This is a genomic window from Lysinibacillus sp. NPDC058147 (genome assembly GCF_042884205.1).
GTDB lineage: Bacteria > Bacillota > Bacilli > Bacillales_A > Planococcaceae > Lysinibacillus.
In genome coordinates this window covers 1-48,769 of sequence record NZ_JBHVUJ010000016.1, presented here as the reverse complement: position 1 = coordinate 48,769, position 48,769 = coordinate 1, and the positions used below count along the sequence as shown (strand labels likewise).

General features: G+C 36.1%; 44 protein-coding genes and 1 other RNA gene. 19 read left to right on the top strand and 26 right to left on the bottom strand.

Annotated elements, in window-relative coordinates:
* The first annotated feature begins 433 nt into the window (after positions 1-433).
* Positions 434-844, top strand: a complete 411-nt coding sequence (locus tag ACFVT8_RS24020) for a hypothetical protein (protein WP_387086220.1) — start codon at positions 434-436, stop codon at positions 842-844.
* Positions 845-906: 62 nt separating this feature from the next.
* Here the strand turns inward: ACFVT8_RS24020 and ACFVT8_RS24015 are convergent, their stop codons facing one another.
* Positions 907-2,586, bottom strand: coding sequence for a hypothetical protein (locus tag ACFVT8_RS24015; RefSeq protein WP_387086217.1), 1,680 nt, complete (start codon positions 2,584-2,586; stop codon positions 907-909).
* 163 nt (positions 2,587-2,749) lie between these two features.
* On the opposite strand from ACFVT8_RS24015, the gene ACFVT8_RS24010 reads away from it, so the two are divergent.
* The 3 genes from ACFVT8_RS24010 (at position 2,750) to ACFVT8_RS24000 (ending at position 5,848) form a co-directional block, all read left to right on the top strand.
* A complete protein-coding gene (locus ACFVT8_RS24010) occupies positions 2,750-3,400 on the top strand; it encodes a lysoplasmalogenase (protein WP_387086214.1) in 651 nt (216 codons plus the stop codon).
* A 165-nt stretch (positions 3,401-3,565) separates the two neighbouring features.
* Entirely contained in the window at positions 3,566-4,795 is a 1,230-nt protein-coding gene (pepT, locus tag ACFVT8_RS24005; RefSeq protein WP_387086211.1) for a peptidase T, read from the top strand.
* A 90-nt stretch (positions 4,796-4,885) separates the two neighbouring features.
* The gene (locus ACFVT8_RS24000) at positions 4,886-5,848 is read left to right on the top strand and encodes a DMT family transporter (RefSeq protein ID WP_387086208.1); all 963 of its coding nucleotides are present in this window, start codon (positions 4,886-4,888) and stop codon (positions 5,846-5,848) included.
* A gap of 68 nt (positions 5,849-5,916) precedes the next feature.
* On the opposite strand, the gene ACFVT8_RS23995 is transcribed toward ACFVT8_RS24000, so the two are convergent.
* Both ACFVT8_RS23995 and ACFVT8_RS23990 read right to left on the bottom strand, forming a co-directional pair.
* Positions 5,917-6,405, bottom strand: coding sequence for a GNAT family N-acetyltransferase (locus ACFVT8_RS23995; protein WP_387086205.1), 489 nt, complete (start codon positions 6,403-6,405; stop codon positions 5,917-5,919).
* A 440-nt stretch (positions 6,406-6,845) separates the two neighbouring features.
* On the bottom strand, positions 6,846-7,277 hold the full coding sequence (locus ACFVT8_RS23990; protein WP_387086202.1) for a DUF4395 domain-containing protein: 432 nt from the start codon (positions 7,275-7,277) through the stop codon (positions 6,846-6,848).
* Positions 7,278-7,396: 119 nt separating this feature from the next.
* Here ACFVT8_RS23990 and ACFVT8_RS23985 point away from each other — a divergent pair, with 119 nt between their 5' ends.
* The 4 genes from ACFVT8_RS23985 (at position 7,397) to ACFVT8_RS23970 (ending at position 9,933) form a co-directional block, all read left to right on the top strand.
* Positions 7,397-8,104, top strand: a complete 708-nt coding sequence (locus ACFVT8_RS23985) for a Fe-S oxidoreductase (protein ID WP_308221943.1) — start codon at positions 7,397-7,399, stop codon at positions 8,102-8,104.
* Positions 8,105-8,279: 175 nt separating this feature from the next.
* A complete protein-coding gene (locus tag ACFVT8_RS23980) occupies positions 8,280-8,771 on the top strand; it encodes an RNA polymerase sigma factor (protein WP_387086198.1) in 492 nt (163 codons plus the stop codon).
* 5 nt (positions 8,772-8,776) lie between these two features.
* Positions 8,777-9,262, top strand: coding sequence for a hypothetical protein (locus ACFVT8_RS23975; RefSeq protein WP_349661803.1), 486 nt, complete (start codon positions 8,777-8,779; stop codon positions 9,260-9,262).
* Between the two features lie 23 nt (positions 9,263-9,285).
* Positions 9,286-9,933, top strand: coding sequence for a hypothetical protein (locus ACFVT8_RS23970; protein ID WP_387086229.1), 648 nt, complete (start codon positions 9,286-9,288; stop codon positions 9,931-9,933).
* Positions 9,934-10,471: 538 nt separating this feature from the next.
* On the opposite strand, the gene ACFVT8_RS23965 is transcribed toward ACFVT8_RS23970, so the two are convergent.
* Together ACFVT8_RS23965 and ACFVT8_RS23960 are read right to left on the bottom strand one after the other, a co-directional pair.
* Positions 10,472-11,152 carry a GNAT family N-acetyltransferase gene (locus tag ACFVT8_RS23965; protein ID WP_387086195.1) on the bottom strand — a complete coding sequence of 227 codons (681 nt, stop codon included), beginning with the start codon at positions 11,150-11,152 and terminating at the stop codon, positions 10,472-10,474.
* 12 nt (positions 11,153-11,164) lie between these two features.
* Positions 11,165-12,277, bottom strand: a complete 1,113-nt coding sequence (locus ACFVT8_RS23960; RefSeq protein ID WP_387086192.1) for a mandelate racemase/muconate lactonizing enzyme family protein — start codon at positions 12,275-12,277, stop codon at positions 11,165-11,167.
* A 277-nt stretch (positions 12,278-12,554) separates the two neighbouring features.
* Here ACFVT8_RS23960 and ACFVT8_RS23955 point away from each other — a divergent pair, with 277 nt between their 5' ends.
* Positions 12,555-13,796, top strand: coding sequence for a hypothetical protein (locus tag ACFVT8_RS23955; protein WP_387086189.1), 1,242 nt, complete (start codon positions 12,555-12,557; stop codon positions 13,794-13,796).
* 36 nt (positions 13,797-13,832) lie between these two features.
* Here the strand turns inward: ACFVT8_RS23955 and nhaC are convergent, their stop codons facing one another.
* From nhaC to ACFVT8_RS23905, 10 genes are all read right to left on the bottom strand, one after another.
* Positions 13,833-15,278 carry a Na+/H+ antiporter NhaC gene (gene nhaC, locus ACFVT8_RS23950; protein ID WP_387086186.1) on the bottom strand — a complete coding sequence of 482 codons (1,446 nt, stop codon included), beginning with the start codon at positions 15,276-15,278 and terminating at the stop codon, positions 13,833-13,835.
* Between the two features lie 275 nt (positions 15,279-15,553).
* Positions 15,554-16,669 (bottom strand): amidohydrolase, encoded by a 1,116-nt coding sequence (locus ACFVT8_RS23945; RefSeq protein ID WP_387086183.1) that lies wholly within the window; start codon positions 16,667-16,669, stop codon positions 15,554-15,556.
* A gap of 303 nt (positions 16,670-16,972) precedes the next feature.
* Positions 16,973-17,116 (bottom strand): hypothetical protein, encoded by a 144-nt coding sequence (locus tag ACFVT8_RS23940; RefSeq protein ID WP_387086180.1) that lies wholly within the window; start codon positions 17,114-17,116, stop codon positions 16,973-16,975.
* Positions 17,117-17,293: 177 nt separating this feature from the next.
* A complete protein-coding gene (locus tag ACFVT8_RS23935; RefSeq protein WP_387086177.1) occupies positions 17,294-19,918 on the bottom strand; it encodes an InlB B-repeat-containing protein in 2,625 nt (874 codons plus the stop codon).
* Between the two features lie 303 nt (positions 19,919-20,221).
* Positions 20,222-22,759, bottom strand: coding sequence for an InlB B-repeat-containing protein (locus ACFVT8_RS23930; protein ID WP_387086174.1), 2,538 nt, complete (start codon positions 22,757-22,759; stop codon positions 20,222-20,224).
* A gap of 349 nt (positions 22,760-23,108) precedes the next feature.
* On the bottom strand, positions 23,109-25,148 hold the full coding sequence (locus ACFVT8_RS23925; RefSeq protein WP_387086171.1) for a TRAP transporter permease: 2,040 nt from the start codon (positions 25,146-25,148) through the stop codon (positions 23,109-23,111).
* Positions 25,145-25,660 carry a DUF1850 domain-containing protein gene (locus ACFVT8_RS23920; protein ID WP_387086169.1) on the bottom strand — a complete coding sequence of 172 codons (516 nt, stop codon included), beginning with the start codon at positions 25,658-25,660 and terminating at the stop codon, positions 25,145-25,147. Before ACFVT8_RS23920 ends, ACFVT8_RS23925 begins: the two co-directional genes overlap by 4 nt.
* A 93-nt stretch (positions 25,661-25,753) precedes the next feature.
* A complete protein-coding gene (locus ACFVT8_RS23915; protein WP_387086166.1) occupies positions 25,754-26,746 on the bottom strand; it encodes a TAXI family TRAP transporter solute-binding subunit in 993 nt (330 codons plus the stop codon).
* 489 nt (positions 26,747-27,235) lie between these two features.
* Complete coding sequence (locus ACFVT8_RS23910) at positions 27,236-27,787, bottom strand: superoxide dismutase family protein (RefSeq protein WP_387086163.1); 552 nt, start codon at positions 27,785-27,787, stop codon at positions 27,236-27,238.
* A gap of 188 nt (positions 27,788-27,975) precedes the next feature.
* Entirely contained in the window at positions 27,976-28,758 is a 783-nt protein-coding gene (locus ACFVT8_RS23905; RefSeq protein WP_387086160.1) for a 3D domain-containing protein, read from the bottom strand.
* A gap of 278 nt (positions 28,759-29,036) precedes the next feature.
* On the opposite strand from ACFVT8_RS23905, the gene ACFVT8_RS23900 reads away from it, so the two are divergent.
* Positions 29,037-29,222, top strand: coding sequence for a putative motility protein (locus ACFVT8_RS23900; RefSeq protein WP_387086157.1), 186 nt, complete (start codon positions 29,037-29,039; stop codon positions 29,220-29,222).
* Between the two features lie 332 nt (positions 29,223-29,554).
* Entirely contained in the window at positions 29,555-30,673 is a 1,119-nt protein-coding gene (locus tag ACFVT8_RS23895) for a response regulator (protein ID WP_387086226.1), read from the top strand.
* Between the two features lie 56 nt (positions 30,674-30,729).
* On the opposite strand, the gene ACFVT8_RS23890 is transcribed toward ACFVT8_RS23895, so the two are convergent.
* Positions 30,730-31,752 carry a GGDEF domain-containing protein gene (locus tag ACFVT8_RS23890; protein ID WP_387086154.1) on the bottom strand — a complete coding sequence of 341 codons (1,023 nt, stop codon included), beginning with the start codon at positions 31,750-31,752 and terminating at the stop codon, positions 30,730-30,732.
* A 432-nt stretch (positions 31,753-32,184) separates the two neighbouring features.
* Between ACFVT8_RS23890 and ACFVT8_RS23885 the strand changes: the two genes are divergently transcribed.
* The 5 genes from ACFVT8_RS23885 (at position 32,185) to ACFVT8_RS23865 (ending at position 40,205) form a co-directional block, all read left to right on the top strand.
* Positions 32,185-35,220: a sensor histidine kinase gene (locus ACFVT8_RS23885; protein ID WP_387086151.1), complete on the top strand. Its 3,036-nt coding sequence runs from the start codon at positions 32,185-32,187 to the stop codon at positions 35,218-35,220.
* A gap of 606 nt (positions 35,221-35,826) precedes the next feature.
* Complete coding sequence (locus ACFVT8_RS23880) at positions 35,827-36,516, top strand: response regulator transcription factor (RefSeq protein ID WP_387086148.1); 690 nt, start codon at positions 35,827-35,829, stop codon at positions 36,514-36,516.
* On the top strand, positions 36,513-37,493 hold the full coding sequence (locus tag ACFVT8_RS23875) for a sensor histidine kinase (protein ID WP_387086145.1): 981 nt from the start codon (positions 36,513-36,515) through the stop codon (positions 37,491-37,493). Before ACFVT8_RS23880 ends, ACFVT8_RS23875 begins: the two co-directional genes overlap by 4 nt.
* Positions 37,494-37,609: 116 nt before the next feature.
* Positions 37,610-38,371 carry an ABC transporter ATP-binding protein gene (locus ACFVT8_RS23870; protein WP_387086142.1) on the top strand — a complete coding sequence of 254 codons (762 nt, stop codon included), beginning with the start codon at positions 37,610-37,612 and terminating at the stop codon, positions 38,369-38,371.
* Positions 38,361-40,205: an FtsX-like permease family protein gene (locus ACFVT8_RS23865; protein WP_387086139.1), complete on the top strand. Its 1,845-nt coding sequence runs from the start codon at positions 38,361-38,363 to the stop codon at positions 40,203-40,205. The genes ACFVT8_RS23870 and ACFVT8_RS23865 overlap by 11 nt, the downstream gene beginning before the upstream one ends.
* A gap of 244 nt (positions 40,206-40,449) precedes the next feature.
* Here the strand turns inward: ACFVT8_RS23865 and ACFVT8_RS23860 are convergent, their stop codons facing one another.
* A complete protein-coding gene (locus ACFVT8_RS23860) occupies positions 40,450-40,890 on the bottom strand; it encodes a hypothetical protein (protein WP_387086136.1) in 441 nt (146 codons plus the stop codon).
* A 172-nt stretch (positions 40,891-41,062) separates the two neighbouring features.
* Here ACFVT8_RS23860 and ACFVT8_RS23855 point away from each other — a divergent pair, with 172 nt between their 5' ends.
* Positions 41,063-41,701, top strand: coding sequence for a YfbR-like 5'-deoxynucleotidase (locus ACFVT8_RS23855; RefSeq protein ID WP_387086133.1), 639 nt, complete (start codon positions 41,063-41,065; stop codon positions 41,699-41,701).
* A 189-nt stretch (positions 41,702-41,890) separates the two neighbouring features.
* Positions 41,891-42,403, top strand: a complete 513-nt coding sequence (locus ACFVT8_RS23850; RefSeq protein WP_387086130.1) for a zf-HC2 domain-containing protein — start codon at positions 41,891-41,893, stop codon at positions 42,401-42,403.
* 55 nt (positions 42,404-42,458) lie between these two features.
* Here ACFVT8_RS23850 and ACFVT8_RS23845 read toward each other — a convergent pair whose 3' ends face one another.
* From ACFVT8_RS23845 to ACFVT8_RS23835, 3 genes are all read right to left on the bottom strand, one after another.
* Positions 42,459-43,460: an anti-sigma factor gene (locus ACFVT8_RS23845; RefSeq protein WP_387086127.1), complete on the bottom strand. Its 1,002-nt coding sequence runs from the start codon at positions 43,458-43,460 to the stop codon at positions 42,459-42,461.
* Positions 43,453-43,983, bottom strand: a complete 531-nt coding sequence (locus ACFVT8_RS23840) for a sigma-70 family RNA polymerase sigma factor (protein ID WP_370048456.1) — start codon at positions 43,981-43,983, stop codon at positions 43,453-43,455. Before ACFVT8_RS23840 ends, ACFVT8_RS23845 begins: the two co-directional genes overlap by 8 nt.
* A gap of 276 nt (positions 43,984-44,259) precedes the next feature.
* Positions 44,260-44,598, bottom strand: coding sequence for a zinc ribbon domain-containing protein YjdM (locus tag ACFVT8_RS23835; protein WP_387086124.1), 339 nt, complete (start codon positions 44,596-44,598; stop codon positions 44,260-44,262).
* 245 nt (positions 44,599-44,843) lie between these two features.
* Between ACFVT8_RS23835 and ssrS the strand changes: the two genes are divergently transcribed.
* A non-coding RNA gene (gene ssrS / locus ACFVT8_RS23830) (6S RNA) lies at positions 44,844-45,036 on the top strand.
* Positions 45,037-45,790: 754 nt separating this feature from the next.
* Here the strand turns inward: ssrS and ACFVT8_RS23825 are convergent.
* The 6 genes from ACFVT8_RS23825 to ACFVT8_RS23800 form a co-directional block, all read right to left on the bottom strand.
* The gene (locus ACFVT8_RS23825; RefSeq protein WP_387086121.1) at positions 45,791-46,240 is read right to left on the bottom strand and encodes an ABC-three component system middle component 2; all 450 of its coding nucleotides are present in this window, start codon (positions 46,238-46,240) and stop codon (positions 45,791-45,793) included.
* On the bottom strand, positions 46,227-46,481 hold the full coding sequence (locus ACFVT8_RS23820; protein WP_387086223.1) for an ABC-three component system protein: 255 nt from the start codon (positions 46,479-46,481) through the stop codon (positions 46,227-46,229). Before ACFVT8_RS23820 ends, ACFVT8_RS23825 begins: the two co-directional genes overlap by 14 nt.
* Positions 46,459-46,641: an ABC-three component system protein gene (locus tag ACFVT8_RS23815; RefSeq protein WP_387086118.1), complete on the bottom strand. Its 183-nt coding sequence runs from the start codon at positions 46,639-46,641 to the stop codon at positions 46,459-46,461. The genes ACFVT8_RS23820 and ACFVT8_RS23815 overlap by 23 nt, the downstream gene beginning before the upstream one ends.
* A gap of 111 nt (positions 46,642-46,752) precedes the next feature.
* Positions 46,753-47,364, bottom strand: coding sequence for a hypothetical protein (locus ACFVT8_RS23810; RefSeq protein WP_387086115.1), 612 nt, complete (start codon positions 47,362-47,364; stop codon positions 46,753-46,755).
* A gap of 318 nt (positions 47,365-47,682) precedes the next feature.
* Positions 47,683-48,345, bottom strand: a complete 663-nt coding sequence (locus ACFVT8_RS23805; protein ID WP_387086112.1) for a zf-HC2 domain-containing protein — start codon at positions 48,343-48,345, stop codon at positions 47,683-47,685.
* A gap of 4 nt (positions 48,346-48,349) precedes the next feature.
* Positions 48,350-48,682, bottom strand: a complete 333-nt coding sequence (locus ACFVT8_RS23800; RefSeq protein ID WP_387086109.1) for an RNA polymerase sigma factor — start codon at positions 48,680-48,682, stop codon at positions 48,350-48,352.
* Positions 48,683-48,769 lie beyond the last annotated feature (87 nt).

Below are 48,769 nucleotides of genomic sequence, written 5' to 3'. Positions count from 1 at the left end.
CTAAAAACTTTATTGATTACGTTTTGCTTGTTCAGTTTTCAAGGTTCATTTCGTTGCCGTTTCTTCAACAGCAACTTTTATATAATATCATGTCGAAAACTCTATGTCAACAACTAATTTAGTTATTTTTCAGTAGTTATCTTAACGACTTGTATAATATTACACCTGTATTTCAAAAAGGTCAATACTTTTTTAATAAAAATTTATACTTTTTCATTTCATTGAAAAGCTTCCTATTTAATTATTGAGCTACCGTTTTGATCAAACTTTATTCAATAGCTGATTAAATGAGAAAATACATTGTTTTTCACGTTTATAAGTAAGAGACTTTTTTGGCGGGAGAAGCTTAAATTAAACAAAAAGACTCTTTTCTTTTTAAAAAATTCCATTAATACTAATAGATGACCACTATGTGGGAAGGAGTTATGTATAAATGTCCTATGTCAATAAAGATCTTGCTCGTACTTTAGAACATCAACACAAGCGAAGTGTAAGAGGTTTATTTTTAAAAATTCAAGACTTAAATAATACTTGTACATTATTAAGAAAAAGAATCGAACCACAGATCGACTTAGCTGTTTATAAGAATGCTATTGATTATGTGAATCAATTCGTTTCCCATACTACCATCCTCAACTTAAAATTCATTACAAATACTCAAAATTTAGAGGTCGTTGTGTTACACGCACTTTTATTAGCGCATATATTAGAAAACGAAGACCATTCTGCTTTTGAATATGAACAACATTTACTTCAAGGGTACATTCATGAAATATTTGCGTTAAACGATCATGCAAAAGCACTTTATACTAATCACCAGGAAAAGATGCTTCACTATATATAATCTCAACCAACATAAAAAAGACGATCAAGTAGTACTATGCTACAAAGATCGTCTTTTTTCTTTTATTGTAATCCTTTAATAATCATTGATCGAACTGGTAAGAACTGCTCTCCCGTATCACCATAAGTGAGAATGACATCATCACCTTCTTGCAAATAAATTGCAAGTGGTTCTGTTTCAGAGCTTACCAAATAGTTTGCCCCGTTATTTAGTAAAAACGATACAACTGTATAGTCACCGAGACGTTCTTTGTATACGCGAAGCACTTTTCCACTTACATTTTTCTCTTCTGCATGTGAGCTTCCCTCAACTGTAGTTCCACCGCGACTTAAGGCTGTTTTATATAATTTCAGCGCTTCTTTAGGGGTTGCCGCATAAACTGATATTTCAGGGTTTGCCGCAGAAACGATGAAATAATTTTGTAAGAAACCATTTGAGTCAAGCACCGCTGTTAGCCAGCTAGCTTCACCGTAAAAGTTATACAATACCGGCATTTCTCCAGACCATTTTTTCTCTATAAACTTCTTCTCAATAATTTGCAAGTTACCTTGGGAATCCATATAAGAAGAGTCTAAGTTTCCAGTATAATAGGTTGCTTGGCCTGTTCGGGCATTTGTTAAGGAATAGCCTAGCATTGAATCGACACCTTCTTTAGGACTCGTAAAGTCAGTGAAATAATACATATCGCCCTTCGCGTCAAAAATCGGGCTAACATTTGCCTCTGTTCCTTCATCTGACGGAAGTTTTACGTCTTTCTTGCCAAACTTACTGTTCCAAAATCCGTGTACATAATTACCGAAATAACTATTTTGTAAGCTTACTGTCTCTGGAGAAACCGCTCCATCAATAAACTCTGGGACATCTTTCAACTTAATAACTTCTGATTTTCCTGTCAGCGCATCTACAAGCACGATCCCTTTTACATCGAAGCCATTACGTGCTGAAATAAATTCACCATATGAACGGATGTAGTATGGTTTACCATCATCATCTATTTCAAGTTGTACATCTCCGTAAAAAACAAGGAATGGATGTTGTAAACGTATATGACGCTCTAAATTTGAATTTAAATAAGCAGAAGGAACATACTTCATTTCCTGCTTAACAAATTTAGGATTGTCCGCCGAATCCGTTGCACTCATTATAAAGTAACCAGGAGTCGTCCCGCCGTTCATCCATTTAAAGAAACCTGAAAACTCTACTGGCGCTATATAAACATATTCACCATTTACTTTTTGAATTTGTAAACGCCCTAGCTCATAGTAACTCGTATTCGGTACTTGTCCGAACGCTTTTTTCATCTTATTACGAGCAAATTTAGGAGGAACACTAGCTGGCGTTTGTGTTTCATCGAATGGTTTAATTTCAACCTCTTCCTTCATCTCAGCTGATTTGAATTTTTCGTTAGAATTCCATAAAGGAGCTGATAATACATACACTGCAACACCTAAGCTAGCTAAAAATAAAACACCCTTTATTTTTCTTTCAATACCACTTGCAAGAAGTGCTCCGCCTAATGTTAGTAGAATAATAGCAGGCCAAAAAGCAAGCCAGTTCACATCCATTTTTGTCACATATACTGTTATACCAGTAGCTAAAAATCCTAGTATAAATACACCTATAAAGAAGAAGCCAATTACCTTTTTAGATCCACCATCTTCTCGTTTTTTCGTGATAATCGGTGTTAATAAAACACTCGCGATTAGTCCAATGACTGCCGAAGCTATTAATAGCTTAGTCATTTTATTCACCCTTTCTAAGCTTACTGTCCACTTATTTACGGCTACATACTAAAAAAGTTTCATACATAAGATGAGTGAGTACACTCTTGTTTATTTCCTTCACAAAAGAATAAAGGAAATTCTGACATAGATAAAGAATTTCAAAGAAAAGGAGATGAGAAATTTGTCTAAAAAAATTTTAATAGCATTTATTATTTTGTTTGGTCTTTATTATGTTTTTTTCCTGCCCCATATTGCAGAAAGCTTGATACTTATCTTTAAAGTTATTCCAATGCTTTTAATAATTATTTTAGCCGCTACACAAAGAAATTTAGGCATTAAAAAGTATCAACTACTGATCGTCATCGGACTTGTGTTTTGTATGGTCGGTGATTATACACTACAGTGGTTTCTAGTTGGGCTAACAAGCTTCTTAATCGGTCATATTTTTTATATCCTCGCCTTTTTTTCTACTAATGAACGACAAGTACCGACTTGGGCGAAGATTGTCTTACTCGTTTACGGGGCAAGTATGGCTGTGTGGATAGCAGGTACAGTGTTTTCATCAGGGGAAGTCGTGCTGGGTATCGCGGTAATTGCCTATATTTTGGTCATATTAACGATGGGTTGGACTGCGATTCGAACAGGTTCTACATTTGCAACGATTGGAGCTCTGCTATTTATTTCATCAGATTCCTATTTATCTATTAATAAATTTGTTACGCCCTTACCATTTTCACACGAGATTATTATGTTGACATATTACGGTGCTCAAATACTAATTGCCTTAAGTATTTCTCAATATTCCGAAATCCGAAGTAAAGTGTTACAATAATATCAATTATGCCTCGGGCATAATTGCGTCCGGAATCGGCTTTGTGCTTGCACAAAGAACTTCTTTTCCGATTCTGTGACATCCGCCGGAGGCTTTAACTTCTTTCAGTGAGTGTTTGCGCACCCGCTAAAAGAAGTTAGAAATATACATTAGGAGGCCATACTTATGAAAGAACAAGTAATCGAGCGTTTAATTCGTTATGCAAAAATTGATACACAATCTGATTTCACAAGCGAAACAACTCCTTCAACACAAAAACAATTTGACTTATTGCATGTCCTAAAAGATGAACTTGCTGCAGTAGGCTTAACTGACATTACATTAGATGAAAATGGTTATTTATTTGCAACACTCGAAGCAAATACAGATAAAGAAGTGCCTACTATTGGTTTTTTAGCACATGTGGACACTACAACAGACTTCACTGGCACAAACGTTAATCCACAGCGCATTGACAACTATGATGGCGGAGTTATCCAACTCAATGAAAATCTAGCGATGTCGCCAACAGATTTTCCTGAGCTTAAAAATTATGTAGGTCAAACGTTAATTACAACGGACGGTACGACATTATTAGGCGCTGACGATAAAGCTGGTATCGCAGAAATTATGACGGCTATGGAATACCTAATAAAAAACCCTTCTATTAAACACGGTAAATTGCGTGTAGCGTTTACACCTGATGAAGAAATTGGCCGCGGTCCTCATAAATTCGATGTGGCTGCCTTTGGAGCAGACTATGCTTATACGATGGATGGAGGACCACTTGGCGAGTTACAGTACGAAAGCTTTAATGCTGCAGGCGTAAAGGTTGTGACAAAAGGTACGAGTGTACACCCTGGTTCTGCGAAAAATAAAATGGTCAATGCCATCACAATGGCGATCGCCTTCCAAAATGAAATGCCTACCGATGAAGTACCAGAAAAAACGGATGGTTATGAGGGCTTTATTCACTTAATGGGCTTTAACGGAGCAATCGAGCATACTGAGCTTTCTTATATCGTCCGAGACCATGACCGTCAAAAATTCGAGGCAAAAAAACATTTAATGCTTGCTGCTGCAGCAAAAATTAAAGCCCACTATGGCGAGGATGCTTTAAACATTACAATTGAAGATCAATACTATAATATGGGCGAAAAAATTGAGCCTGTTAAAGAAATCGTCGACATTGCACGCATAGCAATGGAAAAATTAGATATTACTCCAATTACATTACCAATCCGTGGCGGTACTGATGGATCACAGCTTTCTTACATGGGCTTACCAACACCAAATATTTTTGCAGGTGGCGAAAATATGCACGGTAAATTCGAATATGTATCTGGCGAAACGATGGAGAAAGCTACACAAGTGATTATTGAAATCGTACAGCTTTTTGAACAACAAGGAAAATAGTTACGAAGAAGGGTTTATCCCTTCTTCGTAACTTTTCCAAAAACAATGACTGAATTTTCGAATTACATAAAGGGCTTTGAGGTGACTTTAATGAAAGAAATTGCATTAGGCATTTTAGCCTCACTTTTTTTTGCTGTTACATTTATATTAAATCATGCAATGGAAATGCAAGGTGGTAGCTGGCTATGGAGTGCATCGCTGCGCTATTTCTTTATGCTACCGTTTTTACTTGTGATCGTCTTCTATCGAAAAGGCTTTTCCCAACTATCAGGTGAAATGAAAGCACAACCTATCGCTTGGCTACTTTGGAGCTTTATCGGATTCGTATTGTTCTATGCACCACTGACATTTGCAGCAGCATTCGGTCCAGGTTGGCTTGTTTCCGGAACATGGCAATTGACAATTGTCGCTGGCGTATTACTAGCTCCTCTATTTGTTTCAGTAGTAGCTGGGAAAACTGTACGTCAAAAAATACCCCTTGTTTCATTACTCATTTCATGTGTCATTTTAGTCGGCATTTTACTTATTCAAATACCACAGGCACAATCTGTTCCACTTAAAAGTTTAATGCTAGGCATTTTACCTGTTGTCATCGCTGCATTTGCCTACCCTCTTGGTAACCGCAAAATGATGGAAATCTGTGGTGGACGAATCGATACATATCAACGAGTTCTCGGAATGACCATCGCCTCGATGCCTGCATGGATTATTCTAGCCATTTATGCATTGGCAACTGTCGGGCCTCCTTCCATGAACCAAGTGATACAATCGTTGCTTGTAGGCATAAGCTCTGGTGTCATCGCCACAACTTTATTTTTCATTGCAACTGACCGTGTTCACGATCATCAAGGCAAGCTCGCAGCTGTTGAAGCAACACAATCGACTGAAATACTCTTTGTCATTATTGGTGAAGTATTATTACTCGGTATTGCATTCCCAAATCCAATTGCGCTTGCAGGCCTAGGTGTCATTATTGTTGGCATGTTGCTACACAGCTACTATACGATGCTACTAGGGAAAAAAAGTGCTGTTCATAGCAACCCTACGCAGTAATTTTAAAGAAAAAAATGTACATTACTAAATTCACTTTTAGTAGTGTACATTTTTTATTCTAGAGAGCACTATAATTTGTAAATCATTGTTTTAGAAGTGCCTACTACTTCATAATCTTGAAAGCCAAGTTTGTTATAAATATTAATGGCCGAACTATTTTCAAGGTCTACACTAAGTGAAATGGTATTGTATCCTTCATCCTGCGCTTGTTGAATTATTTTACGCATCAGTAAGGTTCCCAACCCTTTTCCTCTTACATCTTTTGAAACAGCAATTCCTATTTCAGGAGTATTGCAATCAATATAACCATAGCTTTTATTATTTTCATCAAACAATCTGTACCAGACTGCACCAACAGTTTGATTTTCTGCATCAAAGGCAATCAAAACCGTATCTCCATTCCTCCCCCAACCTTCATGATATTTTCTTATGTGAGGGGAGTTTAGCAAAACCTCTTTCGATGGTTTATGCTCAGGAATAATTACAGATTCATATAACATTTCTTGAAAGAACTCAAACTCTTTTATATTACCTTCGAAATTTCTAATATAAAACATAAGATAATCACTCCTCCAATATTGTAGGTATATTATATATTAAATTGTAATTATTGGTATAATATAGAAAGCTACATTTTTTTTCAAACGCGCGTTATAATGATGAGTTTATTTTATAGGAATACTTTGCGGATATATCGGAACAATATTAACTTTTATCGGAACATTATCACGTTTTATCGGAACAATTTCAGTTTCAACCAAAAAAAGAGCGACTTAGCCATATAGGCATAAGTCGCTCTGAGATTTTCACGTTCCCAAAAAATGAGGGGGGTTTTAGGAGCGTTATCATGAACTAGCAAACTTCTGGAGAAAAGTAGCTAAAGTTCATCCTCTCTACACTGTATTGTAGAGGAGGAATAATCTTTATACGATAATGATAATCATTATCAATTAAAAAGTCAACATTAATCTGAAAATTTTTTTAAATATTTTAATGCTTACAATGCCTTCTTCAGCGAGCGACGGTATTGCCATTGCTTTAGCTGAAAATGTAGGAAACAGCCTATACAAAATCCTGCAATTGCTAACGAGGAAGCTACAGCAACCATTCCTGTAAAGACATAGCCAACCGCCTGCCATTTAAGCAAGTAACCTAAAATTCCACCTGCTAAACAAAAGCTAGCTATTCTAGAATTAAATTTTTGCTGTTGTGCATCCTCTGGTATATATGTAGATGGCGCCTTTTTTAGAAACAGCTTCCCTACTCGAATAATTGGATTAAAATTGCATAAAACACCTAATAAATTTGCTACTAAAGGAATTGCTAAAATCCAAAAAACGCCTGTTACCCACGTTAGCATGACACTTAAAAGAATTGTCCATTGATTGAGTCGAACGAGCGGCCTTGGAATTGAATGAGGCTGTGACATCACAAAACCTACCTTTCAGATATGTTTAATGTATTTTACTATATTGCATTCCATTTGTGAAGCAAAAATGATTAATTTATAATTGAAGTAACAGAAGACTGAAAGAAAAGGTGATCACAATGCCAGCATTAACGATGGATCAAGTTCGACAATTGAATTCCTATAGCATTTATACGACAGAACCAAAGCGGACATTATTTACATTAGCGGATATACATAAGGACTTTTATCATCCTGACTTTTTAAACCTAATGATGGGAATTACAGACGCAGCTACGGAAACAGCCGCTATTTCTCATTTTGCACGCCGTTACGGTATGTTTTTCGCTATGCAACTTTACATGCTTGCCGCCTATGACGAGGTATGGGACGGTAAACCAATCGAGCTTCGTTTTGATGCAGCAAAAGAGTTCGACAGTTTTACAGTCGCAATGTTTGTGAACCCAAACGATTGGCGTTATGTCGATGAGGATGAACGTCAAGCAGTTATTGAGAAGATCCTCTACGATGGGCATGTTATCGTTCAACAACTTCGTAAAGTAACATCTATTTCCCCTCTCACTATTTGGGAGAATTTCTTTGGATATCTACTTTGGCACTATCATATATTGCTTTCTAACCCCGGCCTAGCCGATCAGGCAATGGAGGATATTGAAGCTTTAGAGGACCCTAAAACATGGGCACGTTTCTCCAACAAATCTTGGTGGGCACAATATACAGGCGGTCAAAGCCCTACTAATTTAGTGAACGTTCCTGTACGAAAATCATGTTGTTTTTCTAAAGACATCCCTGGTTTAATGGCTTGTGGCTTTTGTCCGATGAAATAAAAAAGTCTTACCTCTCACATTAAAAGGATCCAGTTTGATCAATCTTTTATTCAAACTGGATTCTTTTTATTTTTCCGCTAGCTAATATTAACTTTTTTACTATTACTAAAAAAAATTAAAACTTTTTCCAATCTGAGTCGTCTCTTTAGTGCGCGATATATTACGGAGGATAAAAATGATTAATCAAAATCCATTTGAGGTGATTGAAGAGATTTACGAGGAACATTACACATATTTGCGGAATTTTTTAATTGGATTAACTAAAAGTTATGACGTAGCGGATGACATCATCCAAGAGTTATTTGCAAAAATCTTAACAGATCCATTAAAAATTCAAGAAGTTACTTATATGAAAAGTTGGTTAGTAAAGGTAGCTAAAAATACACTTCTCGATCATTACAAAAAAAGAAAACCCGAGCTGTTTCATGATGAAAGTGTAATTGAAAACTTATTAATTGATAATCAAACACCCGAATCAAAGGCAATCATAAATTCTCAAATTATAACTACATTAGGTTATTTATCGACGAGTGATAAGGCCATTTTTTTAGCAAAGTTTCATTATGGTTATGATTACCAAGAAATAAGTGCACTTTTGAATATACCTATCCCTACATTAAAGTCCAAAATATTTAGGATGAGAAAGCAGATGGCTAGAAAGAGGTGAAAAAGATGGAGGATTCCCAAAAGATTCATATTCTTTCGCGGGAGTTAATCTCTGTATTTGATGAGTTAGAACAAGAAACTAAAGAAGTAGTTTTGGAACATATCCAAGACTGCAATGAGTGTAGGCAATTATTTAATGAATTAGCTGAGGGAAATTATCCGATGTTAGAATTAAGTGAAGAAGTAGAAATAAAGCCATTGAAGAAATTAGTTCAGTTTAATCACGGCCTTAAATGGTTATTCATTTCCATTAGAGCTCTCATTTTATTTTATATCCTATATTCTTCTTTTCATTTTTACAACTGGGAACTGTCTGCTGATGCGGCCATTGAATATATCAAAAGTGCCACTTTCATGTTCTATTTCCCAGCAGCTATTTTTTTATCAGTATTCACGATGACCTTTTTTACCAAAAGATGGGTTATACTCTCGATTCTTTTTGATTTAGGGGTCATATTTTTTTTAGACACACTGATATCGATTTTCTATTAATACATGGGGTGAACGAATTGGGAATGATAGTTTTAGTTGGTTTCATTTTAGGGGCAAGTATTTTCCTTTTTACTTTAATAGCTTTGAAAAAAACAGGAAAGTTCTACTTGGCTCCAATTGTGACATTTTTAATTGCTGTGCTTACTGTCCTATACGGATTGTTCAAAGTGGGAGGCTTTGAAGGGATGGGCTTTGGAATTATTGGAGTAGGCATTTTGACAGCTGCCATGGGCGGGACGTTGTTACTCCCTTTCATAAAAGGTATAAAACAGTCTGAATTTAACAAAGTGGATAAATCAATCTTATTGATAGTCCCAGTCTTTATTTTTGCTATTATTGGTTGGACGATTACTTCAAATAAAGGTTATTGGGTCAATGAAGAAGGCCTTATAGAGGCGGGTAACGATACTTCCTCCTACTACGAAGTATCTACGATTTCTGAAGGAATGAAACAAATCCATATTCAATTAGGCGAGAAATATGAAGGAAAGCATCTGGAAGTAAAAGATGTAAAGACCTTAGGGAACACTGAAATTACAGTTAAAGTTGTCGATAAGGGAAATGCAAAAGAGGGGCTCCCATTTATAGAGATAGGTCTAGAAAAAATTGTTGAGCCGCTAGTGGTCCAAACAACTGATGGAGAAATAATCAATTTTAAATCTAATAACTAAAAAACTACTTTAATGTAGTATAGTTAAATACCCTATCTCGAAAACTAATCAACTATATTTTTAACCCCGGCCTAATTCAGAACGGGGTTGTGTTTGTTTGAGCCTTTAAAATTAAATAACTATATTGTTATTTTACATGGCTTTGTTTGTTTATCATGGCTATAAGACTATTTTGGATCAGCTTGTCACTCATACTAGTGATGAGGAGCTGTTGATTTTTCACGGAGAGTGGCGACTCCTGCGGGGTTAACTTGCGCTGAAAGCCATGCAGGAACGTAGTGACGAGGATAATCAATTATGCTTCGGCATAATTGCGTCCGGAATCGGCTTTGTGCTGGCACAAAGAGCTCCTTTCCGATTATGTGACATCCGCCGGAGGCTGTAACTTCTTTCAGCAGGTGTTTGGACACGTGTTGAAAGAAGTTACAGCCAAGCCCGCGGATAGCGCCAACTCGGAGTAAAAATCAACCACTGTTTATTGATACACCTTAATTTATATATTTTTCTTTAGCCTACAAGGTAAGGCTTTTTCTGTTATTTATTTTTCATAAACGACGAACCAATCATTTTGATCCTCATACATAGAAGTACCTGTATAGCCCTGCTTTAAAAGCTGTTGCTGCCCAATTGTATCCCCCATCGAGATCGACTTCTTTTCTGTAAAGATTGGTAGCTCTTGTCGCAAGTCCTTATAGAAAATATATCGTAGCTTATCTACATACTTAATCTTTAATCCCTTTACGACTAATCCTTGAGAAAATTTGTCTTTTAAACTAGGAATATTATATGGCTTGACCGTTGAGCATACATAATCATATTTTGCTAAATCGATATGACTCATGACAATTTGGGCTAATGTTTTTTGTAATCCATAGCCACGATATGCTGGTGAGACATTCGATATTTCTTGATATAAAACTTTATGAAATTCATCTTCAGCAAGCCCACAATCATAGCCAAGATGCTCCTCGTCAACAGGTGGGTTCAATAGTGCGCGAAAGGCAATTAACTCATTCTCTACGTAAGCACCTATCATCATGCCATTGCCTCTTAAAATATAGTCAAATTCTTCAGTGCTTAATGGCTGTAATATACTTTGGTCTGCTAATGATTTGTAGACCTCAAGCTGTAATTTTTCAATTTCTTGCAAATGCTGAAGATTTAATGTTGTAACAAAAAACGGCGTTTCCCCAAGCATGCCTTCAAAAATTTTTCCCATTTCGCCGCCTCCTTAGGCTGTTACAATTGTTGAGAACTTACATAATTCTTTAAGGATCTCTTCATCTACGTCTACACCTAATCCTGGTTTTTCATTTAAACAGATAAATGGCACATCATAGTGTAAGTTTCCGACATCTTTAGAGAATTTTAATGGACCTGTTAATTCTACACTTGTCATTATTTTTTTAGAGAATGCTACATGGAAGCCAGCTGCTGAACCAACTGAAGATTCTACCATTGAACCGATTTGACATTCAATGCCTGCCATTTCAGCCATAACTGCTAGTTTCATAGCAGGATAAATTCCACCGCATTTCATTAATTTAATATTAACTTTATCTGCTGCACGCTTTGCAATAATTTCACGCATTTCACGTACCCCTCGAAGTCCTTCATCAATCATTAATGGTACATCTGATTTTGACTTCACTTCTACCATTCCATCAATATCTTCACTATCTACTGGTTGCTCTAACCAATCGATATTTAGATCCTTTAGTGCACGTAAACCTTGTAATGTAGTTGACGCATTGCCCCATCCTTGATTTACATCTACACGAATTGCAATATCTTCACCAACACGTTCACGTACCGCTTTGATACGAGCAACATCACGAGCTACCTCTGTCCCTACCTTCATTTTAAATGATCGATAGCCCATCTCCACACGGTTAGCCGCCTCTTCGGCCATTGCCTCAGGTGCTCCAATGCTCAGTACATGTGTAATAGGAAATTTCTCATGATAACGTCCACCTAGTAGCTGGTACACCGGAACCTGTAACGCTTTACCTACAATATCGAAACAAGCGATGTCAATCGCCGCTTTCGCTGCCGGCACATCCTTCACAGCTTTGTTCAATTTATCGTGAAGTTTTTCAAAGGCCATCGGATTTTCCCCAATGATCGCAGGAGCAAGCTGATTCTTTAATACAGCATATGTGCTCTCCCATGTCTCCCCTGTTACGTGCTCATCTGGTACTGCTTCACCGTAGCCTACAATACCTGTGTCCGTCGTAACCTTCAAAATGATAGAAGGCATCGTATCATATGTAGCATAACTGATGATAAATGGATCAATAAGTGGTAAATGAATTGCAAAAATCTCTACTTGTTGGATTTTCATTTTTATCACTCTCCTGTATAATATAATTGTCGCTAATACGTCGCTAATTATTAATCAATTATGCCTCGGCATAATTGCGTCTGGAATCGGCTTTGTGCTTGGGCCTGCAGGATGCAGGTCAGTTAGCCGTTATCGCATGTATGCGATGATTTTAGGCTAACATCCTATGTGAACTCTTTTCCGATTCCATGACATCCGCCGGAGGCTTTAATTTATTTCAGCAGATGTTTGAACATCTGCTGAAATAAATTAAAAAATATAGAAAGGAACATTGCCTATGTCTACTAAAATAGCGGTTATCTGCTCTAAAGCATTTATGAAGCGTATAAACAGTATCGCACAAAACATAGAGAATATTCAAATAGATTTTTATCTTTACAATCAACCTACAGAGGCACCCGTTTTGTTAAAGGAAATGAAGCCATGTGATGCACTCTTATTTGGAGGAACGCTACCCTATTTGCATGCCCAATCTGCACTGTCAGAACTACCAATACCTTGGAATTATATAAAACAAGATGAGACGGCCATTTCTACAACTTTGTTATCGCTTATAGCTAATCATGCAGTACCTTTAAATAGAATTTCCATTGATGTTATGAATCCTGCTATTGTAGAAAACGTCCTAACAGAAATAGAGTATTCTGGTCCAAAACCATATATTCAGCCTATTTCTATCACAAAACCTACTCAAGCTATATTGCAGCATCATATAGCTTTATGGGAAGCCAACAGCATTGACTTTATCATAACAAGTATTCATAGTGTGTTTGATGAGTTACAAACTCTTCAAATACCGGCTATGCGCATGTTAGATGCAACTAATTCTATTATTCAATACTTAGAGGAAACGAAATCCCAATCACTTCTTACAAAATCCGAGTCGGTAAAAGCCGTTGTCGGACTATTAGAAGCTCCTAAAGATAAACTTATAGACTATAACATGTTAAGGCAAATCACGGCAGCTACACATTCAACTTATAAAGAAATTTCACCGTACTCTTTTGAGCTATATACGACAGCTGGGCATTTGCAAAGGGCACTCGAAAAAGAGACCTTACAGAGCTTATTACAACAAACCGATAAGTCATTTAAGCTAGCATTTGGTTATGGTCATTCAATATTTGAGGCAAATCAAAATGCTAAGAATGCATTAACATTTGCTAAACCTTGTGAAATTTATATACTAGATGAACATAAAAATTTGCTAGGTCCATTCCCTAAATCGACAGTAAGACTAGCTTTAAAAACAGATGATCCCTACGTTTTACAAATGGCAAAGCAAACAAGCTTAAGTCCATTAAATATTTCCAAAATCATTCATTTTAGCCGAGAGCGACAATCAGCTCAATTTACATCCCATAATCTTGCGGAATACTTACAGGTTACACGCCGCACAACAGAGCGCATTATTAAAAAATTAGTGGATAACGGCTATGCTAAAGTAGTTGGTGAAGAAATGACTCACCAACAAGGCCGCCCTCGTACAATATATGAATTGAACTTTGCAACCTATTAAGAGCAATTATGCCTCAGCATAATTGCTCTTCCAGATTTAGTCAGCCATGACCATTTCAGCATCATTTATTTCTTGCTCTTTTTTACGCTTCTCTGCTTCTTCCATTTCTTCAGGTGTCAGCTTAACAATCGCAAATCCGATATATGCATAAAAAATTGAAATAATAGGTACTAGGAAATTAATAATGGCATATGGCGCATAGTCCATGGCACCTACACCTAATGTTGCTAAAATAAAGACTCCACAAGTATTCCATGGGAAGAATACAGAAGTTAGTGTTCCCCCATCTTCTAACGCACGAGATAAATTTTTCGAATGCAAGCCACGCTCTCTATACACATTCGCAAACATACGTGATGGAACAACAATTGAAATATACTGCTCAGAACATGTAGCATTTGTTGTAATACATGCAGCAATCGTTGAAGCAACTAAGCTTCCTGTTGATTTAGCAAATTTTATAATGACATTCATAAGTGCTTTTAACATGCCGGAATATTCTAACACCCCGCCGAATGTCATAGCCACAATTGTCATTGAAACCGTATTCATCATCGAATCTAACCCACCACGGTTAAATAGATTGTCCACCATGTCATTGCCAGTTGAAATCACAAATCCTTCTTGTAAAGCATGAACAGCCATTGTAGGTGTGCCGCCTTGTACGAAGATTTGTAGTAAGAATCCTGAGATTATTCCGATAATTAAAGCTGGAATTGCAGGTACTTTTTTCGCTACCAATACAATTACACCAACTGGTACAAGTAATAACCAAGGAGAAATAACGAAACTTTCCTCCATTACTTTTAATGTTGTTAAAATGCTTTCTGATTTCATTGAGATATCCGCAAAGCTTCTGCCCATAATTCCAAATACAACAATTGCAATGACTAAAGCCGGAATTGTCGTATAAAGCATATGCTTAATATGATCAAATAAGTCTGTGCCTGTTAAACCTGCAGCAAGATTAGTAGTATCCGATAATGGCGACATCTTATCACCAAAGTATGAACCTGAAATAACTGCTCCAGCAATCATTGCTGCAGGAATCCCCATACTTAAACCAATACCCATACCAGCAACACCGATTGTTGCCATCGTCGACCACGAGCTACCAATCGCCAGTGAAACGATTGCACATAACAGCATTATTGTTACTAAAAACCAAGCTGGAGAAATTAATTTCAAACCAAAATATATCATTGTTGCGACAACACCGCCGCCAATCCATGCGCCAATTGTCAAACCTACTAAAATAATAATAACAATAGCTGGTAAAGCTAGACGTATCCCCTTATACATCATTTCCTCAATTTCTATCCACTTAAATCCATGCATTTTAGCAACTATGGCTGCTACAGTTGTTCCTACAATAAGTGGTACGTGAGGACTTTGTTTTAACACAACTACTGTAATTAGCATAGCTATTATCATTATTACAAAAGTCAGAAGTGCCCAACCAGCATTAATATCCTTTTTCATATAATCCCATCCCCTTTTTTGCACCAGTTGCCATTCTCGGTTGTCAAAGACGCAAATATTTTTATATGTTTTTTAGCATAATATTCGAAAAATTAAAAGTCAACGCAAAAAATTTATGCTTCTCGAGCGATTTCGATTATTTTTGCGCATAAAAACGTTTTCAAATAGCTATTAAAGACAATGCAAAATATTCATACATTTCGACAAAAAAGAAAAGAAAAAGGAACTATATCAAAAGAATTTTGCACTTTTGATATAGCTCCCACTCGCTATCGTTATTCGTATTCAGGTTTTTTTTCTAACACACAAGAAAGTACTTTTGCAGCATCTATTAATGCACTTCGTTCAAAAGTCATTTTTGGATGATGTAATCCTGGAGTTAAGTTAGCTCCAATTCCAACCATTGTTGCTTTTAATTCAGGTTTTTTAACTGTGTAAAAATGGAAATCATCACTTCCAGGCGTTGTAATTTCTCCTGCTAAATGCTCTTCCCCAAGTGTTTCAATAATTGCGTCTTTAGCCATCCGTGCAGCAACTGAAGAAACCTCCGCACCAGGTGTGAAATCTAACCATTTCCAATCCATATCAATCTCAAACTGTTGCTGGATTGATGTTAAGCCAAACTCAATACGACTACGAAGTAATTCAAGTTGGCTATTACGTTGCGCCCTAATATCCATTGAGAAGCTCGCAGTTCCTGGAATAATATTCGTACTACCACCATCTGCAACAATCTTCGTTAACTTTGCCGAATGAGGTTCGAAAGGTGATAAATGTATGCTGTGGAGCATTTGTTGTACGGCCATAATAACATCGATTGCATTTTTCCCTTGATGAGGTCTAGCACCATGGGCATCAGTTCCTCGTATTGTTCCTTCTAAAAAATAAGCCGCTCCGTGATGGATAGCAGGTGATACCTTGCCAAGTGGAAGCTCTTCAATTGGTCTTAAATGAACGCCAAATAAATGCGATACGCCATCAACAGCTCCACGCTCAAAGGCTGCACAAGCTCCATTCCCAAGTTCTTCAGCAGGCTGAAAAATAAAACGAACACGATGTCGCAATGGTCGATCTTTCAGTAGTAATAAAGCGCCAAGTACCATCGTAATATTTGCATCATGCCCACATGAGTGGTTTGCTTGCCATTCCCCATCCACTTCCTGCCATAAAGCATCTATATCTGCACGTACAGCAACAATTTCATCACCTGTACCAATTTCAGCAATTAACCCTGGAACATCTCCTAACAAACGATAGGATACGTTTAACTCATCTAAAATAGACGCAATTTTTTTAGTAGTTTCGAATTCCTTCCAGCTTACCTCTGGGTATTTATGAAAATGTTCAAACCATTGGTAAATTGTTTCTTCTAATATTACAGGATTTGACATACCTACACCTCTATACGCATTTTTGTTTCCCATTATACAGGAAACTAATTCATAAAAAAAAGAGGACAATGACCATAACGTGTGGGTTGATTTACGTTCCGACCGGGCGCTTTCCTGGGGGCGTCCGATGAGCTGCTTCGCTGCAGGGTCTCATCTATGACGCTATTTCCCAAAGAGTCGCCCAGTCGGAACGGAAATGAATCACACGCTATGGTGACAATCCAAAAATGATTAATATATGTAAAAAAACAAAGGACTGTGTTAAAAGTTATTTCCACCTTTAGCACAGCCCTCAAATATTTATTATAAACTTGTAAAAAAACCTTCAGGATATTCTTCATAATGTACCATCGTTAGTTGCTCCTCATTTTTTTCCTCTTCCATGTTAAGCTCAATTTCCTGATCCATTAGATATGTTTCAAATTTCGAGTTCAACAACTTTTTCATTTAATCACCTCCTTTTTATTTGATTGAATTTTCTGATAAAAGAATTATACAATGACCTTTGTTAAAAAAGCAATAAACGATGCTCATTATGCATAAAAAGTATAAAAACAATCTACTTTTTAGATTAAATTTTGGAGAGATGTATCAAATTACGATACATCTCTCATTTAGTAAAACTTATAAACCAAGCGCTCGGTACATGAACGCCGTAAATTGTGCACGTGTTAAGTTTTCATTCGGTCTAAAATTACCATTTTCATCGCCTAGCGCAATATTATGGTCTGCAAGAGCCGCAATATAGCCACTCGCCCAGTGCGATGGATCGACATCTTTGAACGTACTATTGCCTTCTGGCGTTAAGCCAAATGCAAGCACCATTATTTTCGCCATTTGAGCACGCGTAATATAAGCATTCGGACGGAAAGTTCCATTTGAACCGTCTATAATACCCGCTTGTTGGAGTAGTGTAATTTGTTGATAATAAGGATGGCTATGTGGGACATCCAAAAATGATACAGCTTCTTGGAGTGGTGTTAGAGGTAAGGCACGTTCAATCATAAGTACCACATGCTGACGTTGAATCATGTCATTTGGTCTGAAAGTGCCATCTGGGTAGCCTTTAATAATGCATCTACTAGCGATTTCTTCAACCATATCTTTTGCCCAGTTATTATCAATATCCTTGAACGTTGTTTGACATTCTTTACTCTCTTTATTCCATTTCGCATACAATGTTAGATTTTCTGTTACTGCATCTTTCGTAAAATCCCATGTTGTTGTTAGCTCTGCATCTTTAAACCAACCAGCAAATATGTGACCTTCCTTCGCTGGATTAGAAGGTGCTTTCAACAATTCTCTATATGACACTGTTTGGAATGAAACTTTACTTCCTCCATTGGAATCAAAAGTAACAGTATAACTTGGTGTACTTCCACCAGACCCTCCTTCTGAAGTATTATCCTTCGTCCATTTCGCATACAATGTGATATTCTCCACTACTCTATCTTTCGTGAAATCCCATGCCGTTGTATGCTCTACATCCTTATACCAATTAGCAAACGTATGCCCATCCTTTACAGGTGTAGCTGGGGATGGCAGTAATTCTCTTTCTACAACTTCTACAGCTGATACTTCACTTCCTCCGTTTGAATCAAAAGTGACGGTATAGCTTAGCTTTGAAGTTTCGTCCTTAGTCCATTTCGCATACAAAGTAATGTTTTTTGTCACTACCTCTTTTGCAAAATCCCATGCTTCTGACAGTTCTTCATCCTTATACCAACCAACAAACGTGTTCCCACCCTTTACGGGTGTAGCTGGGGATGGTAGTAATTCTCCTTCTACAACTTCTTTTGCTGATACTTCACTTCCTCCGTTTGAATTAAAAGTGACAGTATAGCTTAACTCTGAAGTTTCTTCCTTCGTCCATTTTGCATACAACGTAACATTTTTTGTCACTACGTCTTTTGCAAAATCCCACGCTTCTGACAGTTCTTTATCCTTATACCAGCCAGCAAATGCATACCCTGCCTTCGTTGGGACAGTTGGGGTTTTTACCTGTTCTCCTTCTTTCACTTCTTCTGATGCGACTTCACTTCCACCGTTTGAATCAAAAGTGATAGTATAGCTTGTCTCTGGAATTTCATCCTTCGTCCATTTCGCATACAAGGTAATGTTTTTTGTCACCACGTCTTTGGCAAAATCCCATGCTTCTGACAGTTCTTTATCCTTATACCAACCAGCAAACGTATGCCCGTCCTTTAAGGGTGTAGCTGGGGATGGTAGTAATTCCTTTTCTAAAACCACTTTCGCTGATACTTCACTTCCTCCATTTGAATCAAAATTAACATTGTAGTATAATTTTTTCCATTCTGAATAAATTGTCATCGGCTGCGATACAGATTCAGTCCACTTTATAGTCAAATTCGGATCTTCAAACCATCCTTTGAAGAAATCATTATCTTTAAATTGATAACTGAATGGACCTCCGGAATAGTCAGAATCTAATTGAGGTGTACCATGAAATATTACGAAATTCAATTTGTTTCTACTAAATGCACCAGTGCCAATTATCTTGACACTTGATGGGATTTCAACATCTGTTAATTGGTTAAACCCAAACGCACTCTCTTCAATTGTTGTAACGCTTGATGGAATATCTAAGCTTGTTAATTGATTAAGTTGAAATGCACGCATACCAATCGTTGTTACACTTGATGGGATCTCCACATTTTCTAATTTATTTCTACTAAATGCTTCCTCTCCTATAGTTGTAACGCTTGACGGGATATTTACATTTGTCAATTGATTACCGTAAAATGCAGCTTTGCTAATCGTTTTAATACTTGACGGGATTTCCACACTTGTTAATCTATTAGCACTAAATGCAGCATCTCCAATCGTTGTTACACTTGATGGGATCTCTACACTTGTTAAGTTATTAACAGAAAATGCATGATCTCCAATATTTTTAATACCTAATGGAATTTCTACATTTTCTAATAAATTATTATTAAACGCCTTAAAACCAATCGTTGTTACACTTGAAGGGATCTTTACACTTTTCAGAGACATATCAGAAAACGCAAATCCTCCTATTTCTACAACTGGTTTGCCTTTAATCTCACTGGGTATAACAATATCTTTCGATAAACCCTTATACCTCCAAATAGAAACACCTTTGTCCACGTCCATTGTGACATAATCCTCTTCACTATCGCTGTTCGCATAAACAGGCAGATTACTTAATGACAATTGGGGGAATATCAAAATTATACTAATTACTAGTAAACTTGTTTTTTTCATTTTGTAGTATCCTTTCAACAATTTGAAATAAATGGGTACCCATTAAATGGATACCCCGTATTAAGCAGGTATAAACTTTACTAAGATATTTTTTTGATAAATGAATACATTGAAGTTTTCAAACTAATCAAAATGAAAATTAGTGTAAAACCTATTATTTTTTTCACTTATTTAAAATAACAAAAGAGATGTATCAAATTTCGATACATCTCTCTTAGTGGTAATACTTAATAATCCAAGTAACCGGTATTGAGATTCCCCCAATAAAAATATTCATGGGTAAAAAACTTTCAATTCTTCTATTTATAAATCAAGCGCTCTATACATGAACGCCGTAAATTGTGCTCGTGTTAAGTTTTCATTCGGTCTAAAATTACCGTTTTCATCGCCTAGTGCAATGTTATGGTCTGCTAAAGCAGCAATATAGCCACTCGCCCAGTGTGATGGATCGACATCTTTGAACGTACTATTGCCTTCTGGCGTTAAGCCAAATGCAAGCACCAGTATTTTCGCCATTTGGGCACGTGTTATATAAGCGTTTGGTTGAAAAGCTCCGTTTGAACCATCCACGATACCCGCCTGTTGTAGTCGTGTAATTTGTTCATAATACACATGACTTTTAGGTACATCCGAAAATGATACAGCCTCTCGAATAGATGTTGGTTGTAATGCACGGTCAATCATAAGCACCACATGCTGACGCTGAGCCAAATCATTTGGTCGGAAAGTGCCATCTGGGTAACCATTAATAATGCATCGACTAGCAACTTCTTGAATCATATCTTTCGCCCAGTTATTGTCAATATCCTTAAAAGTAATGTCACAGCCAGTACTCTCCTGCATCCAACGAGCATATAACGTTAAGTCTTCTGTAACTACATCTTTTGCAAAATCCCATGCTTTTGTGAAGTCTTTATTTTTATACCAGCCGATAAATATATAGCCTTCCTTCGTTGGTTTAGAAGGGACTTTCACTAAAGCTTTATATGCTACTGTTTGCGAAGGAACTTTACTGCCTCCATCGGAATCAAACGTAACAATATAGCTACCTTCTGACACATTATCCTTTGTCCATTTCGCATATAATGTTATGTCTGCAGTTACTCTATCTTTCGCAAAGTCCCATACATTTTTAAGCTCTGCATCCTTAAACCAGCCAATAAATTGATGACCTTCTCTCACTGGAGTAGTCGAGGCTTTCACTAAATCGTTATAGCCCACCGTTTGTGACGGCACTTCACTTCCTCCATTAGAGTCAAAAGTGACTTTATAGCTTGGTGAACCTCCACCAGATCCTCCACCTGATGCGTTATCCTTTGTCCATTTCGCATATAACGTAACATTTTTTGTTACTACATCTTTTACAAAATCCCATTGTACTATCAATTCTTTGTCTTTATGCCAGCCGTCGAATGTATAGCCTTCCTTCTTTGGAGCAATTGGCGCTTTTACTAATTCACCTGGTCCTACAGATTGGGATGGAACTTCACTTCCGCCATTGGTATCAAAAGTAACGATATAGCTTATTTTCGACCATTTAGCATATAGCGTAATATCTTTCGTTACTACATCTCGATTGAAATTCCATGCTTCCGTAAGCCCTTTATCTTTATACCAACCTGCAAATGTGTACCCTTCTTTTACTGGAGTGGATGGGGCTTTTACTAACTCTCCAGCCCCTACTGATTGGGATGGAACTTTGCTTCCGCCATTGGTATCAAACGTGACTGTATAGCTTATTTTCTTCCATTTAGCATATAGTGTGATATCTTTTTTCACTACATCCTGATCGAAATCCCATAACTCTTTCAGTTCTTTATCCTTATACCAACCTTCAAATGCGTAGCCTTCTTTCACTGGATTCGAAGGAGCTTCCATTGTTTCGTTATATGGTACCAGTATCGATGAAACTTCACTTCCACCATTGGAATCAAAAGTGACAGCATAATGGCTCCACTTTGCATAAATTGTCATTGGTTGTACTACTGAGTAACTCCAATCTATTGTAAAATCCTCATCTTCAAACCAACCTAAAAACGTTCTTCCTTCCTTTTTTTGCCCTTCGAATGGAGAGTTTTTCTCAGACCACTTGAAATTATGTGTACCAGTAAACGTTACAAAATCAAGACTGTTATTATAAAAAGCATTACTTTTAATCTCTGTAACACTTTCTGGAATTTCTACACTTGTTATTGGATTTCCATTGAAAGCTGAATATCCTATTGATGTAACACCTGACGGAATCTCTACACTTGTTAACTTATTATTAGTAAATGCAAAATCCTTTATCGTTGTTACACTAGAGGGAATCTCTACGTTTGTTAATCGATTATTGTAAAATGCGCTCGGCTCTATCGTCGTAACGCCATCAGGAATTTTTACACTTGTTAATTGATTGTTATAAAACGCACTTTGCCCTATCGTTCGAACATTCGGTGGAATATCCACATTTGTTAATTTATTACTAGAAAATGCAAGTTCCCCAATCGTTATCACATTTGACGGAATCTTTACACTTACTAGGCTCTTACCAGAAAATGCACTATATCCTATTTCTATAACCGGCTTGCCCCCGAGTTCATCAGGAATATTAATATAATCCTTTGATATACCAAAATAATGCTTTGTTATAGCAACACCATCGCCAAGATCCTTTATTATAAAAGCATCTTCTGGTGGTGGTTTGTTATCATCATCCTTTAGAACATTTTCATCTTTTAAATTTCTCAATTGTACAAGATCAGTTTCATTGTTACTTGTCGCATAAACAGATAGATTACCCAATGATAATTGAGAAAATACTAAAAGTATGATCATTAAAAGTAAACTCGCTTTTTTCATTTCGAAATCTCCTTTCAACTCATCTAATATAATAAAAGTTAGGTACCTTTAAATGGTTGACCTTTATTACAGTTATCAACACTAACAATCCTCGCAAACACATGCAAATCAACTTTTTCTGGTTTTTGAACATATTTTGATAATCGATTTTATTGACAATTAAGCGCTAAGTTATTTATGAGCTTTTTATTCTACTTTCGTGTTTCAACTGCAAAATAAAAAGAACCTGCTCGTTCCTGTAGCTTGTAAGCGAAGCAAATTCCTTGTAGACATTCAAGGCATGCACTTACTAACTCAGAAAATGAGCAGATTCTTTTTATTTAATATTATATCAGTCCTAAGCCTTTACTTAAGCTATAGCACTCGTTTTACTTTTTTGATCGTCATCACCGTTACCTTTATGCTGCGTTACATATTGAATAACAAACATAACAATAAAAATTGCTAAACCAGCCCAATCCGAGAATTTTTCTGGATAGATAAGAAGTAAACCAGCTGCAATCGCAATAATACGTTCAAACCATAGCATTTTGCGATACCAGTAACCAATTACTCCCGCACCTATAGCTACCATTCCTGTAATGGCCGTGACTACTACCCATATAATTTCAGGTATAGTTGTATCAATCATTAGCAATGCAGGTGAAAATACAATCATGTACGGAATAATAAACGCCGCAATAGCAAGCTTCGCTGAGTTTACACCTGTTTTAATCGGATCCCCACCAGAGATTCCCGAAGCCGCAAAGGCAGCAAGTGCAACCGGCGGGGTTATATCAGCAATGATACCAAAGTAGAATACAAAGAAGTGTGCCGATAATAAAACAACTACTGGTACTAATTCCTGTGGTGTATTTGGTGATAATAATGCCACGATTGCTGGAGCTGCAATTGTTGACGTAATTACATAGTTTGCTGTTGTCGGAGCCCCCATCCCGAGAATTAGGGAAGCAATCATAACAAATATCAGCGTTAAAATAATACTACCACCAGCTAATTCTACTAAACTATTAGCTAGACTTAGGCCTAAACCTGTTTTCACAACAACACCTACGATAATCCCCGCACAAGCTGTTGCCGCTACTACACCAAGTGCTGTACGCGCCCCTTCAACTAATGCAGCAATAATATCCTTCGGTTTTAAACGTGTTTCCTTATTAAACATAGCAACACCAATAGAAATAAGAATACCATATAGTGCAGCATGCATTACTGCTGTACCTGTTAACATTAAAACGATGATTGCAACTATCGGTAATAGAAGGTAAATTTTCTTAAATACTTCTCGACGATTTGGCATTTGATCATCACGTAAACCTTTTAAACCTACACGTTTCGCTTCGAAATGAGTCATAATCCAAATACCTGTAAAATAAAGTAATGCGGGTATCGCCGCCGCTTTCGCAATATCCCAATACGTAATTCCGCGACCGATAAACTCAACCATCAAAAACGCTGCCGCACCCATAATCGGAGGCATCAACTGCCCACCTGTAGATGCTGCTGCCTCAACCGCACCTGCGAACTCTTTTCGATACCCAAGCTTTTTCATCATCGGAATCGTATATGATCCAGATGTTACAACATTCGCTACAGAGCTTCCCGAAATCGTACCTTGAAGCGCACTAGAAAATACCGCCACTTTTGCAGGACCACCAATTAATTTACCTGCAAGAGATACCGCTAAATCATTAAAGTATTGGCCAACACCTGTTTTGACAAGGAATGCTCCAAAAAGTAAAAATACAAATATAAATGTGGCAGAAACACTAATCGGTGTTCCGAAAATCCCATCTGTCGTATAATACATGAGATTAACAATACTCTCAAAATCTTGCCCTCTATGCGCCATAAAATCCGGGAAATATGGTCCGAAATACGCATAAATTAAGAAACATATAGCAATGATAGTAATTGGTAAACCTACTGCACGGCGAGCTGCTTCAAGCACCAACACGACAGCTACGAGACCTACAATAAAGTCAGTTTGCGTAATGGTACCATTACTATTGACAAGCTCTGTATAATTCAGCGTCCAATACGAACCAACCACAATGGATAATACCGCTAAAATATAATCGAACCAAGCTATTTTATTCTTCGCTGCTTTTTTTCGAGCAGGGAATAACAAGAAAATTAGGGTCAAACCAAAGCCTAAATGTACCGTACGCTGAATTTGCGCTGGGAATTGGCCTTTAATTGCTGTGTAAAGCTGAAACAATGAAAATGCTAGTAGTCCAAAGAAAATGACATGCTTCATAATGCCCGATACAGTTCGGACATTAGATTCAATATCATATTTCTCAAGTATTGCTTGTTGCTCTTCAGCTGATATTTGTTCGAATTCTTCTTTTTTTACGTCGTCGTTTGATTTATGCTGTGTCGTCATTTCATCCTTACTCCTCTCCATTGTTCATAAAGCGATAAACGCTTCACCTCAAATAAATAGGATTTTCCCCTTTGTAAATCTTTTTTTAAATCGTATTCATAATTCTCGTAATCTAATACAAGATCTAAATCCAAATCGCCTATATAAATCGTAAAATTTTCAATGACTTCGTTGTCAAACTGCAAAAAATATTTACCATTTCGTTCTGTTAATGTTTGATTTTTCTCTGCATAGCTTGGCATACCGATTGCTAAACTTTCATACTCCATCCCTAACATTTGAATACTTGTTTCATCTACACATTTATAATGTTCGAGTACATCCGTTTTATGGATGGAGTGAGTGTATCTAATATCAAATGTATCCTCAGTTGTCAGTGGTATATAATGCACTTTCGGATTATTTATACGCGTTTCCGTAAATGCGAATACCTTTTGAAGAGGAAGAAAAATGACTACACTAATACAAATACATAAAAAAGCTAAAACAACTATTAATGTTCTCTTTCGCACTACATCTGTTCCCCCACTTAAAAAGCTATTCGTACGGAAGAAAAGAGACTCGAAGCTTTACGCAATCCGAGCCTCTTCGTATTTAATGTTCAGTTATTTATTTTCATCAAAGTATTTTTGAGCACCTGGGTGAACGTCAATACTGATACCCTGTAAACCTGTCTTAGCATCGATATAAGCCCCTTTAGGGTGGGAAATTTTATCTTTATTACTATAAATAGCTTTTGTCATTGAATAAACAACATCATCCGGAAGATCTTTTTTCACCGCTAACATCGCAAGTACCGAAACTGTTTCAGTATCCTTCGCAAGACCATACGTACCAGCTTTTACAGTATCTTTTGCGTAGTAAGGATATTTAGCAATTAGCTCATCTGCTTTACCAGGATCTACACCGATAATATTTACTTTAGTTGTCGCATTTAACGCCTCAACAGCACCTGTTGGCGTACCCGCAGTAATAAACGCTGCATCGATTTGACCAGATTGAAGACCGTCAGCAGACTCACCAAAATCAAGGTTTTGTGCTTTGATATCATCCATTGTTAAACCATGAATTTCAAGTAATTGTTCAGCATTTGCGTAAGTTCCAGAACCTGGAGCACCTACAGAAACCTTTTTCCCTTTTAAATCAGCGTATGTTTTAATGCCTGATGCTTCAGTTGTTACTAATTGTACTGTTTCTGGATAAAGTGCACCTAGAGCAGCAATTGCATCGATTTTTTTACCATCAAACATCTTTGTTCCTTCAGTGGCATAATAAGCAATATCTGATTGTACAAAGGCAATTTCACCTTTACCATCTTGCAAAGCTGTCATGTTGGCAGCAGATGCTTGAGATACTTCAGCAGTTGTTTTAACGCCTGTTTCTTTCGTAATTAGATCTGCGAACGTTCCACCCAATGCATAGTAAGTACCTTGTGTTCCACCTGTTAATAAGTTCAAAAATTTCGGCTTTTCAGATGATGCCGATTCGCCCTTATTCGAGTCCTTTGAACCCGTTCCACTATCAGACCCACATGCAGCTAAAATCAATAGCGCAAAGGCACTTAATAGCATTAATAGCCTGAATTGTTTTTTCTTCATAGTAACCTTCCCCCTTTGGTTAAAAATAAGAATCTATTTAAAATTATCAAATTAAGTATAATAATGTCAATTAATTTATAGTAAATTCAGTCTTTTATAATTATACTTTTCCTCTTAAGTGCCAATTATTTTCAAATTTCGTCATTAGCTTACTTACGCTAATTTTATCTATAACAAACCATTAAATTCTTTTTCTAAGAAAATATTACTAGTTTCGATATGTATAGAAATTGCATATTTATTATCAAAGCGACCTTTCGCTTCTTCTTTTATCAATAAAATGTAGGGTGATTTCCGACCTAGCTAAGCGCTTTTCTAGGGGTAACCGATCCCCAGCCGGAACGAAGATCAACTTATATACTTAGCATTCTTTTTTTAAATATCCCCCAGCTTTATAGTAATGAACCAAAATGAGTGTCGATTTTTATCCCCAAAACAAAAAAACTGTATCTAAAGTGTTTTACTTCAGATACAGTCGATTCATTTTCCTTATTGAATGACGCCACAAGCAATTCTAGCGCCCGAATTACCAGAAGGATTTGTTTTATAATCATCCTCAGATTCATGAATGATTAATGTAGTGCCTCCATCACGTAATAATGAGTTGGCAGCATCTTTTTCTAATGTTAGCCCTTCAGCTAAGAAATTCAGATCCACTTTACCATCTTCTCCAACTTCTAAATTCGGAAGATCTCCTAAATGATAGCCCTTAGGATTATCCTTTCCATGCTCTTTATGCGTTGGATTAAAATGCGGACCTGCTGATTCAAATGTTGGTGGTTCACACTTCCCAACTGAATGAATATGAATGCCGTGTTTTCCTGCTGGCAACCCTGATAGTGCGAGTGTTACCTTAACCCCATTATCCTCTTCTTCAAAATATGCATTGCCATAGCTTTCATTATTTTTACCAATTACTTTCGCGGTTGCAGTTGGACCTGAATTTGCGTTAACTGCCACTTTTTGTTCCTTTTTTTCAAAGAAACCACAACCACCGACAAATACTAATAAAGAAATAATTATTAAACTCATTTTTTTCATAAAAATACCTCCTCTATTTCAGATGGTTGCCAACTATCCTTCCACTTATGCAATTTCAGTAGAATTTAGAGAATTATTGGTTAAGGAATAAATTATCCACACTGGGCTTTTAATGGCCTTTGACGCTTAAAGACAGTGATGCAAAATAAAAGGATATCTCTAATAAACGAGATATCCTTTCGCTCACATTAATTTAAAATTTTTACAGTTACCTGTTTGACGCCCCACTGACGAGCTTGTCCCTCGGTAGGAATAAATACATCAATTTTATTACCTTTTATTGCTCCGCCAGTATCTGCCGCGATTGCTTCACCATAACCTTCAACCCAAACCCTGCTACCAAGCGGAATTACACGTGGATCTACAGCAATTACCTTTAAGTTTGGATTAGATCTTATATCTGTCCCATTCGCTGTAATCCCCGAACATCCTTCACAATATGCTGTATAGGCAGTTGCTCGCATCGTTAATGTTTTGCCCGTACTTGCTGGAGCACTCGCTGAGTTTGTACTTGATGTCGCTACTTTCTTTTTACTTGAGGTTGTCGCTACCTTATTAGTTTTGCTTTCGGAAGTTTTTGGTTTTGCCGCCGATTCTTTGATAGCTAATGATTCACCTACATAAATTAGATCAGATGAAAGGTTATTCCATTCCTTTAATTCTTCCACTGATATATCATTTACGCGTGCAATTGAAAATAATGTATCCCCGGCCACAACAAAGTGCTGATCTTTCATTGAATTATCATCTTTCGATTCGGCTACATTTAAATCTTGCTCTGGATAAAACCATCTCGCGTCTGAGTCGATTAATGGCTCATAATCTCCTAACGCTAAATTGTAAATTTTCGAGATTCCCCACAATGCATCAAACGGCTTAAAAGTGAGTTTTTCCTTTGCAGATGATGGACTGGCAAATAAACTTAATCCCAAGGTCAATGTTACAGCTAAAGCTAAAGCTTGTTTTTTCATATTTCGTAACCTCCATATTTTAATTATTTTGCATTCTGCTGCTAGCACACTAGAGTTAGGCTCTTTTATGCAAGCAATGCTAGAAAATGCAATTAATAACTCAGGACAATGGACCTGATAGTACGAATTATTTCTACAAAAACGGAAAAATATACAATATAGATGATATTTTTGGTAAATTGGTCAATTTTGAGGAAAAAACATTGGTACTCTATTTGCAATTTTTATATGTTGGAAAATCAGTGTTTTTATACGATAATATGGTAAAGGAGGAATGTATGATGGAAATTAATACAATAATGTCTTCTCAGATTATGGAGCTGCAACAAACTGTACAAATGAGCGTTATGCAAAATGCGCTTAATCTAAACACTACAGCCGCTATCGATTTATTAAAAGATCTGCCACAGCAGCAAGAAGCCATACATCCGTATAAAGGGGCAGTCATTGATATTTCAATTTAACCTATTTCACTTTAATTTTTAACTTCCTTCAGCAAGTTAAAGCCTACGGCGGATGTCACAGAATCGGAAGCTGTTAGCCTAAAATCATCGCATCCATGCGATAACGGCTAACTGACCTGCATCACGCAGGCCTAAGCACAAAGCCGATTCTGGACGCATTGTTTATCTGTAGCGAAAGCAAAGCGTCAGCTACAAATGGTTTCTGCGCGAAAGCGAAGCGTCAGCGGCAAATGGTTTCTGTAGCGAAAGCAAAGCGTCAGCTACAATTATGCCGAGGCATAATTGATATCAGGTTAATAAATATTGGAAAGTTGGTGCCCTTTTTGATTCGAGTGATAATAATGGATGATGAGCCATTAGCTCTTATAAACATGGAGAAAAAGTTAAAAGAATTTAATTCAATAGAGGTCATTAAATCTTTTACAACTGCAAAAGATTTGCTTGCAGAGGGGCCAAGCTTGGATTTTCAAGTAGCATTTTTAGATGTTGAAATGCCTGGCATGAACGGTTTAGAGATTGCACGGCTGTTAAAAGAATGGAACAAAAACATTTTTATCGTATTTGTCACTGCGTATCGGGACTATGCTGTCCAAGCATTTGAAATTCACTCCATTGACTATTTATTAAAGCCTATTTCAAAAGCTCGTCTAGAGACAACTATTAATAGAATCCAAGAACTCCTTCACTTAGAAAATAAATCGACTCCTATACAAATACGAAATAAACCCGCGCTTACGATACTCTACTTTGGAGGATTCGTTGTTTTACACAATGACAAAGCAGTCCATTGGAGAACGCTTAAAACAAAGGAATTATTCGCCTTTCTTTTTTCCAATCTTAATAACCATGTACCTCGCGATATAATCATAGAAGCTTTATGGGCAGATACAGAATTTAAAAAGGCAAGAGTTCAGTTACATACAACAGTTTCCTACTTACGCACTACGCTTTCAGCACTTGGCTATTCAGAAGTCATACAGTATGCAAATGGCTGCTATATTTTGCAACTAGAGGATTTTCAATGTGATGCCCATGATTTAGAGCATATTTTAAATGGTAAAACGGAGACTGGAAAGATTAATATAGAAAAGGCTGAGGCACTACTACAAAACTACCAAGGTGAATTTATGGCCTCATTAGATTATCCTTGGATTACTAGTAAAGCAAATTTTATGAACAATAAATTTACTCTTTTACTTCATGATTTAGTAGAGCATTATACAGCAATACATGATGTAAAAAAACGTGAGGAAATATTACTTTTAACAATAGAGCATAATCCATATTCCGATAAAACCATCCGTCAGCTAATAAAGCACTATATAGAAGTGGATAACAGAGCAAGTGCAGTAAAGGTTTACAATTCCTTTAAAAGTACCTTGATAGCGGATCTCGGTATTTTACCAGAGCAGGAAACAACTGAGGTGTTTAATGCTATATCGGTTGAATAATTTTAATCTATAAAAGGCATCGAGAAGATAACGCTCGATGCCTTTTATCTTCGTATTCATTTGATTAATTCTCCAGATAATTCTTCGACGACACAGATACAATTCTTTCCTGACTGCTTCGCCTTATATAATGCCTGATCTGCAATTGTAATGATCTGATTAGCAGTCTTAATATTTGCAGTAAATACTGTAATGCCGGCAGACATTGTAACTGGCCTGCCACATGCCGTATCTAACAAGGCCTGCTTAATGCGTACATCCTCCGCTAAATCTAAAGCTTCATCTATGGTCGTGGATGGTAATATAACCATAAACTCTTCCCCTCCATATCGAAAACACATTCCCTGTTGCTCAATATTCTCCTGCAAATGATTTGCGAAAGTTTTTAAAACTTCATCCCCTACAGTATGTCCATGTGTATCATTTATACTTTTAAAGTCATCTAGATCTATTAACATTACTGTATGAGGCACTTTATTGATGATAAGCTCATTTAAAATTTGATCCATCCTTCTACGGTTAGGGATTCCCGTTAAGGAGTCTAAATTCAGTTGATTCGTTAAATCAAATATTTCGCTCTCCGAACTTATGACCATGTTTTGTACTACTTTTTTTAATGAATGTGCTTCGTAATACCAGTCATCTATTTCTTCAAGCTTCTGTACTTCTTCTCTCTCCACGCTAGTAGAAAGCTTCTTTAAAGGTCGTGCAATTTTGAAAGCAAGCCATACAGCTGCTACAAGTACTGCAACTAACCATAATAGTAAAGGAACGATTATACTTTTTATGAACGCGCTAAATGAAACAACTCTTTCATCGAGTAACTTGTCAACCACTTGTACCATATAAGGTTCGATCGACTTATCTTGATTTGGTTCCATCAGTTTTTCTTGTACGTAGCTCTCCGTGATTACCGAAACTTCCTTCACATAATTTTCTTGCATAGCAATCTTATTTTGCCTAAGAATGTCGTTAAAATTTCGATAGCTACTCCAAATACTCATACTAGCAGTCGCAAGTACAACAATTACCGTCATACTAACAATAACAAACGATAACTTTAACTTGAATTTACTCACAATAGATCATTTCTCCCATTGAGATGATTTTTTGTTAAATTTTAATACGCTTTAACCTACAAATTATTTATTCCTTCATCATACGTCACGCCTCTTAAAGAAAACTTAAACACTCATGACTCTCCCTCAAAATGTACTTGACTGCCTAGTAAGAGGGGGCTCAAATCTCAAGCCACGCCTGGAGAAGAGCAAGTAACTTGTAACGAAAATCAGCTCCCCTCCACGCTATCTGATTAGTCTGAAAGTAATGTTTTTAAAAATTTCTTATTTCCATTTTCTAAATTTCATGGCATGGTAAATATAGTCCTTTTAACTTCTTTCAGCAGAATTTTTGGTAGCGAAAGTTACAAATGTTTTCTGCGCGAAAGCAAAGCGTCAGCTACAATTATGCCGAGGCATAATTGATTACAAGAAGGAATTTTGGAGGTTCTTATGTCACTGTTGAAAAAAGCGACTATACGACATTCACTTTTCATTATTTTAATTTTCATATTGCTTACTACACTTCGTTTACTTTGGCTAGCATACTTTCTCCCTTCAAATGATCAACCGATTGCCCGGGATGGTATATTTGATATACGGGATCAGCAGCTATCCGACGAAGAAGTTCTTAACTTAGATGGTGAATGGCTCTATTATCCCGGATCATTAATAGATCCCTTAAACATTTATACTGAATCATTTGAACAAACTACCCGAACGGTTCCCATGCGAGATTCAGAGGCAACGACACAACGATATGGTTCATACCGTTTAAAAATCTTGCTCAATCATCACAATGCCCCCAAAGATAATCGTTTTGCCGTTCGTATCCCTGCAGTGTCAACTGCTACAGCATTATATGTTAACGGTAAGTTGGTTGATCAGTCAGGAAAAGTAGCTACTAATTCACGTAGTCATAAAGGTCAAGCCGCTTCTTATACTTTTTACTTTACAAATGAGCAGCCTGAAATTGACTTAGTTTTACATGTATCTAATTTTGATACTTCTATAAGACCTACCATTAATAAAAGAATTTTATTTGGCTCTGCTTCAGCTATGGAACATCACCAAATGATTAACAATTTATCTCTTGCCACAATTTCAATAACACTCTTATTGTTCACACTTTTTAGTACCCTTGTGTTCTTGTTTATTAATCCAAAGCCAATTATTTTATTGTTCACAGTAGGCTTTCTTTTACCTTTATCAGATGAATTAATTTCAAATGATCGATCTATACTCACTTGGTTACACCTCGATTATGTATGGTCATTTAAGCTATCTACTATCATTTATCTCGGGTCTTCTTTTTTCTTTGTTCAGTTTATGCGTGTTTTACTAGTCAAATATCATCATGCTAAATGCTTTCAGTGGCTCTTTGCTTTCTATTTCCTTTCAGCATTTTTCACTGTCGTCTTACCGATCGATTGGTTATTAGCAATAAATCCTTTCTACTTTATACTTTATGTCGTTTCATTTTTATTTGTAGTAGTACTCGCTTTAAGAGAGTATATTGAAGATCAAAAACAGAGCACTGCCTTTATTGCATTAACTGCCCTTGGTACAACGAATGGCATCATATGGGGGTATATCAAATCCATCTATGTTTTTGATATACCAATGTATCCATTCGATTATTTATTTGTCATGCTCGGTTTTTCGGGTTATTGGTTTAAACGCTTTTTTGAAAATCAAGCGCAAATTAATCAATTGATTGCTAAATTACAAAAAGATGATGCATTAAAGGATGAATTTTTATCTAGTAGCTCACAAAAGCTGTGGGATCCCATGAATAAAATGATTACATTAGGACAGTCCATTTATGCTAATCCAAACAATAAGCTTATGACTGATGATAAACAAAATCTGAAGCATTTAATTGATATTGGGAGAAGCATGTCCTTTACATTAAATGACATACTAGATTTTACTCGTTTAAAGGAAGGTAATTTACATCTCCATAAAAAGAACGTTAGCATCCAAAGTATAGTTTATGGTGTTTTTGACATGTTACGCTTTATAACAGGCGGAAAACAGATTCAAATGAATTCAACGATTCCTAGGGCATTTCCTAATGTAGTGGCCGATGAAAATCGATTGATTCAAATTCTTTTTAATCTCCTACACAATGCCATTAAATATACGAGTGCTGGATCTATAAAAATCAGCGCCCATATAGAAAAGAATATGGCTGTTATCCATATTCGTGACACTGGGTTAGGAATGGACGATGATATCCAAAGCCGCCTATTTTCCCCTTATGAACAAGGAAATGACAACAATGATGGAATCGGTCTAGGGTTATTAATTTCAAAAAAGCTCATTGAATTACATGGTGGAACTTTGCAAATACATTCTATTCCTAACAAAGGATCGGATGTTTATTTCACATTACCATTAGCAGAGGAAAACTTTAATGAGGAGCAAGCCTATATAGAGGAAGAGGATACGCATCTTCCTATTGAAGACAATAGTTTATCGTCGACACTGGGAAAGCAATTTAAAATTTTAATGGTCGATGATGACCCTGTAAACCTAACCATTATGCGTAGTTTATTTGCAACTACAGAATATGCTGTTACTACGGTTACTAGCAGTGAAAAGGCAGTAGAAGTGCTACAGCAAGATGATTGGGATTTAGTCATTATTGATGCGATGTTACCTTATATTTCTGGCTATGCATTAATAGAGATTATTCGCGAACACTACTCATTGCTTGAATTACCTATTTTAATACTGACAGCTCGTAATCATTCCGAGGATGTTTATACTGGTTTCGGTCATGGAGCAAATGATTATGTTACGAAGCCTATTAATTCTGTAGAGCTAAAGGTCAGGAGTAGAGCCTTAATCGATTTAAAATATAGCATTAATCAACGACTACATTTGGAAACAGCTTGGCTTCAAGCCCAAATACAGCCGCATTTTTTATTTAATACTTTAAATACAATTGCATCACTTAGTACGATCGATACAGATCGGATGATTGACTTAATGCATCATTTTGGTGAATATCTACATGCAAGCTTTGATGTACGGAATTTACAGAGAGTAGTGCCACTTAAGGATGAGTTGGAACTAGTACGCTCATATCTCTATATTAATCAGCAGCGTTTTGGGAACTTACTAAACATCGGCTGGGATGTTGATGACAATATAAACATTGAAATTCCCCCTATCTCCTTACAAACTTTAGTCGAAAATGCAATTTGTCATGGTGTATTGAAGCAGGAAGAAGGCGGTACAGTTTGTATCCGTATAAAGGATTTTCAGGATTATGTAGCCGTAAGTGTTGTAGATGATGGCGTTGGGATTGATCCAAGTATTTTAGATGAACTACAATCCGGTAGTAATTCGCCAAACGTTGGTGTCGGTCTACGTAATACGGATTTACGTCTTAAAAGGATTTACGGTCAGAGGTTACAAATTAAAAGCACACTAAATGAAGGAACAAATGTCACCTTCCATATTCCAAAAAACATATAAATTACTACACATCATTAACAAGAGCCACCACAAACTCAATTGAGTTTGTGGTGGCTCTTCTCTATAATTTCAAGTTACAATTATTATGTTAATGTAAATATTTTAGTTTCGTTGCCAAAAACCAAGGATAATATTTTTAAAGGTATAATATGTAGATAAGTTGATTGGAGCGGGGACCGAGCGACTCCTTGGGGATCAGCAATAGAGGAACGAAGGCTAAAAACATCTGTTGGCCCAAGCGGCTCATCGGACGCCCCCAGGAAGCTCTGCTCTGTGCGAAAGCGAAGCGACAGCTACAAAGCGCCCAGTCGGAACGGAAATCAACCACACGTTTTGGTGATGAGCTATATTTATGGATTTTTAAAAATCAGGGTACATTAATAGTATGATCAATTATGCCTCGGCATAATTGCGTCCGGAATCGGCTTTGTGCTTAGGCCTGCGTAATGCAGGTCAGTTAGCCGTTATCGCATGGATGCGATGATTTTAGGCTAACATCCTATGTGAACTCCTTTCCAATTTCATGACATCCGCCGGAGGCTTTAACTTCTTTCAGCGGATGTTTGGACACCCGCTGAAAAAAGTTAATAAAGAAAGGTCGATACTATGTACAAAATATACATAATAGAGGATGATCCCAATATTTCAAAGATTATTGTGGAGCATTTATCAAAATATCAATTTGAATGCCATACCGTTCAACAATTTAATCATATAGTAGAAGAATTTCAAGCTATTCAACCTCATCTAGTTGTTATGGACATTAACCTGCCAACCTATGATGGGTACTTTTGGTCGCGTAAAATCCGTCAGCTATCCAAATGCCCTATTATCATTGTATCTGCGCGTGTGAATGACATCGATCAAGTGCATGGTATTGAAAACGGTGCGGATGATTTTATCACTAAGCCCTTCTCACTAGATGTGCTTATGGCAAAAGTGAATGGTCTTATTCGTCGTACGTACGGAGAATATGCTTCCTCCGAATCTAATGTGATATCAATTGCTAATACAACATTAAATGCTAATACAGTTCGTCTTTACACTGAGCAACATGAGTGCCTGTTAACGTTAAAAGAGATGCAGCTTAGCAAATTACTATTTGAAGCTTATCCTAATGTTGTTCCTCGTCAAAAATTGTTAAGTGCCATTTGGGATGATGAATCCTTCGTAGAAGAAAACACTTTATCTGTTAATATTGGCCGATTACGAAAAAAATTCGAGGCTATCCAATCTAAACTTGAAATTAAAACAATTCGTGGACTTGGTTATCAATTAGTGGAGGCAGAAGAATGAAGCTTTTCTTTCGCGACCATGTAAGTGTCATCATTCTTTATTGTGTAAACTTTCTAGTATTACCTTGGATCATTCATTCATTGGATGATCTATCTTCACATTATCTATATTTTATCTTTCTCGTTAGCTTCCTATTTACTATTTGGCTGATTGGGCGTTATTACCGCAGAAAAAAGATTTATGCGCATTTACAGGAAAACACATTAACTAGCGATAACCTCCATCTATATGAACCACAGGCTATGATTGAGCAAGCCTATAGTCAAAAACTTCGACAAATGCAATATTTATACTTAACAAAGCAGCAATATTTCGAGGAACAAGGAAAAGAGAAGCAGCTTGTGCTGTCACATTTTGCCCATCAAATGAAAACGCCGTTGTCAGTTATTCAACTGATGATCCAATCGAATGCAAATAGCCAATCTAAGCATTTGCAAACAATTAATCAAGAATGCGATAAGCTGACGTTTACTCTCAATCAGCTACTAACTTATGAACGTACGTCCAATCTAGTGGCTGATTTAAAAATAGAATCACTCTCATTAAAAGAGCTTATTAAAGAAGTTGTCAACGATTTAAAGGATTATTTCATTGCAAAAGAAGTTTTTCCAAAAGTGACGCTTGTTGAAGATATTATTATTTATTCAGATCGTAAATGGTTAAAAATTGTGCTTTATCAAATCATCAATAACGCCATTAAATACGGTGAGTCTGAAAGTTCTATTCAAATTATTTATGACGAAGCTACTTTACGTATTAAAAACTATGGAGATACGATTCCTGAGAGTGAAATTTCACGTGTCTTTGATTTATTTTATACAGGTGTGAAAGGAAGAACGAGCGGTGAAGCAACAGGTATAGGCTTGTATTTAGTGAAAAAGATTTTAACTGAATTAGAGCACCCTTTTATTTTACAGTCCCATGAGCGTGTCACTACCTTTTCCATAGACTTTTCTAATAGCGTAAAAAAATCATAATTGTAAGTTCGTAATATGACAACTTTGTCATATTGACGTCATATAGCCAAATAGGTAAAATATTGCTCCTTCTTTATACTTAAGTTATTCAATCGAAGTAAGGGAGTTGTTCAAAGATGGGAAACTCAATCCTACAAGTGTCCAATCTTCAAAAAGAATATATTGGGGAAATCACATATAAGGCATTGAATGGCATAGATTTTCAGCTAGGCGAGAATGAATTCGTAGCCGTTATGGGGCCATCAGGAAGTGGGAAAACAACATTTTTAAATAGCGTGTCAACAATCGATCGCCCTACCGCTGGCGAAATTCTTATAAATGGTAGAAATCCATATTCATTAGATGATGAAGAGCTTGCAAAGTTCCGCCGTTCAGAACTAGGCTTTGTCTTTCAAGATTTTAATCTTGTACACACATTAACGGTGAAAGAAAACATTTTATTACCGTTAACTTTAGATAGTCTACCTGCCGATAAAATGCAGCAACGACTTAAACACGTCTCTCAGTTTCTAGGAATTGAAGAGCTTCTTTCAAAACGAATTTATGAAATTTCCGGTGGACAAAAACAACGTGTAGCTATAGCTCGTGCGGTTATTCACGAACCGAGTTTATTGTTGGCAGATGAGCCTACAGGAAATCTCGATTCAAAAGCAGTAAATGATGTCATGAACTTATTTAGTTCTATTCATACCGAGCTGAAAACGTCCATTTTAATGGTGACCCATGATCCTTATGTAGCAAGCTTCGCAAATCGCATTATATTCATTAAGGATGGTAAATTATATAACGAAATTCATCGTGGTCATAATCGCAAACAATTTTACCAGGAAATCATGGACACACTTGCTTTTTTAGGTGGTGGACAGCATGAGCTTTAATCATATCGTTATTCAAAATATTTTACGTGATAAATGGACCTATGTTTCGTATTTCCTTAGCAGTATGTTTTCTATTATTATTTTCTTTCTGTTCACAGTCATTGTATTCCATCCAAGTCTTGCAAGTTTAGATCCAAACTCAACACTTGGCCTTGCATTAATGTTAGCGAGTCTGCTTGTCTATTTGTTTTCATTTATTTATATTGCCTATTCCATCATGGCCTTTTTAAAGAAGAAAACAAAAACACTAGGTATTTTTATGATTACTGGTGCATCCATGAAACAAATTCGTACACTCGTTTTTCGAGAGAATATTCTTATCGGTGTATTGGCGATTATTACAGCAGTTATTCTTGGGCTTGTCATTTCACCACTCTTCTTAATGGGTGCCAAAGTTGTTTTAAAGGCAGAAACTTTCGGTATGTATTTCCCTATGAAAGCAATCATGCTAACGATTGGTTTGTTCCTTGTATTATTCGTTGTTATTTCAAAAGTAATGACAAGATTTATTAATAAAGAAGCTTCCATTCAACTATTAAAAAGTGATGTTGTCATCGAAAAATCGATAAAATCACATTATCTTTTATTATTCATTAGCATTATTATTTCCACCATTTTAGCCTATTTATTAAAAATTGATCATAATATTGTAGGTAGTCTCGGTATTCTTTTCTATGTAGTGTTTTTCGTGAGTGTTCTTTGTACAATTTATTTAATCATCTCACAAGGTATGCGTTTCCTGCTAAAAGCTTTTGAGAAATCGTCATCCTATATGAAACAAACGAATATGCTACTGGCTTCCAATTTGAATGCAAAAATGAAATCACACGCAAACATATTATTTTTAATCACTATTTTATTAAGCGGTGTGTTTTTAAGTACAAGTATTTTATTTAGCTCTTACTACAATGTTAAAAACGAAAGTGAAGCGAATTATCCATATAGTTTTCAGTATATTGCCACTCCTAAGGCTGATCCAAGTATGGTAGAAGCTGATATTAAAAGCATTGAAAAACAATTATCCACAGTAGATTCACAAAAATATTTTATTGAATTTAAATCAAATGAAGATCAACGACTCAGTTATATGTCAGTTTCCGATTATAACTTCTTACACAACGAAAAGATTAGCTTAGGTGCAAATGAATTTATAGCAGTGGCCGGAAACCATAAAATTTTTCCAATTACTAATGTAAGTGATGACAAATATCTAAAGCAATTTAAGCTTGTATCTGTAAATGAAAAAAATCTATTAACAACAGGTTTCCAACAAACGTATTTTATTGTACCTGATGAAGTTTATAACAGCATCAAATACCCTGTCTACAAAACCTATTTATTCGAGCTAGACAATTGGACAGCACATACAGAGTTGGCGAAAAAAATTATTGGGGATTTCCCACATATATATGAGGAACGTTATGTAACATCAAAAATCGAATTATATGACTCGGAGATGTTTGTAAAAAGTATTGAATTCTTTATCGGCTCTATGTTGAGCTTGATTTTCTTAAGTGCAGCTATGAGTATCCTCTACTTCTATTTACAAACGACACTTCTTCAGGAAAAAGAAAAGTATGTAGGCATACGAAAACTCGGGCTATCTAAAAAAGAGTTATTCACTGTTGTTTCTAAAGAGCTGGCAATCCTTATATTTGTACCATTCGCGATAGCCACTACGATGTTACTCGCTACATTATTCGCCATGCGAAAAATGGTTTCAACATCATTTTTACAAGTATCTTTGATGAGCTCTTTATGCTTCTTTACCCTGTTCTTCGTTAGTTTTATATTTATTCGCAAAAGCTATTTCAAACGCTTGCTTAGTCTATAATGAAAAAATCCGCACTCCTCTCGAGGTGCGGATTTTCATAATGTTGAAAAACAAATTAAAATGTGATCTTTGAGAATCTTGTGGCGCAATGAATAAAGGTGATTTTCGTTCCAGGCTACTCGCTTTCCTGTGGGCGAGCGTAGCGTCAGCTACAAATGTTTTCTGTAGCGAAAGCAAAGCGACAGCTACAAAGCGCCCAGTCGGAACGGAAATCAACCACACGTTATGATGATGAGCCAGCTTCTTACCAAAGCACTGGCTTTGCTACCATTAGCCATAACATAATTAGCAATAATAAAATGTACATCCATGCTTTGCGATGCAACAATGAAGCAAATTTTTGCTGGTCATAAGCAGGTGTATTAAATGTCTGTAAAGTTGGTTTGAACGCTCTTGCTAAAAAAACAATGGAGGTCAACATCACGAGAAATGTAAGAACAATCCACGATGTACTCCAATGATAGCCAGCTTGCCACATTAATAAAATACCAGATGCAACAAGAACATGCCCCGAATGCTTGACGATCGTAATTGCTCCTTTAAAAGCCTCTATATATGGTGGCATTTCAACATGAGATGCTGTACGCATTTTTTTAACAATTGTTAAAACAACGAACAAAGGCCCAATCGAAAGAATAGCACTTAAAATATGTATGTAAAGAAGAAGTGTATAAATTGAAATCATGGTGCATGCTCCCCTTTTAATCAGTCCCCCTCATTATAGCACTCAACATAATTGTACTTTATCGTCAATTGTGAATCCTTTGTAAACGCAAAATGAATCATTGTTAAGTTGTTTGAAATTTGCACAAAGAGGGTATGGATTATAGTAACATGCACATATAGAACAAAAAGGAGTGATTTTTATAGGTATTCATCAATTTTTTACAAGTCTTAACGACTTAGAGCGAATTATTCGTTGCCCTGGACGTTTCAAATTCGAGGAGCACAATGTGGCTGCTCACTCTTGGAAGGTATCGCAATATGCGATGTTCTTTGCGACACTTGAAGAAATGAATGGAGCTACGGTCAATTGGAAATCATTATATGAAAAAACCATCAACCACGACTTTGCTGAAGTATTTATCGGCGATATTAAAACTCCAGTAAAGCATGCGAGCCCAGAGCTTAAGCAAATGCTTGCACATGTGGAAGAAAAAATGATGGAGAAATTTATTATTGATGAGATCCCACAAGAGTTTCAGGCTGTCTTCTTTGAGCGCATGAAAGAAGGTAAGGATAAAACTATAGAAGGTCTCCTACTTGAGTTTGCTGATAAGCTTGACCAATTTTATGAAGCCTTTGCTGAGTTAAAACGTGGTAACACAGATAAAGAATTTGTGCATATGTATCAATCAGCCCTCTCCAAGATTTTAACTATTCCTCTTGAAGCTTCGGTTCACTATTTCCGTACTGAGATTCTGAAAGATGCTGTGAAGGAAAAAACGCATATTGATATTCAAGCTTTGACCAATGAAGTATTAACATCAAAATAATGGGGTGCATGTACAAGTTTTCCGAACGAATTAACTCACGGAAGGCTTTTTTTATTTCCATCAATTATGCCTCCGGCGGATGTTTTTTGTACCGAAAGCACCCGCTGAAAATTAACCTAAATCCTCATTCATCTGCAGAAAGAAGTTAAAAAGTCGTATAATGGAAGGAGATCGATTGGAGGGAAGCTTTTGTCACAGGAATGTTCAATTGTAGAAGATTTATTACCTTTGTATAGAAAACAAGCGCTCCAAGCAACTACTATAGAATTTGTCGAACAGCATTTAGCTACTTGTGAGCATTGTCGACAGCTTGCTTCTTCAAAGCAATCACTAGGCTATCATTTATTAATGAAAAGAACGATAACGTTTTTCCATCTTGTGTTTATCGTACTATCTTTTATGTTTGCCATTAACTCATCATTACTTGGCAATCAAACAAGCTTTGCTTTCTCGTACGCAATTTTTGGCTGTCTTACCTATTTCTTTTACAAAAATATTTGGATTGTTTTTGCTATCAGCTCTGTACCTGTTTTCGTATGGGCCATTATTAATAATATCAATAATTCACTCTATGTCACCCACTACTCCTTAACGGAAATTGGTACACTGTTGATTGGAGCTAGCTACATAGCCCTTTTACATACTATTTTCGCATTATTTGGTGCAGGTTTTGCTATTATGTTTCGTAGGTTTACAAAATAATGTTACACCTTGTAGAAAGAAGTTGTCTCAATTTAATCTGAGACAACTTCTTTTGTTACCAATTATACCCATTCATAAGTTCAACATCCCCTAGCATTTCATTAGAAATACCTTCTATATCTTGAAGCATCCATAGTTGTTTTGTCGGTCCTGTTACAACGGCACCATAAGCTTGAAATCCATTCTTTTTAATATAATTATAGCGTTCTTGCAAATGGTTTAAACCGAGAAATCCTTCGTAATAGCTTTTCTTTTCAGTTAAAAGTTTTTCCATATTTTCTAGCATCCAACGTTGGCTATCCCCCACATTATATTCTATTTCCTCTGCTTGCGATATATGGGCATAATCATCACTAACTTTTAAGCCTCCCGATAACCCGATTCTATCATAAATTGTAATTGTACCACCGGAGCGGCCAGAAGCAGTTGGTTCAAAGGATTTAAACTCACCTGTATATAATGGCATCCAAACGATTCGGACATCGTACGGAGCAAGCATTTTTATCAATTCTATAGGCTCTTTAAAGGTTGAAATCGAAAACGCCATTTCCGCTACAGTTCCATCGGGTAGATCTCCTAATATATTCCATATATTATTGTTAAGTTGAGATGAGGTAGCTTTTCCCGTTACCGGATCTTCGGGTAAATTAAAATTAAATTGTTGTGATGTATTTGTCGACGGTAAGTTCATACTCAGAGATGAATTAGAATTCAATATAGATTTTTCAACATGCATTTCGCCGACTACTACCTTTTCCTTTCCTACCTGCTTCTCTAGAGGATAGCTAAATTTTTGCGTCAGAAATGGCGTTATTTCAGCAGGCGAACCCATAGAATATTGACCTTTCATATTTGGGTGTAGCCATTCAAATACTATTAAAGAGTTATAAGCATGTTTAAGATCAGGACGCGTTTTATCAAAAACGATGGATACCCCTGCTATATAGAGAGCATAAATAACGAAGCATATTAGCAATATACGCAGTACTCGAAATGTTAACGTAAAACGGTATTTTCTTAAAATCTTTTTTTCATTCTCCTGCGACCACTCAGTCATGTTGGAAACCTCCATTCTTTTTCACTATTTCTTCTAATCTTTTGCGGGCACGATGTAAAAGTATTTTCACCTGCCCCTCAGAAAGCTCTAGGGCTTCCTGCAATTCTAAGTAGGTGAATTGTTCATATTCACGTAAATATAAAATCGTTCGGTAATTTTCAGGCAAAAATTTCAACAACGCCTGTACATCTTCTGTCACTTCCTGCGTTAAAAAATCCTCTTCTGGTAACCCATACGGACTTAGCATTTCATCTTTCCAAAATAAGTTTGCAAATGGAATAGTCCTTCGCCTTTTCTGCTTACGCCATTCATCTAAATACGTGTTCCGTGCAACTTTGAATAACCACGCTCTCACATCCTCCTCTTTATAAAACGACAGCGATATCGTAGCTCGTACAAATGTTTCTTGCACTAAATCTTCCGCTATATGCACTGATCCAGACATCTTCAGCAGAAAATAATATAACGATTTCGCGTATTTTTCATAAAGTTGCTCAAGCTCGTTTTTCCGCTGTCTGTCCATGCCATCCCCTCGTTTCGCTATTTCACAAGTAAAACGTATATCTTTTCTAAATGTTACAGTAATTACTAAAAATTTTTATTAAAATTAATTTCGCCTTGGCGTAATTGTTGCTGTCGCTTCGCTTTCGCACAGATAAACAATGCGTCCGGAAGCTTTATCTTTATTCAACAGGTGTTTAGACACCTACTGAATAAAAATAAAAAAAGAGTCGTTTTTTGAATAGCTTCCCAACATCATTCCCTAGTTGGGCGCTTCATTTTCACGACTCTTTTTTACTTATGCTTTTTTTACGAACTCAGACTTTAATTTCATTGCACCAAAGCCATCGATTTTACAATCAATATTGTGATCGCCTTCAACGAGACGAATGCTTTTCACCTTTGTCCCAATTTTTAGCGTTGAAGAACTACCTTTCACCTTTAAATCCTTAATAACTGTAACGGAATCACCGTCTGCAAGTAGATTGCCATGAGCATCCTTTACGATTAACGTATCTGTGTCCTGCTCCGTGGCATCTGTGCTCCACTCATGCGCACATTCTGGACATACAAAGTTTGTTCCATCCTCATATGTGTATTCAGAATTACATTTCGGACAATTTGGATAAGCTGCCATTTCCGCTTCCTCCTTTACTTTTTTTCTAGGTAAACCCTATATATTCTCCTATCTTTACATACTCCGCCCTATTTAGTAAAGGCTGTTCGTATTTTTCGTTCGTATTTGTGAAAAATGTATGAATCTGTTTTATGTTATTGGAGATATTTCATTCTGAATAAGTATGATTTGGGACACTTGCCCATTGACTTTTTTGTACAAACCATCTTACTTGCAAGTTTGTTTAACATGTCTTATTATATCCTTAAAGGCTGCATTGTTCGTATAATATTAAGTTTTAACCTTTAAGCTGTAAAAGGGAGTTTTATTATTGGAGTTGGAATGACGGGCCTCACACTAAGGTGCATGAGGATAAGCAGGAAAGCTTCTGCGAACACCCACTTTGAGGAGTGGTGGTTTAAAACTTTCTATAATAACTACGGCATACGCGGCTTTTTAAATTTAATCATACAGCCACATGGCTTTGAAGCATTTCTCTCATAGTGAAAACTATGGGAGATTTTTTGTTGTGGGGAAAAAATGGGGAAATTGTTGGGAAAATTAAATATTATACCGTTTTTTATTCTATGGTTTATTTCTAATCACAACGCTTATATTTAATGGCAATATTTACAAAAGAAAAAGCAAATCCATTATGAAACACATTTGCTTTTTTCATTTGATTAAAATTCATCGTTAGGTAATCCTTGCACTACAATTATACGTTGCTCACCTAATATCATTTGCCTCTTTTGCCTCTTTTTTTGCAACTATTAATGTTTGTATTAGTTTCTCAATAGTTTTACGAAATGAAATAACAATTGGTGAAAATTAATGTTTACTTACCTCTCTTATCAAAATTACTATCTCCCCTTTCATTTTATAATGCAGTATTTCAGTTTTTCTCATCAGAACTGAAATATTTCCTTGCGTAAATCATCAAGTATACCCACTTTCCCTACCGAAAAATGGTATTAACATTCTCAGTGACAGCATTTCTTTATCGGTGTGAATCACTAAGTGTACTCACTTTTCCTACTTGAAAAGGAATGATTATTCCGCTAGGTGCATTTCCTTTATTAAGTTAACAACAGAAAACGAAGAAAAAGCATAAAAAAATTTGATGGTCCTACAATTACATTGACCCCATTTTTAAATACTATGCTAGCATCGGATACACTTGGTCCTCTAAAGACCAATCTATTAAGTATTATCAATATATTCTTCCTCTCAGCATCTCCATTTTAGGCATTTTATATATATAGTTCTTCAAACTATCTTCTGTAAAATCTCCGAATTTTGAACTTAATAAATCTCCAGCGGTTTTAATTTTAAGAGTATATGTAGTCTCTAATAAGTTTAAAAATATCACTGTAAAAGAATTAGCTGAATATAAAATCCCATTTTCCGTATAATTGATATCAATCAACGATTTATTAATTAACAAATTAATAGATTCCACGATTATTGCTCTTCTAATAATTAATTCATTTTGACTATTGGGTTTGATCGGATGCAACTGTGTATTATCAGTTAAAGCATCATTCGTTAAAAGATAATCTAACATTGACAACTGATCCACACTTAATTTTCTTGGTGACATCTTTTCTAAAATAACCATACAACGAATTCCTACTTCAAAGGATGTATTATAAATTTCCATTTTTCACCCATGCTATCTTTTTGTCATTTACTAAATGATGACACATTCCGTGTTTATCATTACTTGTCATTACAGCGGTCAATGGATTATTGTTATCCAAAGAAAAGGTTCTTGATTCAGTAGTTACTTTCTTCACTTTTTTATACGAGTTCTCATATTTTTCATCTAATAAATCCGCAATACAATCGTGTAGCTCTGATTTTAATTCCTCAAAAGCTTTAGTATGGGGATGGTAAACTATCTCTTTCGAACCTTAGCAATGTTTCCGCTTCAAAAAAGTGTCTTCGTTGTCTCACAAAATGATCTTCTAATGTTGGATCTTTTTCTAATTCTGATACATTAAGTACTTCCTGATTTAGATGTTCAGAATAACACTTAAATAATTGAGAAGTATATTCCAATTCGCGCTCCTCTAAATCTTTAGGCGGCTTTAAACTCTTAGGTCTATGTTTTTGAAATCCTCCACCAAACCTGAACGGGAAATAGGGTGTTTTACGAAACTGTTCTATAAACTAAAGCGGGTCTAAATAATTGAAAATCCGAAAATCTTTAGCTTCAATAAAACTCTTAAGTCCCTCATCAAGTTCAATATTCTTAGTAGAAGTTATTTTTGTACGACAATTTTTATCCCAATTCTCAATAAATTCATCTTTCAATTTATCAGGATTATCTATTAATAATCCGTGTAAAGTATTATTTACTCCTTTAGGTGCAACAAAATAATACGCTTCTGGGAAACTATATCGACCTTCAAAACTGTAATAGCATATTTTCCCTATCTCTACCCAAATATCTGATGGTACGAGTGCTGATGCATAATGTTTACATTGATAATTAACCCATTTCCCCTCTTCTATATTTGTATAACAAATTACATCTCTCCCTAAATCTCCACTGCCCCCACATCGCCGAACTAACTCATATTTCTCTTCTAAAAAAGTAGTTGCCCACTCTTTTACACATTGTTCATATTCAACATCTGAAAACTGTCTAAGTCTATCTTCAGGAGCAATAGGGATCCCTGATAATAAAGTATGAGCATTAATAATAATTTCTGTATTACTACACTCTATCGGCTTTTCACAAGGAATAATATCTTCTATCAAAGAACTTTCCTCTTCCATCAAGTATTCCACCCTCTTATTTCATTGTTATTATTTTATATTTTACGTAATATATACCTCTAGAGCATTAAAAACCTTATTAATTTCTTATACAAAGTAATCTCGCTATCTCAATTTTTAATATTCAATAAAGCTGTTTTCTAAAAGATTGTTGCTGTTAAAACATAAAAACAGAGTTAATCTACAAAATGCGTAGAATCAACTCTGTTTTTATATTTGATATTTCGAAAATCGAATATTTAACTAAAGCACCAGTTAGTTTAATAAGAACAGCGACGCTTATTCAACAATATTCCCGTCTTCTATCCATTTTTTAAATCATTCAGCATCGTTACCTTTATCATATAAATCTTTTATGGGTATTACATCGGTTTTATCTTTATATTGTATAGTTACCTTATCTTCATCCGTTAGTTTCTTCTTCTTCCCATTGTGCAGTAATAATGTGTTTTCATCTGCAAATGTGAAAGAAATGCCACTCCCATCTTTTAAGAGTTCTGCTGGGGTAGAGAAATCGTTCCTTTTTTCATAAACAAATATAGTATGTGTATATCCCTCATCTGTTTTTGCATCTGTTAAAATTATATAATGATTGTCCTTTTTTGCTTTGAATAAGAGTGTAGCCATCGTGCCCTGACTCTGAATGTTTGTTTCAACATTACCGGAACTTGCTTGCCACATATTTACAAACACAAAGTAATAAGCAGTTATCAGAACAAGAAACATTGCTAGTAGTGATGATACGATAACTAAGTTCTTTTTTCTATTTTTGGAGCGTACCTTTTTGAAATAATCAATGTTCCTTTTATCTTTTCTTCTCTCATTTTCATCTTCTGAAAATAAATCTCCCTTCATTTTGTTTAAATAATTTCGGCATTCTTCACATTGTTCCATATGTTTTTCTATCTGTTCGTTTGTTTCTTCACTTGTTAATTTATCAATATAAGCAGGAGCCAAATCCTTAAATACACTATGTTCCATAACCCTACTCATCCTTTCTGATTTCAAGTTTTGCTCTATAAAAAGTCACTCTTGCCCAGTTTTCTGTCCTTTCAAATATTGAACCAATTTCTTTGAACGATAAGTCACCCAACAATCTTAAATAAAGTATTTCTCGTTTATCCTCACTGAGTTGATGAGCCTTTTTAAAAAACATAACTTTATCCTCGTTTTTTATATACTCATCTTCCAAGTCGTAAAATGTTGTGCTTTCACTTTTTAGTGAGTCCTTCAATTGTTGGTTTTTATTTTTATGGTTTAATTCTTGCAGCCATATGTTTTTAGCAATTGCGCAGAGCCACGTGGAAAACGAGGGCACTGAAAAACTTCATCTGGTTCCACTTAGCGAGGTATTCGACGATTCAATCGTCGAATACCTCGCCTTTTTAATTTATAATTGAGAGAC

Excerpts from the sequence above, each read along its gene's own strand:
- ACFVT8_RS24020 (WP_387086220.1), top strand. The coding sequence starts at position 434 with ATGTCCTATGTCAATAAAGATCTTGCTCGTACTTTAGAACATCAACAC.
- ACFVT8_RS24015 (WP_387086217.1), bottom strand. The coding sequence starts at position 2,586 with ATGACTAAGCTATTAATAGCTTCGGCAGTCATTGGACTAATCGCGAGT.
- pepT (WP_387086211.1), top strand. The coding sequence starts at position 3,566 with ATGAAAGAACAAGTAATCGAGCGTTTAATTCGTTATGCAAAAATTGAT.
- ACFVT8_RS24000 (WP_387086208.1), top strand. The coding sequence starts at position 4,886 with ATGAAAGAAATTGCATTAGGCATTTTAGCCTCACTTTTTTTTGCTGTT.
- ACFVT8_RS23995 (WP_387086205.1), bottom strand. The coding sequence starts at position 6,405 with ATGTTTTATATTAGAAATTTCGAAGGTAATATAAAAGAGTTTGAGTTC.
- ACFVT8_RS23990 (WP_387086202.1), bottom strand. The coding sequence starts at position 7,277 with ATGTCACAGCCTCATTCAATTCCAAGGCCGCTCGTTCGACTCAATCAA.
- ACFVT8_RS23985 (WP_308221943.1), top strand. The coding sequence starts at position 7,397 with ATGCCAGCATTAACGATGGATCAAGTTCGACAATTGAATTCCTATAGC.
- ACFVT8_RS23980 (WP_387086198.1), top strand. The coding sequence starts at position 8,280 with ATGATTAATCAAAATCCATTTGAGGTGATTGAAGAGATTTACGAGGAA.
- ACFVT8_RS23975 (WP_349661803.1), top strand. The coding sequence starts at position 8,777 with ATGGAGGATTCCCAAAAGATTCATATTCTTTCGCGGGAGTTAATCTCT.
- ACFVT8_RS23970 (WP_387086229.1), top strand. The coding sequence starts at position 9,286 with ATGATAGTTTTAGTTGGTTTCATTTTAGGGGCAAGTATTTTCCTTTTT.
- ACFVT8_RS23965 (WP_387086195.1), bottom strand. The coding sequence starts at position 11,152 with ATGGGAAAAATTTTTGAAGGCATGCTTGGGGAAACGCCGTTTTTTGTT.
- ACFVT8_RS23960 (WP_387086192.1), bottom strand. The coding sequence starts at position 12,277 with ATGAAAATCCAACAAGTAGAGATTTTTGCAATTCATTTACCACTTATT.
- ACFVT8_RS23955 (WP_387086189.1), top strand. The coding sequence starts at position 12,555 with ATGTCTACTAAAATAGCGGTTATCTGCTCTAAAGCATTTATGAAGCGT.
- nhaC (WP_387086186.1), bottom strand. The coding sequence starts at position 15,278 with ATGAAAAAGGATATTAATGCTGGTTGGGCACTTCTGACTTTTGTAATA.
- ACFVT8_RS23945 (WP_387086183.1), bottom strand. The coding sequence starts at position 16,669 with ATGTCAAATCCTGTAATATTAGAAGAAACAATTTACCAATGGTTTGAA.
- ACFVT8_RS23940 (WP_387086180.1), bottom strand. The coding sequence starts at position 17,116 with ATGAAAAAGTTGTTGAACTCGAAATTTGAAACATATCTAATGGATCAG.
- ACFVT8_RS23935 (WP_387086177.1), bottom strand. The coding sequence starts at position 19,918 with ATGAAAAAAACAAGTTTACTAGTAATTAGTATAATTTTGATATTCCCC.
- ACFVT8_RS23930 (WP_387086174.1), bottom strand. The coding sequence starts at position 22,759 with ATGAAAAAAGCGAGTTTACTTTTAATGATCATACTTTTAGTATTTTCT.
- ACFVT8_RS23925 (WP_387086171.1), bottom strand. The coding sequence starts at position 25,148 with ATGACGACACAGCATAAATCAAACGACGACGTAAAAAAAGAAGAATTC.
- ACFVT8_RS23915 (WP_387086166.1), bottom strand. The coding sequence starts at position 26,746 with ATGAAGAAAAAACAATTCAGGCTATTAATGCTATTAAGTGCCTTTGCG.
- ACFVT8_RS23910 (WP_387086163.1), bottom strand. The coding sequence starts at position 27,787 with ATGAAAAAAATGAGTTTAATAATTATTTCTTTATTAGTATTTGTCGGT.
- ACFVT8_RS23905 (WP_387086160.1), bottom strand. The coding sequence starts at position 28,758 with ATGAAAAAACAAGCTTTAGCTTTAGCTGTAACATTGACCTTGGGATTA.
- ACFVT8_RS23900 (WP_387086157.1), top strand. The coding sequence starts at position 29,037 with ATGATGGAAATTAATACAATAATGTCTTCTCAGATTATGGAGCTGCAA.
- ACFVT8_RS23885 (WP_387086151.1), top strand. The coding sequence starts at position 32,185 with ATGTCACTGTTGAAAAAAGCGACTATACGACATTCACTTTTCATTATT.
- ACFVT8_RS23880 (WP_387086148.1), top strand. The coding sequence starts at position 35,827 with ATGTACAAAATATACATAATAGAGGATGATCCCAATATTTCAAAGATT.
- ACFVT8_RS23875 (WP_387086145.1), top strand. The coding sequence starts at position 36,513 with ATGAAGCTTTTCTTTCGCGACCATGTAAGTGTCATCATTCTTTATTGT.
- ACFVT8_RS23870 (WP_387086142.1), top strand. The coding sequence starts at position 37,610 with ATGGGAAACTCAATCCTACAAGTGTCCAATCTTCAAAAAGAATATATT.
- ACFVT8_RS23865 (WP_387086139.1), top strand. The coding sequence starts at position 38,361 with ATGAGCTTTAATCATATCGTTATTCAAAATATTTTACGTGATAAATGG.
- ACFVT8_RS23860 (WP_387086136.1), bottom strand. The coding sequence starts at position 40,890 with ATGATTTCAATTTATACACTTCTTCTTTACATACATATTTTAAGTGCT.
- ACFVT8_RS23845 (WP_387086127.1), bottom strand. The coding sequence starts at position 43,460 with ATGACTGAGTGGTCGCAGGAGAATGAAAAAAAGATTTTAAGAAAATAC.
- ACFVT8_RS23840 (WP_370048456.1), bottom strand. The coding sequence starts at position 43,983 with ATGGACAGACAGCGGAAAAACGAGCTTGAGCAACTTTATGAAAAATAC.
- ACFVT8_RS23835 (WP_387086124.1), bottom strand. The coding sequence starts at position 44,598 with ATGGCAGCTTATCCAAATTGTCCGAAATGTAATTCTGAATACACATAT.
- ACFVT8_RS23825 (WP_387086121.1), bottom strand. The coding sequence starts at position 46,240 with ATGGAAATTTATAATACATCCTTTGAAGTAGGAATTCGTTGTATGGTT.
- ACFVT8_RS23810 (WP_387086115.1), bottom strand. The coding sequence starts at position 47,364 with ATGGAAGAGGAAAGTTCTTTGATAGAAGATATTATTCCTTGTGAAAAG.
- ACFVT8_RS23805 (WP_387086112.1), bottom strand. The coding sequence starts at position 48,345 with ATGGAACATAGTGTATTTAAGGATTTGGCTCCTGCTTATATTGATAAA.